This window comes from Sphingobacterium sp. 18053 (assembly GCF_902706145.1).
GTDB classification, from domain to species: Bacteria; Bacteroidota; Bacteroidia; order Sphingobacteriales; family Sphingobacteriaceae; genus Sphingobacterium; species Sphingobacterium paramultivorum.
The window spans coordinates 173,015-226,755 of record NZ_CACSJW010000012.1 but is presented as its reverse complement, the minus strand read 5'-3'; the positions used below and the strand labels follow the sequence as shown (position 1 = coordinate 226,755).

General features: G+C 39.7%; 53 protein-coding genes and 1 rRNA gene (1 of these 54 cut by a window edge). 31 read left to right on the top strand and 23 right to left on the bottom strand.

The window, feature by feature from the left end:
• Positions 1–43 precede the first annotated feature (43 nt).
• The 4 genes from rrf (at position 44) to GVK91_RS25355 (ending at position 2,155) form a co-directional block, all read left to right on the top strand.
• Positions 44–155: ribosomal RNA gene (gene rrf, locus GVK91_RS25365) — 5S ribosomal RNA — on the top strand.
• Between the two features lie 600 nt (positions 156–755).
• Positions 756–1,646, top strand: coding sequence for a DUF4886 domain-containing protein (locus GVK91_RS25360; protein ID WP_227550316.1), 891 nt, complete (start codon positions 756–758; stop codon positions 1,644–1,646).
• Between the two features lie 7 nt (positions 1,647–1,653).
• Positions 1,654–1,848, top strand: a complete 195-nt coding sequence (locus tag GVK91_RS27425; protein ID WP_200845703.1) for a DinB family protein — start codon at positions 1,654–1,656, stop codon at positions 1,846–1,848.
• 46 nt (positions 1,849–1,894) lie between these two features.
• Positions 1,895–2,155 carry a DinB family protein gene (locus GVK91_RS25355; protein ID WP_235032994.1) on the top strand — a complete coding sequence of 87 codons (261 nt, stop codon included), beginning with the start codon at positions 1,895–1,897 and terminating at the stop codon, positions 2,153–2,155.
• A 76-nt stretch (positions 2,156–2,231) separates the two neighbouring features.
• On the opposite strand, the gene sucD is transcribed toward GVK91_RS25355, so the two are convergent.
• Positions 2,232–3,104, bottom strand: a complete 873-nt coding sequence (gene sucD / locus GVK91_RS25350; protein WP_153847869.1) for a succinate--CoA ligase subunit alpha — start codon at positions 3,102–3,104, stop codon at positions 2,232–2,234.
• A 90-nt stretch (positions 3,105–3,194) separates the two neighbouring features.
• Complete coding sequence (locus tag GVK91_RS25345) at positions 3,195–3,728, bottom strand: RNA methyltransferase (protein WP_153847870.1); 534 nt, start codon at positions 3,726–3,728, stop codon at positions 3,195–3,197.
• A gap of 113 nt (positions 3,729–3,841) precedes the next feature.
• Here GVK91_RS25345 and rpsT point away from each other — a divergent pair, with 113 nt between their 5' ends.
• On the top strand, positions 3,842–4,096 hold the full coding sequence (gene rpsT / locus GVK91_RS25340; protein ID WP_046671646.1) for a 30S ribosomal protein S20: 255 nt from the start codon (positions 3,842–3,844) through the stop codon (positions 4,094–4,096).
• A gap of 147 nt (positions 4,097–4,243) precedes the next feature.
• On the opposite strand, the gene GVK91_RS25335 is transcribed toward rpsT, so the two are convergent.
• Both GVK91_RS25335 and GVK91_RS25330 read right to left on the bottom strand, forming a co-directional pair.
• The gene (locus GVK91_RS25335; RefSeq protein WP_153847871.1) at positions 4,244–5,095 is read right to left on the bottom strand and encodes a DUF1080 domain-containing protein; all 852 of its coding nucleotides are present in this window, start codon (positions 5,093–5,095) and stop codon (positions 4,244–4,246) included.
• A 39-nt stretch (positions 5,096–5,134) separates the two neighbouring features.
• Positions 5,135–5,968 carry an AraC family transcriptional regulator gene (locus tag GVK91_RS25330; protein WP_153847872.1) on the bottom strand — a complete coding sequence of 278 codons (834 nt, stop codon included), beginning with the start codon at positions 5,966–5,968 and terminating at the stop codon, positions 5,135–5,137.
• A gap of 433 nt (positions 5,969–6,401) precedes the next feature.
• On the opposite strand from GVK91_RS25330, the gene GVK91_RS25325 reads away from it, so the two are divergent.
• A complete protein-coding gene (locus GVK91_RS25325; RefSeq protein WP_153847873.1) occupies positions 6,402–7,898 on the top strand; it encodes a succinate CoA transferase in 1,497 nt (498 codons plus the stop codon).
• Between the two features lie 139 nt (positions 7,899–8,037).
• On the opposite strand, the gene GVK91_RS27420 is transcribed toward GVK91_RS25325, so the two are convergent.
• Genes GVK91_RS27420 through GVK91_RS25315 form a run of 3 tightly spaced genes read right to left on the bottom strand, consistent with a single transcriptional unit; the run spans position 8,038 to position 9,277 of the window.
• On the bottom strand, positions 8,038–8,205 hold the full coding sequence (locus tag GVK91_RS27420) for a hypothetical protein (RefSeq protein ID WP_200845701.1): 168 nt from the start codon (positions 8,203–8,205) through the stop codon (positions 8,038–8,040).
• Between the two features lie 54 nt (positions 8,206–8,259).
• Positions 8,260–8,763, bottom strand: coding sequence for a DNA alkylation repair protein (locus tag GVK91_RS25320; protein WP_200845700.1), 504 nt, complete (start codon positions 8,761–8,763; stop codon positions 8,260–8,262).
• Between the two features lie 16 nt (positions 8,764–8,779).
• On the bottom strand, positions 8,780–9,277 hold the full coding sequence (locus tag GVK91_RS25315; RefSeq protein WP_153847874.1) for a DinB family protein: 498 nt from the start codon (positions 9,275–9,277) through the stop codon (positions 8,780–8,782).
• Positions 9,278–9,642: 365 nt separating this feature from the next.
• On the opposite strand from GVK91_RS25315, the gene GVK91_RS25310 reads away from it, so the two are divergent.
• From GVK91_RS25310 to GVK91_RS25290, 5 genes are all read left to right on the top strand, one after another.
• Complete coding sequence (locus GVK91_RS25310; protein WP_235032993.1) at positions 9,643–10,641, top strand: alpha-L-fucosidase; 999 nt, start codon at positions 9,643–9,645, stop codon at positions 10,639–10,641.
• 83 nt (positions 10,642–10,724) lie between these two features.
• Positions 10,725–11,120 (top strand): EthD family reductase, encoded by a 396-nt coding sequence (locus GVK91_RS25305; protein WP_159731954.1) that lies wholly within the window; start codon positions 10,725–10,727, stop codon positions 11,118–11,120.
• Positions 11,121–11,316: 196 nt separating this feature from the next.
• Positions 11,317–13,707: a PDZ domain-containing protein gene (locus GVK91_RS25300; protein WP_159731951.1), complete on the top strand. Its 2,391-nt coding sequence runs from the start codon at positions 11,317–11,319 to the stop codon at positions 13,705–13,707.
• A gap of 306 nt (positions 13,708–14,013) precedes the next feature.
• Entirely contained in the window at positions 14,014–14,163 is a 150-nt protein-coding gene (locus tag GVK91_RS25295; protein ID WP_159731948.1) for a hypothetical protein, read from the top strand.
• 43 nt (positions 14,164–14,206) lie between these two features.
• On the top strand, positions 14,207–14,638 hold the full coding sequence (locus GVK91_RS25290) for a DoxX family protein (RefSeq protein ID WP_159731945.1): 432 nt from the start codon (positions 14,207–14,209) through the stop codon (positions 14,636–14,638).
• A gap of 87 nt (positions 14,639–14,725) precedes the next feature.
• Here GVK91_RS25290 and GVK91_RS25285 read toward each other — a convergent pair whose 3' ends face one another.
• The 3 genes from GVK91_RS25285 to GVK91_RS25275 form a co-directional block, all read right to left on the bottom strand.
• Positions 14,726–16,018, bottom strand: a complete 1,293-nt coding sequence (locus tag GVK91_RS25285; protein ID WP_159731943.1) for a hypothetical protein — start codon at positions 16,016–16,018, stop codon at positions 14,726–14,728.
• Positions 16,019–16,667: 649 nt separating this feature from the next.
• On the bottom strand, positions 16,668–18,065 hold the full coding sequence (locus GVK91_RS25280; protein ID WP_159731941.1) for a M56 family metallopeptidase: 1,398 nt from the start codon (positions 18,063–18,065) through the stop codon (positions 16,668–16,670).
• The gene (locus GVK91_RS25275; RefSeq protein ID WP_112373710.1) at positions 18,062–18,436 is read right to left on the bottom strand and encodes a BlaI/MecI/CopY family transcriptional regulator; all 375 of its coding nucleotides are present in this window, start codon (positions 18,434–18,436) and stop codon (positions 18,062–18,064) included. The genes GVK91_RS25280 and GVK91_RS25275 overlap by 4 nt, the downstream gene beginning before the upstream one ends.
• Positions 18,437–18,806: 370 nt before the next feature.
• On the opposite strand from GVK91_RS25275, the gene GVK91_RS25270 reads away from it, so the two are divergent.
• Positions 18,807–19,382, top strand: coding sequence for a 2,3-diphosphoglycerate-dependent phosphoglycerate mutase (locus GVK91_RS25270; protein ID WP_153847881.1), 576 nt, complete (start codon positions 18,807–18,809; stop codon positions 19,380–19,382).
• Positions 19,383–19,576: 194 nt separating this feature from the next.
• Here the strand turns inward: GVK91_RS25270 and GVK91_RS25265 are convergent, their stop codons facing one another.
• On the bottom strand, positions 19,577–20,236 hold the full coding sequence (locus GVK91_RS25265) for a metal-dependent transcriptional regulator (protein WP_153847882.1): 660 nt from the start codon (positions 20,234–20,236) through the stop codon (positions 19,577–19,579).
• 116 nt (positions 20,237–20,352) lie between these two features.
• Here GVK91_RS25265 and GVK91_RS25260 point away from each other — a divergent pair, with 116 nt between their 5' ends.
• Positions 20,353–22,668: a TonB-dependent receptor gene (locus tag GVK91_RS25260; protein ID WP_200845699.1), complete on the top strand. Its 2,316-nt coding sequence runs from the start codon at positions 20,353–20,355 to the stop codon at positions 22,666–22,668.
• Positions 22,669–22,736: 68 nt separating this feature from the next.
• On the opposite strand, the gene GVK91_RS25255 is transcribed toward GVK91_RS25260, so the two are convergent.
• Positions 22,737–23,261 (bottom strand): hypothetical protein, encoded by a 525-nt coding sequence (locus GVK91_RS25255; protein WP_070564708.1) that lies wholly within the window; start codon positions 23,259–23,261, stop codon positions 22,737–22,739.
• 548 nt (positions 23,262–23,809) lie between these two features.
• Between GVK91_RS25255 and GVK91_RS25250 the strand changes: the two genes are divergently transcribed.
• The 5 genes from GVK91_RS25250 (at position 23,810) to GVK91_RS25230 (ending at position 31,060) form a co-directional block, all read left to right on the top strand.
• Complete coding sequence (locus GVK91_RS25250; protein WP_120335275.1) at positions 23,810–24,412, top strand: TetR/AcrR family transcriptional regulator; 603 nt, start codon at positions 23,810–23,812, stop codon at positions 24,410–24,412.
• Between the two features lie 80 nt (positions 24,413–24,492).
• Positions 24,493–27,246 (top strand): TonB-dependent receptor, encoded by a 2,754-nt coding sequence (locus tag GVK91_RS25245; RefSeq protein WP_159731939.1) that lies wholly within the window; start codon positions 24,493–24,495, stop codon positions 27,244–27,246.
• 23 nt (positions 27,247–27,269) lie between these two features.
• The gene (locus GVK91_RS25240; RefSeq protein ID WP_159731937.1) at positions 27,270–28,544 is read left to right on the top strand and encodes a parallel beta-helix domain-containing protein; all 1,275 of its coding nucleotides are present in this window, start codon (positions 27,270–27,272) and stop codon (positions 28,542–28,544) included.
• A gap of 2 nt (positions 28,545–28,546) precedes the next feature.
• Positions 28,547–29,626, top strand: a complete 1,080-nt coding sequence (locus GVK91_RS25235) for an SO2930 family diheme c-type cytochrome (protein WP_159731935.1) — start codon at positions 28,547–28,549, stop codon at positions 29,624–29,626.
• Positions 29,627–29,647: 21 nt separating this feature from the next.
• Positions 29,648–31,060 (top strand): aldehyde dehydrogenase family protein, encoded by a 1,413-nt coding sequence (locus tag GVK91_RS25230; RefSeq protein ID WP_159731933.1) that lies wholly within the window; start codon positions 29,648–29,650, stop codon positions 31,058–31,060.
• A gap of 44 nt (positions 31,061–31,104) precedes the next feature.
• Here the strand turns inward: GVK91_RS25230 and GVK91_RS25225 are convergent, their stop codons facing one another.
• A complete protein-coding gene (locus GVK91_RS25225) occupies positions 31,105–31,494 on the bottom strand; it encodes a response regulator transcription factor (RefSeq protein WP_120335280.1) in 390 nt (129 codons plus the stop codon).
• A 487-nt stretch (positions 31,495–31,981) separates the two neighbouring features.
• On the opposite strand from GVK91_RS25225, the gene GVK91_RS25220 reads away from it, so the two are divergent.
• Positions 31,982–34,495 carry a cation-translocating P-type ATPase gene (locus tag GVK91_RS25220; RefSeq protein WP_159731931.1) on the top strand — a complete coding sequence of 838 codons (2,514 nt, stop codon included), beginning with the start codon at positions 31,982–31,984 and terminating at the stop codon, positions 34,493–34,495.
• Between the two features lie 62 nt (positions 34,496–34,557).
• Here the strand turns inward: GVK91_RS25220 and GVK91_RS25215 are convergent, their stop codons facing one another.
• The 4 genes from GVK91_RS25215 to GVK91_RS25200 are packed head-to-tail and all read right to left on the bottom strand — an operon-like array spanning position 34,558 to position 37,755.
• Entirely contained in the window at positions 34,558–35,496 is a 939-nt protein-coding gene (locus GVK91_RS25215) for a glycerophosphodiester phosphodiesterase family protein (protein WP_153847891.1), read from the bottom strand.
• 3 nt (positions 35,497–35,499) lie between these two features.
• Complete coding sequence (locus tag GVK91_RS25210; protein ID WP_153847892.1) at positions 35,500–36,015, bottom strand: shikimate kinase; 516 nt, start codon at positions 36,013–36,015, stop codon at positions 35,500–35,502.
• Between the two features lie 5 nt (positions 36,016–36,020).
• Positions 36,021–37,205 carry a BT_3928 family protein gene (locus GVK91_RS25205; protein WP_159731929.1) on the bottom strand — a complete coding sequence of 395 codons (1,185 nt, stop codon included), beginning with the start codon at positions 37,203–37,205 and terminating at the stop codon, positions 36,021–36,023.
• 7 nt (positions 37,206–37,212) lie between these two features.
• Positions 37,213–37,755, bottom strand: a complete 543-nt coding sequence (locus GVK91_RS25200) for a DUF1599 domain-containing protein (RefSeq protein WP_088163452.1) — start codon at positions 37,753–37,755, stop codon at positions 37,213–37,215.
• Between the two features lie 305 nt (positions 37,756–38,060).
• Here GVK91_RS25200 and GVK91_RS25195 point away from each other — a divergent pair, with 305 nt between their 5' ends.
• The 4 genes from GVK91_RS25195 to cysM all read left to right on the top strand — a co-directional run bounded on the left by GVK91_RS25195 (position 38,061) and on the right by cysM (position 41,028).
• Positions 38,061–38,858, top strand: a complete 798-nt coding sequence (locus GVK91_RS25195) for a HipA family kinase (protein WP_153847894.1) — start codon at positions 38,061–38,063, stop codon at positions 38,856–38,858.
• Positions 38,836–39,219, top strand: a complete 384-nt coding sequence (locus GVK91_RS25190; protein WP_153847895.1) for a DUF3037 domain-containing protein — start codon at positions 38,836–38,838, stop codon at positions 39,217–39,219. The genes GVK91_RS25195 and GVK91_RS25190 overlap by 23 nt, the downstream gene beginning before the upstream one ends.
• Positions 39,220–39,340: 121 nt before the next feature.
• Positions 39,341–40,150 carry a serine O-acetyltransferase gene (locus tag GVK91_RS25185; protein ID WP_075991214.1) on the top strand — a complete coding sequence of 270 codons (810 nt, stop codon included), beginning with the start codon at positions 39,341–39,343 and terminating at the stop codon, positions 40,148–40,150.
• A 5-nt stretch (positions 40,151–40,155) separates the two neighbouring features.
• Positions 40,156–41,028, top strand: a complete 873-nt coding sequence (gene cysM, locus GVK91_RS25180) for a cysteine synthase CysM (RefSeq protein ID WP_153847896.1) — start codon at positions 40,156–40,158, stop codon at positions 41,026–41,028.
• Positions 41,029–41,104: 76 nt separating this feature from the next.
• Here the strand turns inward: cysM and GVK91_RS25175 are convergent, their stop codons facing one another.
• Positions 41,105–41,464 carry a VOC family protein gene (locus tag GVK91_RS25175; protein WP_153847897.1) on the bottom strand — a complete coding sequence of 120 codons (360 nt, stop codon included), beginning with the start codon at positions 41,462–41,464 and terminating at the stop codon, positions 41,105–41,107.
• Positions 41,465–41,708: 244 nt separating this feature from the next.
• Here GVK91_RS25175 and GVK91_RS25170 point away from each other — a divergent pair, with 244 nt between their 5' ends.
• Positions 41,709–42,626: a YeiH family protein gene (locus GVK91_RS25170; protein ID WP_159731927.1), complete on the top strand. Its 918-nt coding sequence runs from the start codon at positions 41,709–41,711 to the stop codon at positions 42,624–42,626.
• Positions 42,627–42,678: 52 nt separating this feature from the next.
• Here the strand turns inward: GVK91_RS25170 and GVK91_RS25165 are convergent, their stop codons facing one another.
• The 3 genes from GVK91_RS25165 to GVK91_RS25155 all read right to left on the bottom strand — a co-directional run bounded on the left by GVK91_RS25165 (position 42,679) and on the right by GVK91_RS25155 (position 44,243).
• Positions 42,679–43,143, bottom strand: a complete 465-nt coding sequence (locus GVK91_RS25165) for a GNAT family N-acetyltransferase (protein ID WP_159731925.1) — start codon at positions 43,141–43,143, stop codon at positions 42,679–42,681.
• 40 nt (positions 43,144–43,183) lie between these two features.
• Complete coding sequence (locus GVK91_RS25160; RefSeq protein WP_046673910.1) at positions 43,184–43,642, bottom strand: MaoC family dehydratase; 459 nt, start codon at positions 43,640–43,642, stop codon at positions 43,184–43,186.
• Between the two features lie 169 nt (positions 43,643–43,811).
• Positions 43,812–44,243, bottom strand: coding sequence for an SRPBCC domain-containing protein (locus GVK91_RS25155; RefSeq protein WP_153847900.1), 432 nt, complete (start codon positions 44,241–44,243; stop codon positions 43,812–43,814).
• Positions 44,244–44,421: 178 nt separating this feature from the next.
• Between GVK91_RS25155 and GVK91_RS25150 the strand changes: the two genes are divergently transcribed.
• From GVK91_RS25150 to GVK91_RS25120, 7 genes are all read left to right on the top strand, one after another.
• Positions 44,422–45,228, top strand: a complete 807-nt coding sequence (locus GVK91_RS25150; protein ID WP_153847901.1) for an alpha/beta hydrolase — start codon at positions 44,422–44,424, stop codon at positions 45,226–45,228.
• A gap of 146 nt (positions 45,229–45,374) precedes the next feature.
• Positions 45,375–45,779: a hypothetical protein gene (locus GVK91_RS25145; protein WP_159731923.1), complete on the top strand. Its 405-nt coding sequence runs from the start codon at positions 45,375–45,377 to the stop codon at positions 45,777–45,779.
• 174 nt (positions 45,780–45,953) lie between these two features.
• Positions 45,954–46,835 (top strand): DUF3347 domain-containing protein, encoded by an 882-nt coding sequence (locus GVK91_RS25140; RefSeq protein WP_159731921.1) that lies wholly within the window; start codon positions 45,954–45,956, stop codon positions 46,833–46,835.
• 11 nt (positions 46,836–46,846) lie between these two features.
• On the top strand, positions 46,847–47,278 hold the full coding sequence (locus tag GVK91_RS25135) for a hypothetical protein (RefSeq protein WP_159731919.1): 432 nt from the start codon (positions 46,847–46,849) through the stop codon (positions 47,276–47,278).
• 12 nt (positions 47,279–47,290) lie between these two features.
• Positions 47,291–47,956 (top strand): DUF3347 domain-containing protein, encoded by a 666-nt coding sequence (locus GVK91_RS25130; protein WP_159731917.1) that lies wholly within the window; start codon positions 47,291–47,293, stop codon positions 47,954–47,956.
• 4 nt (positions 47,957–47,960) lie between these two features.
• The gene (locus tag GVK91_RS25125) at positions 47,961–48,425 is read left to right on the top strand and encodes a DUF2231 domain-containing protein (RefSeq protein WP_153847906.1); all 465 of its coding nucleotides are present in this window, start codon (positions 47,961–47,963) and stop codon (positions 48,423–48,425) included.
• Between the two features lie 10 nt (positions 48,426–48,435).
• Positions 48,436–50,712: a multicopper oxidase family protein gene (locus GVK91_RS25120; protein ID WP_159731915.1), complete on the top strand. Its 2,277-nt coding sequence runs from the start codon at positions 48,436–48,438 to the stop codon at positions 50,710–50,712.
• A gap of 384 nt (positions 50,713–51,096) precedes the next feature.
• Here the strand turns inward: GVK91_RS25120 and GVK91_RS25115 are convergent, their stop codons facing one another.
• Positions 51,097–52,095 carry a beta-ketoacyl-ACP synthase III gene (locus GVK91_RS25115; protein ID WP_159731913.1) on the bottom strand — a complete coding sequence of 333 codons (999 nt, stop codon included), beginning with the start codon at positions 52,093–52,095 and terminating at the stop codon, positions 51,097–51,099.
• A gap of 306 nt (positions 52,096–52,401) precedes the next feature.
• Positions 52,402–53,741, bottom strand: the 3' portion of a protein-coding gene (locus GVK91_RS25110) for a PLP-dependent aminotransferase family protein (RefSeq protein ID WP_159731911.1). It continues 94 nt past the right edge of the window; only the last 1,340 of its 1,434 coding nucleotides appear in the window; its start codon lies off the right edge, out of view; its stop codon occupies positions 52,402–52,404.

Here is a 53,741-nt window from a genome sequence, read left to right as displayed (position 1 = left end):
GAATAAGATGATATGAATATCATAGATCAGCCAATAAAGATTTTTAGGTGCCTATATCGGCGGTGTCTACCTCTTCCCATTCCGAACAGAGCAGTCAAGCCCGCCAGAGCCGATGGTATTGCCGTAACAGGTGGGAGAGTAGGTCGGTGCCTTTTTTTACACGGAAGCCCTTGCTGGAAACAGTCAAGGGCTTCTTTCGTTTGGATACTTTTCCCGGTCGTCGATGAGCATTGTCCATCGGCAGCTGTTGCGCAACTCTCATTGTCCTCAGTGGTATGGAGCATCCTTGTAGCCAAGGGGAATTGTAATCCAGTGGACAGCAATCCTACAGCCTTCACTGACCGTGTCAAACCTTATTGCTTTTCACGAGTGTCCTATAGCCGTATATCGGTAAGTACAGCAAGGATTACTCGTAATTATTGGGGGAATATCCTGTCCTGCTACTATCCTTATCAAGCTATATTGTTTTTCATCTGTATCGTATTGCTGTATATCAATGGCCTTGCAGTAGCTACTTGTAATAAGCAGTTGTATATGCTATCCGACTGTTGGGAAGTATACAGGTAGTGGTTACAGATATAGCTCTCAGAATTACATGCTATACAGCTATTCTATACTATTATTAAGCTTTATCGGCAAATACCCCTGTCCCAGCTGCTATCTCGATAGCTTACAGATGGGAGGAAATCTCCCTTTCTAGGTATATCATTCGTATTTCTACGAGATATTATCTAATTTAGTTGTTATTGCATTATATGATGATAAAAGTAAAACAGGTATTGGTTTTTGGTTTTTTAATCGTATTCTTTTTGAAGAATAATCGATTAAATGCGCAAAATAAATCTTTAGATGATGGTGTGCTACGAATATTGGCCATCGGTAATAGTTTCTCGGAAGATGCTATCGAACAGAATTTATATGAATTGGCGAAAGCCGGCAAGAAAAAGATAGTGATCGGCAATCTCTATATTGGGGGAGCTCCTTTAAGTTTACATGTAAGTAACGCAAAAGAAGATAAGCCGGCTTATCGCTACCGCAAAATAAATCTTGACGGGCAAATGTCCGAGAAAGCGAATGAGCGCTTATCTGAAGCGCTTATCGATGAGGCTTGGGATTATATTAGCTTTCAGCAAGCAAGTCCGCTATCAGGAGATTATGATTCGTATGCGAAGGATCTACCGCCTTTATATGATTATGTGACAAAACATATTCTATTTCCTGAAACTAAGTATATATTGCATCAAACTTGGGCATATCAGAACGGTTCATCGCATGAAGGTTTTGTTCGCTATAACCGTAGCCAAGATAGTATGTATAGGGCTATTGCCAATACTTCGCAAGAGGTGTTTAACTGGGGTAATTTCGATCTTTTGATTCCTTCGGGTACAGCTGTTCAAAATGCGCGTTCGAGTTTTGTGGGGGATCATTTTACGCGTGATGGCTATCACCTAAATCTGAACTACGGACGTTTCGTTGCTGCCTGCACCTGGTATGAGGCATTATTCCATGAAAATGTACTGAACAATACATTTTTGCCGCTCAAGGTAACCTATGTAGAGGGAGAGATTGCGCGAGCGGCAGCACATAAGGCTGTGGAATTCCCCTATACTGTTACCGTATTAAAAGATTTTCAATTAATGAATTAGTATTTATATGAGTATCAAAAGGAGCTATTTGATCGAATTGGATCACGAAACAAAAAATACCAAACGTATTCTAGAACGGATACCGGACGATAAATTGGATTGGCGCCCACACGAAAAATCGATGAGTTTGGGCGAATTGGCCGCTCATGTTGTCGAGTTATATAACTGGGTACACAAGGCAATACCAAAGGACGTATTTTGATTTTAAAGTAGATTATAAGCCTCTCAAGGTATCCTCTGTAGAAGAGTTGAAAACAATCCTCACTCTTGGACTGGAAGAGAACAAGGCAACACTAGAGGATATCGTCGAATCGGATTGGTTTAATGAATGGGTGCTTAAAGTTGGGGACCATGAGATTGCCCGTTTGCCACGAGCTGGAGCGATACGTTTTATTGTCAATAATCATATTGTTCATCATCGTGGTCAGTTGACTGTTTATTTGCGATTATTGGATATTGCTGTACCGGGCTTATATGGACCATCGGCAGACGAAGCAATGTCTAGTTAATGTTGTCATCTAATTATTAGGTATAAAAAAAGGGAATCAAATTTGATTCCCTTTTTTTATATGCTCGATGGTCTAATTATTTAGCCAATTCTTCTGCGATTGCTTTTCCAATTTCAGCTGGAGATTCAACAACACGAATACCACACTCACGCATGATTTTCATTTTTGCAGCAGCAGTGTCATCTGCACCACCTACAATTGCACCAGCGTGTCCCATACGACGTCCTGGAGGCGCTGTTTGACCTGCGATAAATCCAACAACAGGTTTAGTACCGTGTTCCTTGATCCAACGAGCAGCTTCAGCTTCCATTCCGCCACCGATTTCACCGATCATGATGATCGCTTCAGTTTCAGGGTCATTCATTAATAATTCAACAGCTTCTTTCGTTGTTGTACCAATGATAGGGTCACCACCAATTCCGATTGCTGTTGTGATGCCTAATCCTGCTTTTACAGTTTGATCTACGGCTTCGTAAGTTAAAGTTCCTGATTTAGAAACAACACCCACATTACCTTTTTTGAAGATAAATCCTGGCATGATACCGATTTTAGCTTCGTCTGCAGTGATGATACCTGGGCAGTTAGGACCGATCAAACGAGAGTTTTTGTCGCTCAAGTAAGATTTTACTTGGATCATGTCTTTTGTTGGGATACCTTCTGTAATACAAACAATCACTTCGATACCAGCAGCGGCAGCTTCCATGATCGCATCTGCAGCAAATGCTGGAGGTACAAAAATAATAGAAACATTAGCTCCTGTAGTGTCAACTGCATCTTGCACAGTATTGAATACAGGACGGTCTAAGTGTTGTTGACCACCTTTACCAGGAGTAACACCACCAACTACATTTGTTCCGTACTCAATCATTTGAGTAGCATGGTAAGTACCTTCGTTTCCAGTGAAACCTTGAACGATTACTTTTGAATCTTTATTAACTAATACACTCATTTCTTCTTTAAATTTTGCACACAAATCTACTATTTTGCTTTCTAAAATGGAAGCAATGTGAATAGGAATGTGACCTTTATTGATAAATTTTTAATTGAAATTGCGTTTTTGGATAAAATCCCAAAGAATAATGCCAATTGCGACAGATACATTTAAGGAATGTTTAGTCCCGTATTGGGGGATTTCGATGCAGGTATCAATTTTTTCCATGACATTCTCATCGACTCCATTGACCTCATTTCCAAAAATCAACGCATACTTTTTGTCATTTTCTGGTTCAAACTGATGTAACATAACACTATCATCTGCTTGCTCGATGGCAATAATGACATACCCTTCTATCCGAAGCTGATCAACAACAGCTGTGGTATCTTTGTGGTATTCCCAAGCGACCGATTGGGTTGCCCCGAGGGCCGTCTTTTCGATTTCGCGATGGGGAGGTGTGCCGGTAATGCCACACAAGTGTATTTTTTCAATAGCAAATCCGTCTGCAGTACGGAAGGCCGAGCCCACATTATGCATGCTCCGTACATTGTCCATAACGATTGTGATAGGAGTTTTTTCTTGTTTTTTAAACGATTCAACATCTGTACGTTGAAGTTCATCCATCGATAATTTTTGCATGTCGCAAATATACTAAACCTAAAAAATAAAATAGATTTTGAATATTGAAAATAAGGTGTTATTTTTGCAGTCCGAATTACAAGAAAAAATTGAATAAAAATTAGCTAAAAAAAATGGCAAATCATAAATCAGCGATCAAAAGAATTAGAGCAAACGCTACTAAACGTTTAAGAAACCGTTACCAAGCAAAAACTACACGTAACGCAATCAAAAAATTACGTCACACTACTTCTGCAGAAGAAGCAAAAACATTGTTACCACGCGTAATTTCTATGCTTGATCGTTTGGCAAAGAAAAATGTGATCCACAAGAAAAAAGCTTCTAACAACAAATCTAAGTTAACAAAATTTGTTAACGGTTTAGCGTAAGCTTTTCGTACAGATATAGAGGGGTACAGCTCGCTGTATCCCTTTTCTTTATGTTATATACTTTGGATTTCTCTTTCCAAGCGAATGGTAAATAAAAAAGCATCGGATATCGATGCTTTTTTATTTTAAAACTGACCTACATTGTATTTATTGCTGCAAATTTGGAAGTAACTCAGCGATGATCTTTTTCAATTTGTTGGGATCTTTCATGTAAGGTTCTAAATCGTAAAGTTCCACCTTTTTGAAATCAATGGGATGACTCTCACTCTGAAGTGAAATAGTCCCCTTATTTAAAAGCTGACCATCTTTTTTCACTTTAGGATCGAAACCACTTACATTGCCGCCACCAATTTGGGGTTTATTATACTGTAATACGACCTTGTTTTCAAGGATATGCTGCACAAGAGAGTCTCCCAAGACCAAAAAATCAGCAGTTACCCACTGATCTCCAGCATAGGTTTTTGATGTTGAGCTAATGCAATGCGGTGTGAATAGCTTATTGTCGATCACAACGTTTGTGCCTGGTGTACAAAGGTTACTTGTGGTCCGTTCGTCCTTGCCATTTCCACCCAACAGTTGCCCTTCTATAGATATCGGAAAGTCTTGATCCACACCCATAGTATTAGGATTCTGTCCATGTAGCATGGCTCCGCTATTACGCCAAGCCCAACCTTCGCCACCATTTACCTGTTCACCGACAAATCTGTAAGTGACACGCAACAAATAAGCAGAGAATTCTTTATTGTAGAAGAGATGGCCATACTGAAAATTGAAATTATCATAACCATCATATCTTACCTTGAGTAAACCGTCTTCTACACGAAATGTATTTTTGTAATTATCCCCAACTTTGTGGTTTCTGATTTTTGGGGTCCAGTTCTTCAAATCTTTCCCATTGAATAACTGAATGGGTTTGGGTTTCTTATCTTGAGATTTGGCAAATAAAGAAGTGCTAAGCAATAAAATTCCAGCACTATAAATGATATGTTTGAATTTCATCCTGAATTAGGTTTATTGACCTAAATTAGGTAAACATTTTTAAATAAGCAATTCTTTTTGTTTGACATATTCGCTTGGACGGATACCGACGACCTTATTGAATGTGTTACTAAACGTGGGGAGGCTATTGTATCCAACTTTGAGTGCAACTTCATTTACACTTAGTTTTTCGTCTAAAAGGAGCTTAAGAGCGGTTAGCATTCTGAGGATCGTGTAGTACTGGATAAAAGACATATTTAATTCTTTTTGAAATAGTCTGGCTAATGTACGTTCACTAATGTTAAATAATCCGGCAAGTTTTTTAAAGCTGACATTTTCCTCTATATTCTCTTCGAGATAAGTGACGATATCCTTTAATTTCTGATGATTAGGATAAGGCAAGGCCAATGGAAGCTCATGTAGCGATAATTCCGGCAGGATAAGCTTAAATGCTGTAGCGATACTATATTTAGGTTCTTCGACCGGAAATATATTGCCATTCCAGCGGTTGGTAAACATAATCAGCTCTATCAAAAGATCATTTACTGGATAAATCCCCATTTTACTGTAGAAGGGTGCATCATTATTGGCTTTGGGAAAGTACAGATTACGCATAACGACCTCAGGGGTACTTGGATGAATACTATGTTTTATGCCAGCAGGAATCCACAAATAATGACGGGCAGGTAGAAAATATGATTTTTCCTCTGTTTTAACAAATACGACACCACCTTCTGTATATAAAAATTGGTCCTTATCGTGGCAGTGTTCGGAAATATGATTCTCTGCAATAATAGCGTGGTGACAGTAAATGCTATCTTCAAATGAGTCTACTTCCGTCATATAATAGCGGTTGACATATTTAGCATCTGTCGTTATATCTTGTGTATTCATTTTAACCTATAATACTATACCACAAAGGTAAGACTTTTTTACTATACCCCACCTTTACTTCTTGAAAGTGAGTGTATGCTTACGTTAAAATGGCAATTAATCGACCGGAGAGTTAGTCTTTACTTACTTTGATTTTATCTTTATTATTGTAAGTTGTTTGTTATCAGTGTGATATATATTATCGATCAGTGTGATATAAAATATTTTTTTATTGTGATTTGTTGTATATTTTTGATTTGTAGCGAGTTGTGACTTTTTAGTCTCGTTTGGATAATTTTGTGTCGAATGGTAATAAATATGCAGGTGAAAAAAATGCTAAAATTGTTTGGTTAAGAGGTTGGAAAATATAACAAAGAACTTTTCCAATAAGGGAAATATATAGGTTTCAATTTCTTAAGTTTACAATAATGGAATAAAATCAAACTATAACAATATGGCTTACGAAAGAATAAAAGTTCAAAGCTTACATAATAAAGTGATTACAGCGGAAGAAGCTGCTAAACTATTTCAAAACGGAATGGTCGTTGGGTCGAGTGGTTTTACTAAGGCTGGAGACAGTAAGGTTGTGTTACCTGCCTTGGCTGAACGTGCAAAAGTGGATCCATTGAAAATAACCTTGATTACCGGGGCTTCGTTGGGACATGGAACGGATGGTAAATTGGCGGAAGCGGGAGCACTATCTAAGCGGATGCCTTTTCAGGTAGACCGTATTTTACGTAATAAAATTAATGCTGGAGATGTGCTGTTTATTGATCAGCATCTAAGCGAAACAGCCGAATTGCTGCACAATAAGAATTTGCCTCAGGTGGATATTGCTGTTTTGGAAGTAGCAGCAATAGAATCAGACGGAAGTATTGTTCCAACGACTTCTGTGGGAAATTCGGCTACTTTTGCTGCATTGGCTAAGCAGGTTATTTTGGAGGTAAATACTGCGATACCGATGACTATTAAAGGGATACATGATATTTACCAAGCGGAAGATTACCCTCGCCGTAATGTTATTCCAATTGTAGCTCCAGAAAATAAAATTGGGCGTAAAACTATTCCTTTGGACGCAAGCAAGGTGGTGGGAATTGTGTTTACGAATGAGCTTGATAGCCCAGCCGATATTGCTGAACCGGATACCAAAACTACAGCGATAGCGAAGCATATTTTACAGTTTTTCGAAAATGAAGTAGAGTTAGGTCATTTGTCAGAAAGCTTGATGCCTCTCCAAGCGGGTATTGGAAAAGTAGCTAACGCTGTTCTGACCGGATTTATACATAGTAAGTTCCGTAATCTAACGATGTTTTCTGAAGTGTTGCAAGATAGTACCTTTGACCTTATCGATGCTGGAAAACTGGATTTTGCTTCTGCTTCTTCAATTACTGTTTCGGAAGAGTGTTATTCAAGAGTGTTCGATCATTTGGATCGATACCGTGATAAAATTGTATTGCGGCCACAGAACATTTCCAATACACCTGGACTGATCAAACGTTTGGGGATTATAGCAATTAATACAGCCATAGAGTTTGATATTTATGGAAACGTAAACTCTACCCATACGTCGGGAACAAATATCATGAACGGTATCGGTGGATCGGGTGACTTTGCACGCAATGCTTACTTGAGCATCTTTGTTACACAGGCAGCCTCTAAAGGGGATGCAATTTCTCATATTGTTCCTATGGTTTCTCATGTAGATCATACCGAACATGATGTCGATATTTTGGTAACAGATTATGGTTTGGCAGATTTGCGTGGTTTAGCGCCTCGTGAGCGAGCGAAAGTAATTATTGAGAACTGCGTACATCCCGATTATAAGGAGCAGCTATCAGACTATTATAACCGCGCTTGTGAAAGGGGAGGGCATACACCACATTTGCTAGAAGAGGCTTTTAGCTGGCATATTAATCTTCGTGAAAAAGGAACAATGAAAAAAGACCAATAACCGAGGGCGCGGTTACATATGGACTAAAGGTATAAAGAAAGGCGCGGTTTAATTGTAGACTTCGCCTTTCTTGATGTATAACTATCGCAAAGAAAATCACGCATTCATTTCATTGGTTATGATGAACCATTGTGGCTTCCTACTGGATCTGTTTAGCCCCCAATTTGTGGCGAATGAGACCAATGGTAATTTTTGTCCGAAACCATTGTTTAGTTTCTGGCGATTCAATTACTTTACTGTAGCAAGCAACTAGCTTAGGGTGAAACTTTGCGATTGTTTTGGCCCCCCAGCCAATTCCTTTCTTCACGTGGAAATCTGTCTTATTGGATAGTGAAACCAACAGCTTCAACAAAATGTCTACTTATGTGGCTGGTAGTCCCTTTTTTACAGCATAGTGCGTAGCTACACCAATGGTACGGACAATCCATTTATCAGGATGATGAGCTAATTCTTCTAATAATGGTATTGCTTTTTTAGGTGAAGTCAACAGCGCATGACCAAGTACGCGTTCGCCGATGATATCACATACGTACCATTGATTGCCCATGGTTATATAGGTGCAGGCTTTATGGATAGATTCTTCAAAGTGTTCGGTGAGACGTTGCTGAAGAATTATTCCCGTTAAAACATAACTTCCCATTTCTGTTGTGGCAATGAGACGATCTGTCAAGTGTAATTGCTCGGCCTCAGGCACGAATAGCATAATTTCCCTGACCGCGAACTCCAGAAGTGGAAATCGTACTTTCTTTTTCAGTAAACACTCTTGTAAGCTTAATATAAGGCATTCAATACCGGATTGCTGCCCTTGCTGTTTCGCCGCTGCGACAATTTCTCGGATCTGTACTTTACTGGTAATTTGGTCCATGGCGTTGCTCCAATCCCTATTGTTGATCTTTATAAATATTCCAATAATTAAAGTCTGTCATTGGGGCATCCGTTATTCCAATAGCCCGGCCCATTGTAACGATCTGTCCCCTGTGATATGTTCCGTGAAGGATCAGCTGTTGTATGTATTCATATTTCGTGAAGTCGCATTGAAACCATGGTGATTCCACTTTGATATTTTTTTCAAGATCCAACTCAGATAGCTTGTGTATATAATCCACAAGTTGAACTGAACTTCTTCTTAGTGCTTCAAATATTTCTTCTTTTGTGGTTCGCTTTTTTTCAAAATCAAAATCATTGCTTTCTGCAATGTGGCTCCACCAATATTCCTGTGTCTGCAAGATGTGGTTTAAAGTTTTCAAAATGGTCGGGAAGCTTGAAGGTACCTCTTGGTTAAGTTGGTCATCCGATTTATCAGCCAGCCAATTGATGTATTTATTAACGACCCAGTTGTTATACTCTGCGCTTTTTGTGATTAAGGTCTTTAAACTCATAATTTCAATCTATAGTATGGTTTTTAATGATATTTTTACTAAATATAAATCCTTTTTGGAAAGAATTTATATTAAATTTCATAGCAGATAGACTGTTTGATAAGCTGCTTTGGAAGTTTTTATTTTTTATAAAATTGTGACAGGTATAGACCTGTACGCTAAGCGTAACTTATTTGAAATAAATAAAAAGTGTTGTTCATATTTTTTATATTTATTTTGCAATAGCAGAATGGTTTAGCATTTGCCGAATGCGCGTGAGATACCAATAGAATATTTGACAGCCGCTTGAGCTTGTTGGATTAACCAATTATATAAATATGATAAAAGCAACGCATTGTATTCTTTCTCTAATAGCCATGTTGTTTATGAACATGGGAAACGCCCAAGTTAATTATTTACAGGAGTCCAAAAAGGATTTTGATGAACGAATGCATTGGTTTAGGGAAGCAAAATATGGAATGTTTATTCATTTTGGACTTTATAGTCAACTTGGAGGGATGTATAAAGGGAATTCAACTAAAGGATATGCCGAGTGGATACAATCGGAAATGAATATTCCGAAGGCAGCCTATTCGGAACTGATCAACACATGGAACCCTAAGGACTTCAATGCGGATCGTATTGTTCAATTGGCTAAGGATGCCGGAATGAAGTATATTGTCCTGACGACCAAACACCATGAGGGGTTTTGTCTGTGGGATTCCCCCTATACAGATTATGATATAGCTTCGACGCCAATGAAAGGAAGAGATCTCGTGCGGGAGCTGTCCACAGCTTGTAGGAAAGCTGGGATTAGATTTGGTACCTACTACAGTATTATCGATTGGCATCACGATTCGCAATATGTCGATCCCAATGGTAAAGGAGATTGGGGCCAGATCCTCATTAAGCCAGAACAGAAAGCCGCTTATATTCAATACATGAAAAATCAATTGAAAGAATTGGTTGTTAAGTATGATACTGACATCCTGTGGTTTGATGGGGACTGGGTGAATTGGTGGGATATGGCCGCAGGAGAAGATCTTTATCAATATCTACGCAAATTGAAGCCCTCTCTTATCATTAATAACCGCGTAGCAAAGCGTGATCAATTTAAGCGAGATTTTGGAACGCCTGAACAAGAACATCCTGGAGCGTTACTGGATTACGATTGGGAAGCCTGTTATACCCTGAACAATTCTTGGGGATATAAAAAATCAGATAATAATTGGAAATCTCCTACAGAAGTAAATACTAAGCTACGGGAGATAAATGAAAAAGGTGGAAATTTGTTGCTCAATATTGGACCTGATGCTGACGGAAATGTGCCGGTTGCTAGTAAAGATATTTTGTTGAAAGCAGCCGCAGAGCGCAAAAAGAACTAATCTAAGCAATATTAGCTGTTTATTGAATCATGGTAAATGTTTTTGGAAAAAAGAGTGTTATTTAATCTTACTTATCAACAAATATGAAAACAAAGATCATTTTAGTTATGGTTTTGATAACCATGCTGTTGGGGTTTCAGTGCAATGCAAAGGCAGATCCACCTTTTCATAAAAAGGGGATGATCAAGGTATCGATCTTTTATCGCAATGGACCTGGAAAGACATTTGATTGGGATTATTATCTCCCTAAACATATTGCGCTTGTCAAAAAAGTTTACGGTAAAGCACTGAAAGGCGTAACCATTGATAAAGGGTTTTCGGGACGTAGCTCAGCAGAAGGTCCGATCTATTTGGCCATTTGCCATTTGTATTTTGATTCTGTTGCGGCCTATCAGGATCCTTTAAAAGAAAATGGGAAAAAGTTTGCCGAAGATTTCCCAAAGTATACGAATATTACGCCAGAGGTACAGATCAGTTAAGTGATTCAATAGACCGTTCGTTAATTCGCCGAAATACTATTGTTTTGTGAAATATTAACCTGATCGAATGAAACACGAACTGATAAAGTCGTTTGTGCATAGCAAACGACTTTATTTTTATGGTCTTATAGACCTAACTATATAGCGGGTTTATAGTCGATGTAATCTAGCTAAAACTATATGAACGATTAAAATTATGAAGATATCTTGTATGCTATTTCCAAAATTATTATTTATTGGCCTTACCGGTGTCACTTCGCTTAGCGTGCGTGGGCAACAGTCTGGCTCGGTCAAACGTATTTATGTCAGTACAAAAGGAAGTGATAGAAACCAAGGAACTAAGGGAAGTCCCTATGCCACAGCTGAGGCCGCACTGCGATCAGTAGAAAAACAGAAACAAGGGAAAAATACACCGGGCATCGAAATCATCTTTATGGCAGGCACCTATCAACTGGATAAACCGATTGAATTGTCTGCTGGGATATCGGGTACAAGAAGGCAACCCTTGCGGATTAAAGCCGAGGATGGAGCACAAGTTACACTGAGTGGTGCCAAATCGCTTAACCTCAAATGGAAACAGGGCGATCATGGTATTTGGGAGGCTAAGGTCCCAAGAGGAGTAAACGTCCAAAGTTTATATGCTAATGATAAGCATCTTGTCCGGGCACGTTATCCAAACTACGATCCCACTGTCTTGCCATTTCAAGGCTATGCTGCAGATGCATTAAGTCCCGAACGTGTCGCAACCTGGAAAAACCCTAAGGGGGGAATTGTACATGCTTTGCATGCTGGTCGCTGGGGAGGATTCCATTATAAGATTACCGGAAAAGATGGCTTATCAACAGTTACACTTGAAGGTGGACAGCAAAATAATCGTCCCAGCAAAATGCACGAGACCTATCGCTTTGTAGAAAATATCTTTGAAGAACTCGATACCTTTCAGGAGTGGTATTTGGATGAGGAGAAAGCACTATTATATTATATGCCTGCTAAAGGAGTTGATCCCAACCAGCTAAAGTTTGTAGCACCACAATTGGAAAATCTAATCCATCTTTCAGGTTCATCTTCCAGCCCAGTGCATGATATTGAGGTTAGTGGCCTTCGCTTCATGTATACTGCTCCTACCTTTATGAAAACAAGCGAACCGCTCTTACGTAGTGATTGGACGATCGATCGACAGGGAGCGGTAAAGATTGAAGGTGCGGAAAACTGTATTTTCCGCGCGAATGATTTTATCGCTTTGGGCGGCAATGCAATATTTGTTAATAATTACAATCGCGGGGTCAAAATCGAAGGCAACCGGATTGAACAGATCGGTGCAGGAGCGATTAATTTTGTAGGAGATCCAGCGGCGGTACGCTCACCGGAATTTCGATATGAAAAATTTGTTCCGTTTGCCCAAATGGATACCATCAAAGGGCCAAAAACCGATAATTATCCTATGGATTGTGAGGCGAGTGACAATCTGATTCATAACATTGGATTGATCGAAAAACAAGTCGCCGGTGTACAGGTCTCCATGGCTGAATCTTTACGAATTTTGCACAATACCATTTACGATGTGCCTCGAGCAGGTATTAATGTAGGTGATGGTACTTGGGGCGGTCATGAGATAGCTTACAATGATGTTTTTAATACAGTCCTGGAAACCAGCGATCATGGAGCCTTCAACTCATGGGGTCGCGACCGATTTTGGCATCCTAATCGAAAGGAGATGGATGAACTGACGGAGAAACATCCCAATTTAATATTGCTGGATGCAGTCAAAACAACCAAAATTCATGATAATAGATTTCGCTGTGATCACGGTTGGGATATTGATTTGGACGACGGATCTTCCAACTATGAAATTTACAACAATCTTTGTTTAAGTGGGGGACTAAAACTAAGAGAAGGATTTTATCGCAAAGTGTATAACAACGTGATGATCAACAATGGTTTTCATCCGCATGTCTGGTTTCAGAATAGTCACGATGTATTCCGTAATAATATTGTGATGGAGTCCCATCAGGATATACAGGTCAAGTATTGGGGGGAAGAGGTAGACCATAATATCTACGGGAGGCAGGATGACCTAGACAAAGATCGGGCGAAAGGCATAGAAAAACATGGTCGTGTTATTCAATTGAACTTTACGGATCCTGCACATGGTGATTTCCGATTGAAGAACTGGAACGATCAAGATTTTAAAAATTTTGACATGCTGCATTTCGGGGTTATGAGTAAAAGACTTAAAACTCTTGCCGCTAGTCCTGAAATACCTCAGTTGATCCAATCCGAAGCAAAGGAACAGGGGAGCAGATGGGCCTGGAAGTCGGGCTTATTTAAATCAGTGGAGACTTTGGGAGAGCAGTCGGCTGCGGGCCTACCCTCGATAAACGGCGTGCTGCTACTCCAGTTGGATGAAAAAGGCAATCTTTATAAAAGCGGTTTGCGTGTCGGTGATGTTGTACTGAATTACCAGGGCGAGAAAATAAATCAATTAATAGACTTGCAACAAGCGATTAAAAAGCATGTACACGCAGACCAGCCGAAGGTGTTAATTTTTAGAAACCAACAGCAGCAGGAATTAACGCTGCAGCTGTAGCAAATTTTCTATAGGCAGATTGAAATATAGTATTGTACTTTGGCTTGTTGACACGCGATATCACTATTGTGGGGATTTAACAGTAAACCAATGCAGTTTTGATAGATCGATCATCTTATGACGATGCTTAGCTTTTGTTTATAATTTTTATTTCCATTGGGACTATTGAGCATCTTGGTCGTCATTATAACAGTGTGTTATCATTTAATGGAGTAGACACATGATATTAAATTCTTATTCGTATTAATTGATGTATAAGGCTGTACAGCACCCACGTGCTGGCAGCCTTATTGATTTAACTGTGCAATGGATTTACCCACAGGTGATCGCCGAACGATGAGCGTGGAAGTGAAGGTACAACAGCGGTATGACAATGAGGAGGGGCTTTGTCGGTATGGGATGGTTGAAACAAGTTTCTTAAACTGGTTTAAGTTTGGACTGTTTTTGTTCTCTTAAATTTGATTTATATCGTTTATACCATATTTATATAATTTATACCATGTATAATCAACTTTTTGTAGGTATAGCTGTATCGACAGCATTTTTGTCTGCTGTTGCAGATCGTTTTGGGGTGTGGGGGGCACCGGGGGCATCACATGTTTCCTGGGGAAATTGGGCCAATTTTGTAGCCTATTCAAATACCCTTAATTTTTTTGTGCCCGAATCTTTCGGCAATATACTTGCTATCGGTGCAACATTATTAGAGGTTGTTTTAGCAATCCTACTGCTGATCGGCTATAAGTTGCGTTTTACTGCATTTGTTGCCGGGATTCTACTGATCAGCTTTGCGATAGTGATGACCCTCTCGTTAGGAATTAAATCGACGTTCGATTATTCAGTCTGGGTAGGAGCGGCTGCCTGTTTTCTACTGCGTACTGCCGATAACTTTCCCATTAGCATAGACCGCTATATTGAACTTCGAAAAAAGTAAATGGATAGATGATCTTCTCATTTTAGGAATAGATCTCAAAAATATAAAAATGCCGTTAAACGAGTTTGTTTAAGGGCATTTTTAGGATTACATTTCCTTTAAGTTTACCTCTTTCTTTTCACCGTCTTTGTCGATGGTAACGTGTTTCTCAACATTGGCTTTGTCGACATAAGATGATCTTGCCGTACCGTAATTTGTCGTGGAACCTGTATAACCCCAATAGTTATAATAATTGGTGTAGCCTGATACATAGGAATAGTTGTAAGAATTGGTGAAATCGAAGCTCGCCATAATCACGTATGCACCTGGCATGAGATCTGCAAATTCGAAACGCCCCTCATCATCATACACTTTTGCTTTTTTAACAGCATAGCCAAAATCAGGGTCTAATGGAACTTCCTGGACCTTTTTCTGTTTTCGGATCTTTTTATTGACTTCCAGCCATTCTTCGTAATAAGCAGAGTTGGCGAATAGCGTAATTTCTGTCCCTTTTGGAGCATATTGCTTTTTGGCAGTATTCACGAGCCCGCCAAGTTTTTTTCCGGAGCTAGATCGTGCGTAAGCCGTCCCGATAATAACACTGCTCCCCTGAGAAACCTGCTGGGCAGCCTGTTCTTTGTTGAATCTATTTTTAATAGGTTGATAGTCCAGTTCTTCGTTTACGGTAATTTCCCACTTTCCGTTTCCCATGGACATTTCCCTTTGCCATAATCGGCGATCTTTCTTATCGATGACATAATTGTAGATGGCTCCGGTACTTTCTTCTAAAAGTGTAACCAGCCAACTGTCGTGCTTACCTGTTTTTGGGGAACCATAACTGTAGCTTTTTACTTCCTTGATGGTATAGTCTTCGACAAAAATGTTGGAATCACTATTGTAATAAAATTGCGGGATGCGCGCTTTATACCCTAGATCTAAAGGTAGAGTTGAAATCAGATGATCTGTCCAGTTAAAATCTACAAAAGGTCTAGTTGGCTGTAAGTCGATCTTTTTTTCCTTTTTAGTTTTCTTCGAATAATAATTACCTGTAATTGTTTCTGCAAAGTTGAGGTTTACTTTTGTTTCCTTGCCATCGCTCGAGTAGCTGATGGACCGAAGTGTTTTTGCGTCGGCAATCGTCGTGCGGATCGAAGTCCAGGCATTGTCTTTCGGAACATAGGTATTGGTTAAGGTCAGCTGATTGTTGGCCGCTACGATATCGTAGGTCAATGATCCTTGTTTGTCCCAGGTATTATCTTTAACATAATATACCGTATACAGTGATTTCTCCGGTTTTATATAGTTGGTATTGATATCGCTGCTACCAGGGGTGACGGTCTTTTGACATAATCCTACGGCCGGAAGTAAGCCTACTCCCAAAACAAAGGCATATAATTTCATATATGTGAACTATAGTTAATGAAAAACAAGTTGTTTTCTTGTTCGATTTATTTATCTAAGGTAATAAAAAAGTTTTTTATTTTTTGCTGGGGATAGCCTCGTCGAATAGGCTTATGCTATAGCGGGAATTTGACGTCGTACCCTTTTGGAGCTTGTTCGAATATTGATGATATAAAGATGAAAAAAATAAAACGGAGGTATTTCTACCTCCGTCGTCATGCTCTTTTGAGCACCAGTGATGATTAGAAAACAATCTTTGCGATGACGATCAATAGTTATCTTCCGCTTCTTTTTCTTTGTCAATGATAGAAGAGCGCATCCGGTAGACATTCATTTCACCTAGATGGGTGTAACTTTTTCCGCCGTTTTTAAGGATCATTAGCTGGACATGATTGCTTTAAAAATAAACTATAGTAGAATTTGTCGTTTTTTAAACCCGAATTCAATCCTTAATTATATTCTGGAAAATGCTGATGTTTATTTTTAACTTGATTTTAGATTATATCAATATCTATAAGAAGAGTTGGTACATTAAATTTTGGATAATCTAAACAACATTCTGGTTTATAGGTGAGTAATCGTGAGGAGTAGACATAACGCAATAAGAGGAATTGTATTCCTCTTATTGTATTCCGAAGAATTCTGCTATTTATTTTTTATTTACAGATTTTACTTCTACTTCGGGTTTCATTTTTAGGACGATCTTTGCGGGCGTTTCCTCCTTAACTTGAATATCTTTTTGATCTTGATTTGAACTGACATTGGCGGAAAGATTGATCCGCTTTGGTTGACGCAGTTGAATATCTTCGACCCTTACTTCCTCAATTTTAGGTGCTACTTGCACTTCTTCAATTATCGCCGAAGTTTTTTTTGATGGAGTAGATTTTTTTTGAGGTTCCGCAAATTTGACCTGTTCAACACTTACTTCCTCGATTACTTTGGGTGATTTTTGAGGTGGGGCAGGTTTTTTTCGAGGTTCCGGGAAACGTACATTACCTTCCTGTTGGGAAGAAGACCTACGCTGGGATATCATTGGCGGAGCCATTTCCTTTGTCGGTGATTTAGGAGATCTTCCACTAGTTTTAGGAGCGTCCGGTTGCTTTGATGCAGGCGGCGTTATTGCGGTGTTGGCAGCTGCTGCTTTTTTTGTCGTGGTCGGCGTTGTTTTCTGTGCCTCCACATGTGTTGAAAACAACGTAGATATCGCTACTGTCAGTAATAAAGTAAGCCCGGGCATTAGCAAGAGTTTACTTCGGGTTGTTCTTTTTTGTAACATAATTAATCGTTTTTTTGTTGTTAAAAAATTAAAATTACTGGCCGGTAATGTGTTTATATCAGGGGTGGACATGCTCCACTCGATAATCAAATGTTGGTATCTTAACTTTTCATGAATCTTGACTACGGCATCGTCTGCAAGGTATTCATGGGTTTGTCGGATCGATTTTTGAATGAGATAAATGAAGGGATTGAACCACAAAAATATACCCAAAATCTGCATAAAAAGTATATCCATCGAATGGCGTTGATTGGAATGGGCCCGTTCGTGCGTTATAATTGACTGATCAATACCGCGCTGTTGGTAGGCCTCTTTGGGAACATAAATTTTTTGAAAAAAGGAAAATGGTGTTTTTAAACCATGTATGCAATAAATGGACTGTTCATCGGTTGGTGTGGCACTTCGGATATAATAAAGGAATTTGCGGTATAACCATACCTGTTTCAGAAGTAATGCAATAGTGACAATTACATAAATCAGCAGAGCGCCATCGTACCAATCGACGTGATAATTATTGAAGAGTGCTGAATCTGTTGCGGGCTGTTTAATGATCGGCCCCGCAGGGGTAACATCACTGTTTCTGTCGTTCAGTAAGTTGAAAATATCAAATGGGACAACGATCTGCACCAATGGAATGACGACAGATAGGGGGATAATCCCGAGTAAATAAAAACGGTTGAATATCAGTAGTTTTTGGTTGCGTAGTATTGACCAATAAATAAGATAGAGTAAACCCGAACAGGCTATCAGTTTTCCAATATATAGCATCATGTCTCTTTGTTTTTAATTTCGGAATCAATTATATTTTTCAGTTCCTCCAATTGCTCTTTGCTCAGCTGAGATTGTTTAGTGAAAAAAGAAGCAAATTTTAATGCTGAATTGTCGAAGTAGGTTTCTACGATATCATTTACATGTGCTAAGTAATAGTTGTCTTTATCAATTAGTGGATAATACTCTCTCGAATTTCCATAAAGCACATAAGATATCGCCCCCTTTTCAGTCATTCTCTTCAATAATGTAGCAACAGTTGTTGGCGCTGGTTTAGGTTCAGAATACGCTTCCATAAGATCTTTCATAAAAGCTTTTTTCATGTCCCAGATGTAGCCCATCAATTGTTCTTCCGTAGCTGATAATTTATTCATACTACAAATATAGAATATATTCTACATTGTGTAGAATTAAAATATGTTAAATAATTTATGTTGTTTTATTTGATTGATTTATAGGTGTTTATTTTTTTTAGTTCTGGTAATGAGGATAGTTTTCACCCTAAAATTAGTTGCTGTTCCCGGATATAACCGATAAGTTTATACAAATAATAGGGGAACTGAATATGTCATTATATTTTTTTAACTAAAGGATCTGTCGTTGGATTTTGAAGTACTTCGATCCTAGGTTTAGGTGATTTGATCGGGACTAAATGGTATAAATAAAACAAAATGGAATGTATCGCTATTATATATGATGTTGGGTACGTAGTGAGAGACCGTTTAGAAAAACTTTGGATAAATAATGGCAAAACTTTTTTTAGTCCGGCACGGACAGTCGCAATGGAATTTGGAAAATCGCTTTACGGGATGGCAAGATGTTGATATTACTGAATTGGGACAACAGGAAGCTCGGCAGGCAGGACTGGCTCTGGCAAATGAACCAATTGATATAGCGTATACGTCGACACTTATAAGAGCGCAGCATACGTTAAGTATTATTTTGCATGAAATGGGCGATCCTCCCATCCCCATTGTTATAGACGCTGCTTTGAATGAACGAGGTTATGGAAAGCTTGAGGGCTTGAATAAGGCTGAAACAGCCGAAAAATATGGTGCTGAACAAGTGCATATCTGGCGCAGATCTTTTGATGTGCCTCCGCCTGGAGGTGAGAGCCTGAAAGATACATACGAACGTGTTATTCCATATTATGAACGTTTTATAGCACCCAAACTGAAAGAAGGTAAAAATGTACTCGTTGTTGCGCACGGCAATAGCCTGAGGGCGCTGATTATGTTTTTGGAACATCTTTCTCCGGAGCAGATATTGGAACTGGAGATTGCTACCGGGCAGCCGATCAAGTATCAAATTGAAGAATAAACGCCCAATTTTTACAAATTGATAGTTGAACTGTAGAGACTGGTAATTTATCGTATTTCTATAGATTCTCCGGGTTTAGCATTTTAAATATTTACTTGTTTTTGTTAGTTGTTTCTAATATTTTTTCTTAATAAAGAGAAATAACAGTAGATTTCATTTCAAAAAATAACATTTGGATCTCATTCTCTCCTAGTTTAGGCAATAAGGCGTACAAGTAGTGTTGCGGTGACTTTGCTGCTTAGCACTTCCGTTGGCCTGTCTTTGTATTCCACTGTGATGCTAGCATCAAACGGTTCTATTGATTTGATTGTTAAAGTCGTACCGAGCTCGAGATTTTTCGCTGTCAAATATTGTAAAAGCTCCTTAGAAGATGGCTGAACCGCCATTAATGTAACTATATCACCTACTTTACAACTATTTAGAAACACATAGTTTTCCAAAGGCATAACCCCATTAGAATCGGGAATTGGCGACCCGTGGGGATCCACAGTCGGATAACCCAATAACTCATCCATTTTACTGAAAAATTCGGGCGAATGGATATGCTCAATCTGTTCAGCAATCTGATGGACTTCGTCCCAGGCAAACCCCATTTTATCAACCAGATACATTTCAGTAAGTCGATGTTTCCGGATAATAAGAGCGGCTTCTTTCTTTCCTTCTTCAGTTAACCGCAATGGTTTATAGCTTTCATAATGAACGAAACCTTTGTCGGCTAGTTTTTTCATCATACTATTTACTGTGGGCATCTTGATGTCGAGCCTTTTACTTATTTCATTGACATTCGCATCACCCTTTAGGTAAGTGAGGTTATACAATGCTTTTAAGTAATTCTCTTCGGTCTGTGAAATCATAAGACAAATTTATTAAATATTAGCCGTGTCTAATAATTATGTTATAATTATTTTGTTAGTCTAATCTAACTTGTTAGATTTGCTAATCTAAATTTATAAATATAAAAAAGCAAAACATGATGAAAGGGTACAGTGCTCATTTGACAATAGCCATGGTGCTTACAGGATTTATTTCCTTTGGACAGACAAATAAGATTACTGGTAAGGTTTACGATAAGAATGGTGTGCCGTTAGGAGCAGCATCCGTTGTTATTCCAAAATTACAGATAGGTACCAAGTCGAACAATTCGGGAAGGTATATCGTTGAAAGTATCCCCCATGGTACCTGGGAAGTGGAAGTAAAACACATTGGATTTAAGGAATTCCGTGATTCAGTAAAAGTCGGTCCAGGGGTATTGACCAAAGATATTCAGTTAGATGGGGCTGAACTTTTACTGGCTGAAATTGTGGTAACGGGTACCAAAACATTTAAACGCAAAACAGAGAGTCCTGTAATGGTAAATGTTTTAGATAGCAAGACTTTGGACAATCTACAAGTGTGTAATCTTTCGGAGGGTTTGAAGTTTCAACCCGGATTGCGCGTAGAAACAGACTGTCAGACCTGTAACTATACGCAATTGCGGATGAATGGACTTCAGGGTGGTTATTCACAGATTCTGATTAACGGTCGCCCAATTTTCAGTCCGTTGATGGGACTTTATGGCATGGAGCAACTACCGGTCAATATGATTGAAAAAATTGAAGTCGTTCGCGGGGGTGGCTCTTCATTGTATGGTTCAAGCGCAATTGGCGGAACGGTGAATGTGATTACAAAGCTCCCACGGGCAAACAGCTATGAAATCAATTCTTTCTATCAGCGTATAGGTGGGGGGACAAATGATTTTAACCTCGGGGGTAATGCAACATTGGTCAACGAGAAAGGGAATGCCGGAACTTCATTCTTCTTTAACAAGCGGGATCGTGGTTTCTATGATGCAAATGGTGATAATTTTTCTGAAATGCCCAAAATTGAAAATACCTCTTTAGGAATTAATTCATTCTATCAGTTTTCGGATAATCAAAAATTAGAAGTCTCCTTAAGCAACCTGAATGAATATCGTTTCGGTGGTGAAATGACCGATAAACCTGCGTATTTAACACTGCAGTCAGAAGAGCGGCATCATAAAATTTGGATGGGAAGCACTGATTATCAGATTAACTTCAATCAAGATAAATCGGCATTGATCGTCTATACTGCTTTTCAAAATACCAATAGAAAACATTATACCGGCGTATTTCCAGATGATCCTGAGGCGATTGAAAATCATCTTAAGCATCCACCTTATGGGGATTCTAAAACAACAACACTTCAGGGAGGTTTTCAATTGAATCATGAGATCCGCAATTTCTTTAGTGGTCGTAATGTATTGACCATTGGATCGGAGTATGTTTCTGACAAAGTTTATGACGAAATTCCGAGTTATAATTATCTCGTGGATCAGCATACCAAAGATTGGGGAAGCTTCTTTCAAAGTGATTGGGATTTGGCGACTAAGTTTAATGTATTGTCGGGTGTTCGGGTTGACAAACATAATTTATTGCATAAAGTTGTTGTCAGTCCGCGAATAGCACTCCTTTATAAATATGCCCCAACAACACAATTTCGATTAAGCTATGGAACCGGCTTTAGAGCGCCACAGGCATTTGACACCGACCTGCATATCGCATTTGCTGGTGGCGGCGTATCGCGTGTACAGTTATCTGCTGATTTAAGGGAGGAGCGTTCAAAAAGCCTGAGTGGTTCGATAAACTACGACAAAGCAACTGAAACGTGGATAGCAGGCTTCACCCTGGAAGGATTTTATACGCACCTGAATAATGCATTTGTACTTGAGGAAATCGGTGCAGATAATTTTGGGAAGATTTTTGAAAAGCGAAATGGAAACAACGCAACAGTAGCCGGAGGAACATTGGAATTACGTGTAAATTATGCTAAGAAGATTCAGTTGGAAACTGGATTGACAGTGCAGCAAAGCAAGTATGATAGTCCGGTGTCGTATTTGGAAGGAGTAGCTCCAATTCGATCATTTTTGCGGACACCCAACGAATATGGTTTTGCCAACCTCAATATTACAGGAAGTAAACCCTGGACAATCAATTTAAACTATGTTTATACGGGAAATATGCGTATTGCCCATGTCGGGGGAGCAGATAATTTTCCTGACGATCAAATGGTACGGACAAGAGCCTTTTCGGAGCTCAATAGTAAAGTAGCTTATGCATTTAACTTACCTAAATACAAAAATGTCATTGAGCTTTATGCAGGGGTAAAAAATATTTTTAATGCATATCAAACTGATTTTGATACCGGGAAAAATCGCGATAGCAATTACATTTATGGCCCCAACATGCCAAGGACATACTTTGTCGGTGTAAAGATAAAAACACCTTAATGGTGAAAACAAAAAATCCTGCCACACCGATGATGAGCAGGATTTTTGTTATTTGTATTCGCGTTATGCTATTTCAAAACGAATTTAAATCCTAAAGAAAAACGCGATGGCTCGAAATTAGAACCATGAGAAAGATTCCACCAAGGTTTCCAGTCGAAATGCATGGCCAATGGCGCAGAAGGTATTTTGAACTCTAGACCCAAAGCTGGACGGATCGCAAAATCAGTATGTGTTTTTCCATCTTTCCAATGGTAGTCGTCATACCAGTCGTCGTGCCATTTACCATAATCAATAAATGATACTTGTGGACCAACACCAATGTACCATGAAAGACCTCGAGATCCAGGAATACGTTTGTTGTATGAATAATCCACGCCGATAACAGTAATATTGTCTCCAAATAATACTTGTGCATTTCCAGCATCATTTCCACCAAAATTGTGTTTTATCTGTGGACCGAATAATGTTTGACCATCGCCGACATCTATTCCAAGACCAATGGCTGTCCGATAGGGAGTTTGTGCGTTTGCTTGCTGATGAGCGACAAATAGTAGCGTAAAAAGTGTTAGAAAAGGTAGAATTACTTTTTTCATGATAATTTAAAAAAATATAAGTTGTGTGTTTCCGATTAGAAAGCTTTCGCTGTTCAAACAAATAGTTTGCCAAAGATTTTTTTTAATGTTTTGATAAACAATAAATGATTTGTAACTACTTCTCTTTTAGTGCTTTTTTTTTTGTAGATAATCTAAAAATAACCCCAACTATATACATAATAGTCATATTCTATTTGCGAGGAGCCTGCTTTTCCAAATAAACAACCTGTGATTGGTCTGTTTTTTATAGCTGGACTGTTTTAACAGGAAACAAAATAGAGAAGATGGAGTCAAGATACTTTGATGAAAAGAAAACGGAGCCCCTTAAAAAAGTGCAGTATAGACAATTTTGTCGCGAATAAACCTGAATAAGATCGCATACTTCTTTTATTTAAAAATCAATTTGTCTATGTTTGGCGTAACATGTTAAGTCTGTATTTATTTGACTTTTAACAGTGTTAGGTTTACATCTTGATATATTTTTCAATTTTCAAACATTTTATTTAAATGTTTGAAAATTGAAAAATATATTACTAACTTTATTTTAGATGAACAAAAAGGAACAGGTCAAAGAAAGAATTGGACAGGCGGCCATGGAATGTTTCGAGCGTTATGGATTGGAAAAAACAACCTTGGAAGACATTGCTAAAACTGTAGGATTGAACAAAACGTCTCTTTATTATTATTACAAGAACAAAGAGGATATTTTTATTGAAGTAGCAATACGAGAAGGACAATCTTTTATCGATACATTACAAAAAAGTACATTGAAAAAGAAGGGAGTGGAGAATCAGATTTCTTTTTATTTAGAATCGAGATTGAACTATTATACCAATGTGCTAAATATGAATAGGGTGTCTGTCGAGTCACTTGATAAGATTTTACCTCGTTTTTTTGAACTATATGATGCAATGATGGTGCAAGAGAAAGCTTTTCTTACTAAGCTTCTCACGCAGGCCATTGCACATGAAAAATTGGATCTAACAGATCCTGAAAATATAGCTTCTGTACTTATAAATTTTGCTAATGCATTGAAACATAGTACAGAGCAGCAGGCGATACTGAAGCGGCAGGTTGAAATTGACTATGCACAAAGTCTTCGGGATACCAAATTTCTAGTCAGCCTAATTTTTAGAGGGCTCAGAATATAATTCTCGATTGTCCATTTTGGAGAATCATGGCGGGTAAGGTGAAGCATTGAAGCGATAATAATACGCTAACCAATATAAACATGAAAAAAATTGCCTTATTAATCCAGATTCTCTGTATCTGTGTGCCATTTAGTTTGTCTGCACAACAGATCATCAATGGGCAGGTCAGCAATAGCTCAACATCCGAGCCGGCCTATGCAGTTTCGATCCACGTAAAAAACGGAAAGGAAGGTACTTTCACGGATGATCGAGGGCGTTTTCAGCTGAAAACAAATAGACCACTACCCATTACGCTGTATATTTCCGCTATCGGGTATGAATCTAAAGAAGTTTTGGTGAATAACCTGTCATCTCCATTGCATATTTCTTTGAATTTATCGCCCATTTTGGGGCAGGAAGTTGTTGTTTCTGCAAGTAGAACCGTACAAAGTAAACTATCCGCGCCAGTAACAATTGAGCAAATGAGCAGCAAAGACATTCGTAATGCAGCACAATTAAATTACATGGATATGCTTCAAGGCTTGAGAGGAGTCGATGTTACCGTATCCAGTATTGGTTTTACCAGTGTTACAACGCGTGGATTCAATACCAGTGGGAACACCAACTTTACTCAGATCGTAGACGGGATGGATAATCAGGCGCCAGGACTGAATTTTCCGCTCGGATCGGTCATCGGGCTAACTCAACTTGATGTCGATAATATAGAGGTGCTGTCTGGAGCATCTTCAGCCTTGTATGGGTCAAGGGGATTGAATGGTACGATGGTTGCCACAGGTAAAAATCCGTTTAAATATCAAGGATTAAGTGTGTTGGTGACTCAAGGTGTCAACCATATCAATCATAAAAAGAACAATGATCCTGTGCCTACGTCACCCTATTATGATTGGGCTATACGCTATGCAAAACAAATGGGGAATAAAATTGCTTTCAAGATCAATGGTCAGTATACGCAGGCAAAAGATTGGGTAGCCAACGATGAAACCAACAAAAACGGTCCTGGGACAGCGCTGACAGATCCAAACTATAATGGGGTTAACCTGTATGGAGGAGCGACTTCGACAGATATTAATCCCTTTTTGGAAGGTGCACTTCAGGGAAATCCGGAATTGGCCCCCCTAATCGAGCCCCTACTGAAAAATCCAAATTATGTTGCCCGGACTGGATACCCCGAATATGGCTATCTCGATAATAGAGCCAAGCTCTTTAAAATCAATGGTGAATTCCGTTACAAGGTTTCCACCACTATTGAAGCCATCGCTTCAGCCACTTTTGGTACAGGTAATATTGTGTATACCAACGATACGCGTTATCAGCTGAAAGGATTTAAAGTAGGGCAATATCGGCTGGAGCTTCGTGGGGATAAATGGTTTTTCAGAACGTATACGACCCAAGAAAATTCGGGGAGGACACTGGTTGCAGGGCCGACGGCACAATATATCAATGAATCTTGGAAAACAAGTTACGATGGAGGAACAGGTGGCTGGTATCCTGAGTATACTGCCGGTCTCTTAAATGCACTTGCTTCAGGTACTTCGCTCACAGACGCTCATCTAGCGGCACGCACGTTAGCCGATCAAGGACGTGCCGAACTTGGAACACCGCTGTTCAATAGACTTAAAGATAGTATCAGCAATACACCAATATCGCAGGGTGGAACGCTGTTTTTGGACCGTAGCAAATTGTACAATGCCGAAGCACAGTATAATTTCTCAGATCTCGTAAAATTTATGCAGGTGATTGCAGGTGTCAATTGGCGTTTGTACAATCTAAATTCAAAAAATACACTATTCCCGGATAAGGATAAGCCGATTCATGTAAAAGAGTACAGTGCTTACCTGCAACTCGCCAAAAAAGTATTGGATGATCGCCTTAATATTGCCACTTCATTCCGTTACGATAAGAATACGTTGTTTGCTCAGCCAAAGTTAACTTCAAGAGCATCACTGGTGTTTGATTTGTTTCATCAGAATTATTTACGCCTTTCTTATCAGAATGCGTATAGTTTCCCCTCTAATATACAAGCCTTGCAAAATACCTTAAACGGTTATAATAGCTATTCCTCCGGCGGTTCATCGCTGTTGTTGATCGATAATTATCAATTTGATCGCTATCCTCCTTACACCTTGGAAAGCGTGCAAAAGTTTCAGCAATCGAACGATCCAACCGTACTTCAGAAATTTAAATTTGATGATATTAAGCCGCAGTCGGTTAATGCTTTCGAACTGGGCTATGCAGCTATGTTGGGCAAGCGGGTGATGATCGATGTGTTGGGGTATTTTTCAACTTGGAAGAATTTTATTGGCTATGCCAATGTTGCCAATACTCCTGGAAGCGATGATTACAATGCTTTTAAAGATCATGCGACCTATGTTCAGTATAATATCGCTTTTAATGGCGGAGAGACCGTAAATACCTACGGATACGCCGCAAGTATTAGTTTGGATCTAGGCCGGAATTTTGTGACCAAGGCCAATTATTATTCTGACTACCTAAAAAATAAGAACAATAGTCAAATTAACAATTTCAATACACCACATTATCACTTTAATCTTGAATTCGCGAATAGTGGCTTTGGGAAAAAACAGGTTTGGTCTTTTAGTACTTCCTTACGTTATAAACCGGGGTACTATTATGTCGTGTCTGGAGGACTTGCCGCAGGTCAAGTGCCAAGCTCAGCGGTGATCGATGCGCAAGTGAGCTATAAATTTGTTAAGGCTCGATCCGGAATTCGTATTGGGGGAACCAATATCACAAACAAGTATTATTCGACAGGAATTGCTAATCCGCGTATAGGGGCAGTGTATTACGTCACTTATGCTTATAATATTTTCTAATCAAAAACTAAATAAATCAGACCATGAAAAGATATTTAAAACAATTGATTGGTATTGCGGTCACAGCTTCCTTCCTGTACAGCTGTGCCGACCAATCGAAAGACAGTTACAAAGTCCTTACGTTTACTCCTGGACAAGAAGAGGCTATTGAAGAAGCTTTCCTTTCCATTAAAGATAGCACCAATATCGTGCTAAAAGCTGGAAAATACTCCTTCGATAATCTGAGCATTGCGCAAGTAAATCATATTAAGATAGAAGGTGAGGGCTATGATAAGACAATTATTGATTTTTCCAGTCAGACACAGGGAGGGGAGGGAATCCGGGTTACTGATGTGAAAGGTTTAGCGATTGGGAATATGACCATTCGTGATTCAAAAGGAGATCTATTGAAGATAAACAATAGCCAAGACGTTGTCATTTCAAATCTTCATAGTATATGGAGCTCAGCCGATTCTACAAGTGGTGGATATGGGATTTATCCTGTGCTCTGTAAAAATGTGCTTGTTGAGAATTGTTATGCCGAGGGGGCTTCAGATGCAGGTATCTATGTTGGACAGACAAAAGGTGTCATTGTGCGGAAATGCAAAGCAGCGAAAAATGTGGCAGGTTGTGAAATTGAAAATACAACAGATGCTGAAGTTTACGACAATGAATTCTATGGAAATACAGCCGGATTTCTGATTTTTGATCTGCCTGAACTTTCACAGCGTGGTGGAAGGGTAAAGGCATATCGCAATAAAATCTATGATAATAATTTTAAAAATTTTGCCAAAGGTGGGAGTTTCGGAACTTTTTGGGGAGTAGGGAATGCATCTCCGGGAAGTGGTATCATTATTCTTTCTACATCAAATATTGAAATTTACGATAATGTTATCGAACAAAACAATACGTCTGCGATTACGATTGCTTCAGGTTTTGCTGTGGATGAAAAAGCTTCGGAACGCATCAATGCAAATTATTCCCCCATACCCACACATGTTAAAATTTATAGAAATACCATTAAGATGGGGGATAAATTCCCGCAAGCAGCTTATGAGCATCGTATCGGTCAATTGATTATTGCTACTGAAGCCCAGTTGAATAGCGTTGAGCCGGATAGGAAAAATAAGCGGATTCCTGCCATATTGTATGATGGTATTACCAGTAATGTGATCACGAATGGTCATACTCAAAACCCGGATTCCATCTGTATCAATCAGCCGGGTGAGAATATGTTTGTATCGGCAGATTTTAGTCACGCAGGTCAACCGGCGAAGTGGAAACCCTCAAGTAATGTACAACCTTTTCAATGCAAATAACAGTGAAACCAACAAAATTTGCCCTCGTCTGTATCGGAATATTGAGTGTGATCCTGCTTTTGCTGCAACAGAGCTGTCGGCAGGGGCAAAAGAAATCATCAGATCATAGGGCTGTCTCTTTTGAATTTAGAGAACGACTGTCCGAATACGGCTTTTTTACTGGAAAACTAAACCAATTAGTGGCAAGAGCTGATATCTTGGCCTACGATCTGAGCACGCGCCTATTTTCTGATTATGCCGTTAAAGACCGCTTTATTGTCTTGCCAAAAGGAGGGAAAATAGGCTACACAGCGCATGGTCCGTTAGATTTTCCCGACTCAACCATTATTATAAAGAATTTCTCCTACATAAATGAACAAAGGCAAAAAGTGTTGATAGAGACGCGCTTACTGGTGAAGGACCCAGCTGATCATGCCTGGAAAGTGATGAATTATCTGTGGAATGACGGGCAGACCGATGCTATTAAACATATTCGCGGTGCTAAACTACCGATTACATTGATAGATAATGCGGGCAATAAGCATACGACAAACTATATGGTACCCAACACCAACGATTGCAAGCGCTGTCATATCAATAGCTCCAAACTGATGCCCATAGGTCCAAAAGCCCGAAACCTCAATTTTGTGCGATTAGGTGATTCGATCAACCAACTAGCCAAATGGCTTTCCCTTGGCCGGGTGTCCAATATGCCCGATCTAAAGAAAGTACCGCAATTGCCTATATGGACCGATGAAAACAAATTCAATTTGGAACAACGGGCAAGAGCCTATTTAGATGTGAATTGTGCGCATTGCCATACCAAAGGGGGAGACGCTTATAATACGGGGCTTTTCCTGGATTATGATGTGAAAATTCCTTCTCACCTTGGTATTGGTAAAGCTCCTGTTTCAGCTGGAGGTGGAGCAGGTGGCTTGGATTTTGATGTGGTTCCCGGAGATGCCAAGCATTCTATCCTGCTTTATCGGATGAACAGTGTGGAACCCGGTACAGCTATGCCGGAGTTGGCCAGAAGTATAATACATAAAGAAGGTGTGGATCTGATTCGCCAATGGATCAATAATATGCCATCAAAAAAATAATAATATTGATCTTCAATTGGTATGAACAAAGAGACGTTAACGGATCAGATAGGTTTAATATTTGAACAGCAGCAGCTTTTTAAATATGAATTACGGTCTAGCAGTGCACAGGAGCGTATAAAGAAACTCTATAAGCTAAGGGCGCTTATTGAAAGTCATGAGGATTTAATCTATGCGGCGCTCGCAAAAGATTTACGGAAGTCACGAAGTGAGGCCGCCATAAGCGAAGTATTGTTTATTTACGGTGAAATAGCATTTGCAATACGACATTTACGAAAATGGATGAAGCCTAGACAGGTTGGCCGCTCGATGACCAATTTTCTTGCTAAAAGTACAATTACCTACCAACCTAAGGGTACGGCGCTCATTATATCGCCTTGGAACTATCCTTTTCAGCTCACAATGAGCCCTTTGATTTCAGCTATTGCAGCGGGCAATTGTGTGATTTTAAAGCCCTCTGAACATAGTCCATTCACGTCTGCAGTTATTGGGGAGATCTTGACCAAAGGATTTGACCAACGGGAAGTGGCCTGTATTGAAGGTGAACAGCGTGTTTCCGAAGCACTATTGGAGCTTCCCTTTGATCATATTTTCTTCACCGGGAGTCCAGCAGTAGGTAAACTTGTTATGCAGGCTGCCTCCCGCAATCTCAGTTCTGTAACCTTGGAGCTTGGTGGAAAATCACCCGTTATATTAGATGAGACTGCAGATTTGGAAATGACTGCCCATAAAGTTGCTTGGGGAAAATTAATCAATGCAGGGCAAACCTGCATTGCGCCAGATTATGTTCTTTTGCCTAAAGATAAGCGGGATGAATTTGTAAACTATTATCTAAAGGCGATTAAAAGTATGTTTTTTACGGAAGATGGGCAGCTGGATCGAACAGTTTATGCAAAGATCATTAACCAAAAGCACGCTAATCGTCTTGTTTCATTAATCGCGAATGCAACAGCATGTGGGGCAAAACTGTGCGAAGGTGGACAATTAGCGGATGATCTGACATTAAGTCCGGCATTGTTGATCGATGTGAAGGCCGACAACAGTATTATGCAAGAAGAAATATTTGGTCCTATACTTCCAATAGTAACCTATGAAGACCTACAAGAGGCTCTAGCACTCATTAATCGCGCTGAAAAGCCTTTAGCTTTATATATATTTAGCAATAACAAGTCTAATATTCAATATATCCTGAAACAGGTGTCCTCAGGAGGGGCTTGTGTGAATGATGTTTTGATTCACGTTTCCAACCCGCATTTGCCTTTTGGTGGTGTCAATGGCAGTGGCATGGGCAGTTGTCATGGGCAGTTTGGCTTTAAGGCATTTTCACACGAAAGGGCTGTCATGTTTCAATCTAAATTTTCAGTTTCTACGTTGATTTATCCACCCTATGCTAAAAAGAGCAAAGTTTTTAAATTATTGAAGAAATGGGTTTAGTCAATTGAAAGCACGCTCAAGTAAAGAAAACTACCCGTTCTTCGTTACAGGCGATCTGGAATGGCTCTAGCTGAAATGTTGTTGCTCGTCAGTCGTTTGACCCGCAACAGGAGTTCTTCCGGACTAAACGGCTTCACCATAAAATCTGAAGCGCCAAGGTCAAAAGCTTCAATGACGACTTCCTCTTGTCCCATGTTGGAAAGTACAATAACGGGGATTTTTTTCTCGAGCTTTTTTATGGAAGAAAGTACTTCTATCCCCGAAGCAAATGGCATCATAATGTCGGTAATGATCAGATCTAGATCCATTGTATTGAGCTTTTCAATTGCATCTTTTCCATTGGTGGTAGTGATAACCTCGTGACCTGCCTTGATCAGTTTGTATTGAACTGTCCGTAATATCAACTCATTATCTTCTGCAATTAAGATGACCATCTTGTTTTTATTATTAATATACTATTATGGAGGCCACAACAAGTTTAGATGCTATTCCATATCTAACGATAGGTACAGAAATATTTTAACAATATGTTTAGTTTCCAGCTTCTCTTTGTGTTTTACATGATCTGAAAACATAGGTAGCAAAGAAGGACTTCAATAGCAAGAAGCTGTCTTGGCATTATTGGAAAAATGATCGTAAAATTGCTTTTGGCTAATATAAAATTCAAAGTCCCCAAATGAATTTCTGCGCAAATATATCATTGTAATAGAAATATTCAATAAAAGAAAAGTATTAGAAGGTAAATTTTATGCTAATATGTTGCTGATAAGTCATGTAGCCTTTCTTTTTTACAAAAAGTAAAAGCTGTAAATAAAAGATTGTAACATAATGTTACATGTGAAGGAGATGATCGTCGACAGATGATTTAACTCCTGGATACAAGAATTATTCATTATATTCAGGTAACCTAGTTCATTCGATATGTCATATAATATTCCCGATAATCTGAAAGGTCTTTCCGCAGCTGAGGTTAATGCCTCTCGCGCTAAATATGGTTGGAATCAATTGAGCGATAATCACAAGAATACATGGTTTGAACTGCTTGTGGATATTTTGAAGGAGCCTATGCTGATTCTGTTGATTATCATCTCGATGATTTATGTTTTTGTGGGGAATTACGGAGAGGCTGTATTTATGTTTGTCGCTATTGTTGCTGTTACGGCAATTTCTTTTTATCAGGATAATCGTAGCAAAAAAGCCCTGGAGGAATTGGAAAAGCTGAATGAACCATTAAGCACCGTGATTCGAAATGGGAAGGTTAGTGAAATTCCAACACATGAGATTGTTGTGGGGGATCTCTGTATTACAGAGGAAGGTCGAATTATAAACGCTGATGGTCGTATTCTACATAGTAACGATTTTTCTGTCAATGAATCTTCGTTGACGGGGGAGAGTTTTTCCGTCTTTAAGGACAGTAAATCCGAAGATAACCTGGTCTACGGCGGGACGGTTACGGTCTCAGGCCTGGCCGTGTTTGAAGTTACTGAAATCGGTAAAGAGACCCGTGTTGGGAAAATAGGTGAATCGATAAAAAATATCAAGGAAGAAATTTCACCATTGCAGGTGCAAATCCAAAAGTTTGTAAAAGCAATGGCCATTGTCGGTATCCTAATTTTTTTAATCGTATGTCTATACAGTTTTATTGACAGTGGTAATTTAGTGGCGAGCTTGCTCAATGGACTTACTTTGGCCATGTCTGTATTGCCGGAGGAGATTCCTGTTGCGTTTACGACTTTTATGGCGCTTGGCGCGTGGAAACTCATGCGGGAGGGGATTATAATCAAAAGAAGCAGTATTGTTGAAACTTTGGGTAGTACAACGGTGATTTGCACAGATAAGACCGGGACCATTACAGAGAATTCCATGCAATTGAAATACCTCTATAATTATGCTACGGATTCATCTTATGATCAGGAAAGGTTTGATGAACCCGATTTAAGAGAGCTTATCGATTATGCGATGTGGAGCAGTGAGCCTGTGCCTTTTGACCCCATGGAAATTACGTTGCATAAAATATATGAAAAAACGCAAAATCAGGACCTCAGAAAGGAGTATGCATTATTTCATGAATATCCTTTAGATGGTAAACCGCCGATGATGACCCATCTTTTCGAAAATACAGGAAAAGATCGGATTATTGCTGCCAAAGGGGCACCGGAGGCTATACTTAGCGTATCGAAGCTGCCCGATAATGAGAAAGATAAAATTAGGGCTATTGTTAAATCCTATGGAGAGCAGGGCTTTCGTCTATTGGGTGTGGGGAAAGCGAAATTCGAAGGCAATAATTTCCCCGCGAAGCAACAGGATTTTGAGTTCCAATTTTTAGGGTTGACCGTATTTTATGATCCACCCAAAAAAGGTATCCAGGAAGTGTTTCAAGATATTTATGATGCCGGGATTAAAGTCAAAGTAATTACTGGCGACAATGCCGATACGACTAAAGCAATAGCGGCTCAAGCCGGAATTCGTATTTTGTCTCCGCCGATCAATGGCAGTGAAATAGTCAATAGGTCCGATGCTGAAATTATGGCGATAGCGGAGCAAACAACTTTATTTACCAGAATGTTTCCGGATGCTAAATTGGCTATTGTAAATGCCCTTAAAAAGAAAGGCGAGGTTGTGGCGATGCTTGGCGATGGGGTAAACGATGGCCCAGCATTAAAAGCAGCCCATATCGGCGTTGCTATGGGCAATAAAGGTACTGAAATAGCAAAATCAGCCGCGGCGTTGATTATCACAAATGACGATCTACAAAAGTTAATCATTGGTATCGCAGCCGGAAGAAGGATTTACGCAAACATCAAGAAGGCGGTTCAATACATCATTTCTATTCATATCCCCATTATTTTGACCGTATCACTACCTTTGTTTTTAGGCTGGGTATTTCCGCAGATTTTTAGCCCTGTGCATGTGATCTTCCTCGAATTGGTCATGGGGCCCACCTGCTCGATTGTATATGAAAATGAACCTATTGAAAAGGATACGATGAAGCGACCTCCTAGAGCTATGGGCGACACTTTTTTGAGTATAAATGAGCTCGGAATAAGCATTGTTCAAGGCCTGATAATCACTATAGGGATTCTATTTGTTTATCAGTTTACTGTTCAGCAGGGGGGAACTGAGGAAAAAACGAGGGCTATGGTTTTCACTACTTTAATCTTTGCCAATATTTTGCTGAGTTATGCCAACCGATCTTTCCACTATAGTATCCTTGAAAGTTTTAAAAACCGAAACTTGCTGCTCGTGGGTATTTCGATCGCTGTGCTTCTATTTTTAGTCGTGATATTATACGTTGCTCCTGTCGCCCAATTTTTTGCTGTAACAGCCCTGAGCGGATATGAATTGGGGATAGCGCTCTCCGTGGCTGCAGCATCCGTGTTATGGTTTGAGGTCTATAAATTGATCGGGAGAATTGTACGTGCTAAAAAAGATTGAAGGGACTAGATGGAGATAATCCAAGCATTAAACGAATAGAATTAGGCACAAGTCCAGGAATCTTACTGAATAAATTTCGAAGTAATTCCTCTTTTCTTGATGTAGAAATTCAGCGCTCGCCCTGCCTCTGTAGGTCGATCTGTACTTAATATATCTGCACCGCGATCAATAAATCCGGCATAAACTTGAAAGCCTTTTTTGTCGGCCTGTCTGTCTAAGTTTCCCAGTGTACCCAATATGCACATGATTCCATGGTCATGTAGTACTTTGGTCAATGCTGGGTCTGCTTCACGGGTTCCGACGAAGGCTAACAAGCGATTGTCGGGGATATCTTTTTCATTTAGACGAGCAAGGTCATCCAGATTATTGACCGAGGCCGAAACCATGATGTCGCTAGCCAGACTGTGAACTTTGGCCGCCTGGTTGGCACTATACGTGATGATGACTACGCTAGATTCTGCCCTTTGTTTACGAATAGCATTGATAACGGCTTCATAAGGGACATCATTTTTAATGTCTAAGGTGAAGATTACCTTTCCTTTTCCCCAAGAAAGTGCTTCTTCCAGCGTGGGGATCCTATATGGCGTTATCTTTTTGTTATTGTCCAATAGACGAAGCTTTTTGAGCTCAGCCAAACTGCTGGCATTCACAGGCCCTCTGCCGGTGGTTGTTCGGTTTAGCGTATTGTCATGCATTAATATCAGCGCTGAGTCTTTACTGATGCGAACATCACATTCAACAAGGACAGGCTGCAAGCTCGCATTATAGGAAAACGTTTCGATTGCATTTTCGGGGTATCCAGATGCGGGGCCACCACGATGCAAACTGACCAATGGATAACGATTATCGTCATAGGTCAAAAACTGATATAATTCCTCCACATTTTGGAGCTGTATACGTTTACCCACTGGCAAGCCATCCGTATTGGCTCCGTTACGAAAGCAACTGCTTACGATAAAGCAGATCAATAAAAGGAAGTAGCGGCGTATACGTATATTCATTGTCTATCTATTGTGCTGATTAATCAGATCGGCTAGTGCCTCGACACTGGTATTTAATTGGTCGACTGTCAGATGGGCCTGCGTATAATAAGGTTCTCTTTCGATTAACTTCTCTTCAATAAATAGCCGTAGTTCCTCAGGTGATTTTCCGATTAGAATGGGCCTTTTGTGTAGTTTAGATTGAGAAAGACGGTCAAAAAGTGCTTTGGGTGACATCTGTAAATAGATGGCATATCCATTCGCCCTGATCCATTCCATGTTGTCAAAGAAACAGGGGGCACCACCACCGGTAGATATTACGGCAGCATTCTCAGAAAATTTACGCAATTGCTCGCGTTCTAATGCCCGGAATGCGTCTTCACCATGTTGATTAAAATATTCGGTAATGCTCATGCCAATTTGTTTTACGATCTCCTCATCTGTGTCGATAAAAGGGAGTTCGAGTTTGGTGGCAAGTTTTTTACCCAGGGTAGTTTTTCCACTTCCCATATAACCAATCAAAAATATAGGTTTAGGCATAGGTACTATTTGTCTTTACTTAGAAATTTATCTTCAATGGTTTTGGCATCCGGAAAATTATTATAGTGCCATTTTCCGACGACGTTGCCTCCTTTTAGGAGGAGTACACCAGGATTTGCCCTGACCATGCTTTTCAGAGGAATGAGATCGGCATAGAATATCTCCGCAATTAATTGCATTTTATCACTCAGGTATTGGGCATCTTTGGATGCTGAAGCAGTCAATAGAACAATACGAAGCCCATTATAATCTTTTGTTAATTGGATGGCTGCCTGATTGATCTTTTGGATAGCATCAATGTTGGTCGAAGAAAGATCCTTTGCAACGATAACAAGATTGTAATACGGATTAGCGATGATTTCTTGCGTATGGTCTGCTCCGTCGGCATCCGTAATCAAGAGATCAGGAATAGGAATATCATATCCCTTTTTGACCAATTTACTCTCAGGTTCACCTATAATTTCCCACGATTCATCTTCCCATAGCTTGTCAGCCATATAGACCTTGTCATTGACCTTTTTTGTTTCACCCGTCTTTTTGTTTTTCATGGTATAGATTTGCTCAAACAAATCGCCTTGTTTGCCTTCAGGAAGCACCATTAATGAAGGTAAGTTGTTGCCAACTTTGTAGGGTAAGAAATCAATAAACGGGAGGTAGTTTACGGTATAGATACCAATACCTAAAGAGATAACCGCTGTAATCACAGTAGCAACGAATTGATTGCCTGATCCTTTGATAATTGATCGTAATTGCTTTCGGTTAAAAAATATAATAAGGATCAACGCCAAGAGCACCAGATCTTTAGAAAATGATTGCCAAGGTGTAAGTGGAATGGCATCCCCAAAACAGCCACAAGAGGTCACAACCTCAAAAAATGCCGAATAGAAGGTTAGAAAAGTGAAAAATAGAATCAGTAGTAGCAGGCCCCAGGCAACGGTATTTGCATAGACACCCAGTAATAACAGTGCTCCTAACAAAATTTCAAAACCACAGATCACTACAGCAATGGCAGTAGCGTATTCATTAAAAGCTATGAGATGAAAGACCTCAAAGTATTCCTGAAGCTTATAGCCAAACCCTGTCGGGTCATTTGCTTTAATAAAACCTGAGAATATGAAAAGAAGTCCCGTGAAAATCCGGCAAAATCCTAAAAGATAATTTGTTTTGGTACGCTGCTGTGTAACTGTCATAATCCGATTATTGTTGTGCGATTCCTAATTTAATTAATGCGAAAACTGCGTAATTGAGCATATCTTGATAGTTGGCATGGATGCCTTCAGAAACCAGGGTTTGCCCATCATTATCTTCAATTTGTTTGACGCGGTGTATTTTCATTAAGATCAGATCTGTCATGGAAGAAACACGCATATCGCGCCATGCCTCACCGTAATCGTGGTTTTTGGCAAGCATGAGATCTCTGGTCTCGGTAACCTTTTCTGTATATTTCTGATTTACAAAGGTTGGATCCAAATTTTCTTCACCATCTTCACCCAAATCAATCTGAATCATGGCCATGACACAGTAATTGATAATACCGATATATTCGTCAACAATTCCTTCGCCTACTTTGGAAACCTTTTTGATTTCTAGCGTGCGTATACGTTGTGCTTTAATGTAAATCTGATCCGTAATGGAAGATAGGCGCATAATCCGCCATGCCGTTCCATAATCTTTTGTTTTTTTAATAAATAAATCCTGACAATGTTTGATAACACTGTTATATTCCTGAATGGTATCCATATCGTTGATTGAAGAAACTTGATGAGACAAGTTGTGATTACACTACAAATATAATTAGAAAATAATACTTCCAACGGTCAAATGAATGTACAATTTGTGCTTTATTGCTAAAATATAAACAATAATTTTGGATATTACCACAATTAAAAGTTCGCAGGGGCTAGGGGCAACAGCATCGTGCAAGTGCATGGCGTGAATTTCTTGTTTCCTATATCCCCAAACGTTTAAATATGGGTAACTTTAGATAAGTTTGATCAGTTTGCAAGGTGTATTGCCAACTTTGAAGATAGTAAAAATATAAATTCATGGATTTTCAACAACCTGTTATTAGAGAAGTAGAGATCATCCGATATGTTCAGCCATTTCGGGAAGGAGGGTCTTTACCCGCATTAGTCGATGCCGATGACGGCTTTAGTTATGTTATAAAATTTAGAGGGGCAGGTCAGGGACGAAAAGCATTGGTCGCGGAATTGATCGGTGGAGAGCTAGCAAGATTGCTCAAATTAAGAGTTCCCGAAATTGTATTTGCGGAGTTGGACGAATCCTTTGGCCGTACAGAACCCGATGAAGAAATTCAGGATCTGCTCAAATTTAGTGTGGGCAAAAACCTGGGACTTCATTTTCTGAGTGGAGCCATCACATTTGACGCGAATGTCGATGCTATCGGCGCGGAGGAAGCATCGAAAATTGTTTGGTTGGATTCACTCTTGATGAATGTAGACCGTACTGTGCGGAATACAAATATGCTGATATGGCATAAAGAACTTTGGTTGATAGATCACGGCGCTTCTTTATATTTTCATCACAGTTGGGATAATTGGGAAGAACAATCCCTAAAACCATTTGTTCAGATTAAAGATCACGTACTGCTCAAAAATGCAAGTATGGTGGAAAAAATAGATCAGGAATACCGTTCCGTTTTTACGGAGGCGGTATTTCGCGGAATATTGGCGGTGGTACCCGATGAATGGCTGGAAGATGCCGAACGTGAGCTCTCTGCTGCCGATGCGCGCGAAGTGTATGTTTCTTTCCTGAAACGGCGTATAGCCAATTCATCCATTTTTGTAAAACAAATAGAAGATGCCAGAAAAGACCGTATATGAGTATGCTGTGGTACGTTTGATACCACGGGTGGAGCGAGAGGAATTTATCAATGTAGGCGTAGCTCTTTATTGTCGTAAGTATCGTTTTGCGAAGATGGTTTATCTTGTCAATGAACAGAAGGTACGGTCTCTTTGCCGGGATATCGAATTGGAATTGATCGAAAATCATCTTTCATCTTTCCAACGAATCTGCCACGGCGAAAAAGATGCCGGCAAACTTGCTGCACTGGATATCACCGAACGCTTTCGATGGCTGACCGCAAAGCGGAGTACCCTGATTCAATGTTCGGCATCACATCCCGGATTATGTGAGGACCCCGAAGCAACATTGAAGGAGCTGTTTGAGCGTCTGGTTCTGTAAATTAAAAGATGTGCTCCCTTGATCAGGGGACAATACGTGATGGTCAAAGGGGCTAAGTTTTGATAATAAGGCTTAATCTATCAATATTGTATAGTATATTTGTTTTAATAAACTAGTGAAGATGCATGATTTTTATCAACATATCTATGAACAGCAACTTGCTGTTCTAGAAATGCCTTCTAACAAGAAGATCTGCGGCTGGGCTATCCGAATTGTGGATGTGCTCTTCCCCGAACGAAATTCTAGCGAGATGAAATCGGTCGATGATGTGAAGCTCGCTTTTGAACAATTTGAATTGGAGCTCGAGCAGCTCTTGAGCAAATCCAAAGCTTGTCAAAGTTGTAATCATTCGGAAGTAGCGCACAAATTTTTTGAACGGATTCCACAGCTTTATGAATTGATGTGCTGGGATGCGGATGCCTTGATGGATGGGGATCCAGCAGCACAGAATAAAAGAGAAGTCGTACGTACTTATCCCGGTTTCTTTGCCATCTGTATCTTCCGGATGGCCAATGAACTGCATCGCTTGGGTGTTCCTTTGATACCGCGTATATTGACGGAACATGCCCATTCCAAAACAGGTATTGATATCCATCCCGGAGCAACGATAGGCCATCATCTGCATATTGATCATGGCACCGGATTAGTCATCGGTGAAACCTGCACCATTGGTAATTACGTGAAGCTTTATCAGGGTGTAACCTTGGGCGCGCTGAGTGTTGATAAGGTGTTTTCCAATGTAAAACGCCACCCGACAATCGGTGATCATGTCATTATCTATTCAGGGGCCACCATCCTCGGCGGTGAAACACACATCGGCCATCATTCGGTCATTGGCGGGAATGTTTGGTTGACAAGTTCTGTAGAGCCTTACACCACCGTATATCATCAGGCCACCTCAAAATTTATAGATTCGAAACCAATAATATAGATACCATGGGAAATATCATAGATACCATAGGAAATACGCCTTTAGTCGAGATAACACAATTTCATACAAATCCCAAGGTGCGGATATTTGCGAAAATGGAGGGGAATAATCCTGCTGGTTCAGTGAAAGATCGTGCGGCACTAAATATGATTCGCTCGGCGATGGAACGCGGTGACATTACAAAAGATAGCAAATTGATTGAGGCAACGAGTGGAAATACCGGAATCGCATTGGCTATGATTGCAGGTATATATGGACTTAACCTTGAGCTTGTAATGCCGGCTTCTTCAACACGGGAGCGAACACTTACGATGGAGGCTTATGGCGCTAAAGTCACCTTATTGGAATCCATGGAAATATGCCGCGATTATGCAGAAGAAAAGGCCGAAAAAGAAGGTTATTTTATATTGAATCAATTTGCAAATCCGGATAATTACGAAGCACATATTAAGACAACGGGACCTGAGATCTGGCGTGATACCGAAGGAAAGATTACACATTTTGTAAGCGCTATGGGCACTACAGGTACAATTATGGGAAACTCCATCTATCTGAAGGAGAAAAATGCAGCTATTCAGATTGTAGGTTGCCAGCCTACTCCGGAATCCTCGATACCAGGTATACGGCGTTGGCCCGAAGCGTATCTGCCCAAGATTTTTGATCCGAGCAGGGTAGATCGTGTCATCGATATATCCCAACAGGAAGCAACCGAGTTTGCGCGGGAGCTTGTCAAGCGCGAAGGTGTTTTTGCCGGAATGAGTACCGGCGGAGCTTTTGCCGGAGCACTTAAAATTGCAAATGAAATCGAAGCAGGCCTTATTGTCTTTATTGCCTGTGACCGAGGTGATCGTTATTTGAGTTCTGACCTTTTCGGCTAAGAACCCATACGAACAATACCAAGCCCACTACGGATCTTCGCTTATTTTTAGCAATCTTTAGTGGGCTTTTCAATGTTTAAGCATCGGCGCCAAAGGTTAGTAGATTGCTGTCGGGATCTAAAATCGAAAACTCACGCTGACCCCAAGGCTTAATCTCAAGTTTACCATTGGGATGAATCTCAACGTTATTTTCTTTAAAAGATTCATACAGACAATCAATATCGTCTGTGCGTATATAAACCATACCATAATTTTCTTCGGGTGGAAGTTCTTGGAATTCAAAAAAATGAATTTCAATATCATCTTTCTTCAACATCAGATACCCTTCATAGTCGGCAGTGCCACATAATGAAAATCCAAGTTTATGTAGATAAAAATCCTTTGTGATGGTTTTGTTGCGCATGGGCAGTTTGGGATGAATGGCTGTCAGTTTCATCGGTATATAATTATTAAGTCGAGTTTAATCCATCTGTTTAGTAACCTATTTGAAATATAATCATTTATCGTAGTATTTTAATGTTCTACCATAAGGATTATTTCGTTTTTATAGCGTATTCTTTAGCTATTTTGACTAAAATGTAGTTGTTTGTTATAACCAATTGTTATGACTCATTTATAATTGTGTCTTTTATAATAATTGAGAGTTATTCAATTTTGTACCAAATCAATGTATCATTGTCATGGACAAAAAAATAAATACGACAATTCGTTATAAACAGTTGCTCAATCGAAAAGTTTCCGTTCGGGAAATCATTTTTATGCTCTTATTTGTATTGTGTCTTACGCCATTCGTTTCAGCTCCGCTTGCCTTACTTTTGGGCATTATTGTAGCACAATGGATCGGTCATCCTTTTCTGGCAGTCAATCACAGGGCGACACAGATTTTGTTGCAAATTTCTGTTGTTGGACTTGGCTTTGGAATGAATATCGATACGGCTATCCAAACGGGTAAGCAAGGGTTTGTGTTAACAGTTATTTCTATTCTCGGAACATTATCATTGGGCTATCTATTGGGTAGGTTACTCAAGTTGGAAAAGGTAACCGCTTATTTGATTTCTGTCGGCACTGCCATTTGTGGTGGAAGTGCCATTGCGGCGGTTTCACCGACGATAAAAGCCAATGAGAAGCAAGTCAGTGTGGCGCTAGGGACCATATTTGTACTGAATGCCATTGCTTTATTTGTATTTCCTGTTGTCGGTCATTTGCTTGATCTCAGCCAGACGCAATTTGGCTTATGGTGTGCTGTTGCTATACAGGATACCAGTTCTGTCGTTGGTGCAGCGAGTAAGTATGGTAATGAAGCACTACAGGTCGCGACAACCGTAAAATTAACTAGAGCTTTATGGATTATTCCGATCGCCTGTTTAAGTGCTGTAGCATTCAAGACCAAAGGGACGAGCATTAAAATACCCTATTTTATTGGTCTATTTGTATTGGCGGTTATCTTAACAAGTTATATCCCTTTTTTTCAGCATATAGGAGGCTATGTCGTCCATATTTCAAAGATGGGGCTTACCTTAACTTTGTTTTTAATTGGAGCAAGCTTGTCTAGGGAGGTTTTGTTGGCAGTAGGTTTTAAAGCAATACTACAGGGGTAGTGCTGTGGTTGGGATTATCAATACCGGTACTTGTCTATATCTATTTTTGTCTTTAAGCATTTAACGTATACTTCAGCATAATCATATCTTTCAACAGCTGACCATTTTCATAAATAGGCAGCTCATAATTTTCGATGAAAAAATCTTTACGGATGGCGTATTTAACAAAGCCATTTCGTTCATAAAAACGAATTTGAGCCAGACCACAATCTGCAGTACCTACAATCAGGTTCGGGTATTGCTGGTAGTTCTCCTTGATAAAATCAAGCAGTTGACTTCCGAGCCCCATACTTTGAAACTCTGGTGATACGGCGATGTTTTTAATTTCTAATGTATCCGTATTGACCGGATATAAACAGAAAACAGCGATAGGTTTTTCCGTTTCATAGACAACATAAACCATCGATTCATAGAGGTATTTGTCGATTGCATGAATGGTTTCGTCTGCTAAAAGCAACAAATCATAAGGATAATCCTTATGATTTGTAATAAGTTTTATTTGAAAGCTATTGCGCATGTATAAGAATTCGCTAATGGCCTATAGTCTAATGTTGGAATTAATTGAAATGATATAAAAAGATAACATCACCCACGTAAGCCGGTTTTGCACTGTCTTTGATTTTCAATGTAGCTTCAATGGTAACTTTAACAACCCCTCTCAAATTGACCACCGATTTTACTTGTGTATGTAGCTGTACAGCATTGTCAACCAAAACGGGTTGTGCAAAACGTAGGTTTTCAATCCCATAATTGATTTCCATTTTGACATTTCTTACTTCAGCAATTTGTTTCCATAAATAAGGAATGAGAGACAAGGTCAGATAGCCATGGGCAATAGTTGATTTGAAAGGACTATCCGTTTTGGCCTTTTCGCTATCTAAATGAATCCATTGGTGATCAAGTGTTGCATCCGCAAATTGATTAATTTGTTTTTGATCAATAACATGCCATTGGGATTCGCCTAATGATTTTCCTTCAAAGGCTTTATACTCTTCATAATTGTTAATTATTGTCATATGTAATCTTTTTATCGCATTTTGTTGGTATCGTTCCCCGCTTTTAATGGAGAAGGGAAGATAAATTAGTGGCTAAATATAACTATACTTTTAAGAATCCTAAGCATATCCTTTATTTAAAAGATGATTGCATGAAAAGACAAGCTAAGTTCGTTCATCATTCATACGATTACCCGAGTTGTGTCGTTGCATAGGTGTTTTCAACGTAGGATCTAAAATTTTCGAGTATGGCTTGCCATCCATTACGTTGCATATCAATTGGATTTTCCGTTTCTGCATCAAAAATTATCGTGATATCCGTAGCAGACTTTTTTGCATTGAAGTTGACTTCAACATGACGGCCATCAGGCATAACATAGGCTATTTTTTTAAAGGGGTCAAGCGCGGTATAGCTGCCTTCAAAATCGAAGCCCATGGATCCATCTTTTGCCTCCATGCGGTTTTTGAACTTTCCGCCAATGCGTAAATCATTGATTGAGCTTGTACAGTGCCAATCATCTGAAGCATGGTTCCATTGCATGATATCTTCGGCTGAGTTATACGCATTCCAGATCGTTTCTACGCGTACGTTGATATGGGTTTCAATCTTTATCTGTTCCATATAATGTATGATGTTTTCTAAGTTAATAACAGGAAAATTTGGGTTTTGTTATATCTATCGCCAGATAATTATCAATATAAAATAAAAAGTGTAAAGTTGAAACTTATTTTAGCTCAACCAAATAGTTTTGATTGAGTTTTGTTAACTTTAAGCTATTTAACACTTAAATACGATTTATATGTCCTCCAAATTGCTTGTTATCTTCTTTTTTCTGTTTTCACCGAGTTTGATTTTTGCGCAGCAATATAAAACGACAACCGACGTTGCCTATTGTAAACCTGATGAACCAGATTCTTATAAGAAAGAACGTTGTAAATTGGATATCTATATCCCGACTGATCGTAAAAATTTTGCTACCATCGTATGGTTTCATGGAGGTGGACTAGAGGAGGGAAATAAATTTATTCCACTTGAACTTAAAGAGAAAGGTGTAGCGGTTGTAGCGGTAAATTATCGGCTAAGCCCCAAAGCCAAATCGCCGAGCTATATTGAAGATGCTGCTGAGGCTGTTGCATGGACATTTTCACATATTGCCAGCTATGGTGGAGACCCCTCAAAAATTTATGTGTCGGGGCATTCTGCAGGCGGATACCTGGCTTTAATGGTTGGTTTGGATAAACATTACCTTCAAAAATTTGGTGTTGATGCAAATAATATAAAAGGGCTGGCGCCGATTAGTGGGCAAACAAATACGCATTATACAATTAAAAAGGAACGTGGTCAATCTATGGTGATCCCCCAGATTGACCAGTTTGCACCACTTTCTTTTGCCCGGAAGGATGCACCGCCAATTCTCCTGATCACCGGCGATCAACAATTGGAAATGGCCGCACGGTTTGAGGAAAACGCACATTTGGCAGCGATCTTAAAACAGGTTGGGCATACCAAAACCTCGTTGTACCAACTGCAGGGTTTTGATCATGGAGGAGTGTATGCACCCGGTTGCCTATTGATGCTTAACTGGATCAAAGGACTCGAAAAATAGTTTTTATGTGGTCAGGCCGAGAATCGGAAATACATCAAATCAAAATATTATAAACAAAATAAGAAATATTACAATTGTACATTCGTAAATTCTACCGAAATTTACCTCCAAAGTAGCACATCTCTACTTTTCAAATTTAATCCGTTATGTGGGCAAAACGCAATATCGTATTTGTAATCTGTATGCTGGGGCTTTTTTTAGCACCAAATAGGTTATTTGCCTGCCACGAACCGTCCGAAAAGCCAAAACAGGAAGAAAAATCCTGTTGTCTTGATGAAAGACAACATATAAAAGACGTCGGAACAGAAGATTGTTGTAAAGATGAAAGAGCTGAATCGCCACAATCTGATCACCATGGGGATGACTGTGGTAAACATTGTGGCGAAAAATCATGCCGCACCTCCCTGCAATGTAATCCTATTGTTTCAGTGATCGAAGCTCAGCTTATTTTACCCTTACATGCTGATGCATTAAACGCTTATACGCGTTATAAACAACCTTATTGCGCAGATGCCTATTTTTCCATTTGGCAACCTCCTCAGATCGCTTAATGTTAGACTGATAGCCTATGCTATGTCTGTTTGGATCGGTTTCTCTATCCAAAACCCCGTTTATTTAGCTTATGAAAATCCCTTTGAATCTATCGGATTCAATACGCAAATACAGTAAATCGCTGTAGAAGGGTTTTTTCGTCAGTATTCTTTTATATACTACATATCATAATCATGAGATTAATTTCATTACTTGGTTTGGTAATCCCTGTATTACTATCCACCCAACATACACATGCACAAATTAAAAATGCAAAGACAGCTACTGTAAAGATTTTTGGAAATACTCCGGCTGTTAAAACGATCATTGAAAAAGAAGGCAAGGACGGACAATTTGCTAAAGTTGACTGGAATCAGACAACCAAGCTAGCAGTTGTTACCTACGACTCTTCAAAAACAAGCGCGGATGAGGTCCTTAAGCGTATTGCATTGGCGGGGTTCGACAATGAAAAATTTCTGGCTCCAGATGATGCTTATATTCAATTGGCAAAAGCTGAACAATATGAACGAATCTTAAAACCTGCATTAAAAAATGGTACTGAACATCAGGTTGATCATACGAACCATAGCCAGGGCGTACAAACAACAATTCAACCTTCGGCGAACACAAAATCAGCCGATGAAAAGACCACATTTGTACTGTTGACAGATCTTTATTTTGCGCTAAAGGATGCTTTGGTGAAGACAGATGCGGTGGCGGCTGCAGCTCAGGCAGAGGCATTTCAAGCAGCAATCAAAGCTGTCGATATGAATAAACTTAGCCATGATGAACATACCGTATGGATGAAGGTTATGAATAAGCTGGCAACCGATGCGGCAGGTATAACTAAAAATAAAGATGTGGCTAAGCAACGTGTGGCTTTTGCATCTCTTTCAAATACGTTGTATGAGCTTCTGAAGGTGAGTAAAGTGGATGGACCTATTTATTATCAGCATTGCCCCATGTTTAATGAAGGCAAGGGAGCGCATTGGTTAAGTAAGGAGAATGCCGTGAAAAACCCATTCTTTGGTGCACAAATGATCAGTTGTGGAAGTACAGTAGAAACGTTAAACTAATCGGCTGCGTTATGAATTATTTCCTAGCTATCCTATCGGTTGTTGTGTTGTCTTTAACGGCCTGTAGTGGTTCACAAACGAATACCAAAGCTGAAGATCGAATAGTTTCGACTGATCCTGCTATCAATTTGCCTGTACAGTCCGTTCAATACAAGGTGGGCGATCTTGTGCCTACAGCACAAGTTTGCATGGTGAATGATGCTTTTATGGGGAAAAAACAATTGCTGGTCAGACACGAGGGTAAGGATTATTATGGCTGCTGTGAAATGTGTAAAAAGCGCATACCCCAAGAAGCTGTGGTACGTGTAGCCATCGATCCTTTTTCAAAAAGAGAAGTAGATAAGGCGACGGCTTCCATCGCAATTACCGGCGATCAGGGTGAAGTTTCCTATTTTGAAAACGAAGCAAACTATCGAAATTACATTAAAAATCTAAACCTATAAATACACTTAATTATGAAAAAGTTTATGCTAATTGTGGCGACGGCTTTGATATTCGTTGCATGCAACAATTCAACATCCAAAAATACACATGCAGATCATATGGTCGCTGTTGCTGAGGATACCGCAACGATAGCTGTAGACAACGGCAAAGGCGATACCGCTTTGACTAAAGAAGAGGCGGCCGGCGTAAGTAATACCGCTGCAAAAATAGAATCATCCACTGAGAAAGTTAATCTAAAAACAGCAAGTAATCCTTTTGCAGGCTTATACAGTGCCTATTTCGAACTGAAAGATGCATTGGTTAAGGATAATGGAGCGGCTGCACAGGCAGCTGCGAAAGGAATCCAGGCTGCCATTGAAAAAGTTAATAGCGAACAATTGGATGCTGTTCAAGGAAAGCTTTGGAAGGAATATCAACGAAAATTGGCTTTCGATACAGAACATATCGCTGGAATTAAGGAAAATGAACATCAGCGGGAGCACTTTGTGACCCTTTCCAAAAATATGTATGTGTTGATGAAATCTGTCAAACCTGAAATTACGGTCTATTATCAACACTGCCCTATGTATCGTGATGGAAAAGAAGCCAATTGGTTGAGCACACAAAAGAAAATTGAAAATCCTTATCTAGGTCAATCAATGCCCACCTGTGGATCTATCGTAGAAACAATACAATAAAACAATGAAAAGCTTATTCGAAGGACTGCCTAGTTTACATCCGCTATTGGTGCATTTTCCGATTGTACTTTTGTTGATGGCGTTGATCAGTCATATTGGTGCCTTATTGTTAAAAAAACATCGACGTCCTTTCACTGTACTGACTTTTGGATTGTTGTTATTGGGAACACTTGGAGCGCTTGCTGCAATTCAGACCGCAACCCATATTTCAGGCGATGCCGATGAAGGAGCCTTTGCGGTTTTTGAGATCCATCAACGTTTTGCCTGGATCAGCTTTTGGCTTGCAAGTAGTACAACAGTCCTGCATTTTGTTGGTTTGCGGAAAGATACAGGTGCTTGGATAAACTATTTGATATTGATTTTGTTGATAAGTTTATCGGTGACACTATTTATCACAGGGCATCACGGGGCTAGACTGGTCTACCAATATGGCGTAGGACCGATGGGAAATGGAATACTAATCAATTAAATGAATGAACATGCGTAAAAAGAGTAATATATTAACGGTTGTTTTATTATTGATGACACAACTGACAGTGCTGGCCCAGAAAGTGGTTCGTCATGACCTTTATGTACGGGATACCATTGTCAATTATGCCGGCAAATCAAAACGGGCAATCGCTGTAAACGGACAGATTCCGATGCCTACCCTGACTTTTACTGAAGGAGATACGGCGGAAATTGTTGTTCACAATGAGTTAAAGGAGAGTACGTCGCTACATTGGCATGGTATTTTTCTGCCGAACAAAGAAGACGGTGTGCCACACCTGACGCAGGAACCTATAAATCCGAATTCGACTTATACCTATCGCTTTCCGATAATCCAGCACGGTACACACTGGTATCATTCGCATTCCGGCCTGCAGGAACAGATCGGTATGTATGGTAGTCTTATTCTCAACAAGCGTGCAGATGATAAGACTTTCCGGAAAGGAATTGATGATTTACCCACGATTCCGGTCATATTGAGTGAGTGGACAAATTATAACCCCAATAACATTCAGCGGATGCTACACACGGCCAACGATTGGGCCGCGATAAAAAAAGGGGCTACACAATCGTACGTTGAAGCTTTTAAAGAAGGGAAGTTTAAGACGAAAGTTACGAATGAATGGAAACGTCAGCTGGCAATGGATGTCAGTGATGTGTATTATGATAAGGTCTTGATGAACGGGGCTCATTCCACGGATTTAAAATCGGTGAATGGTAAAGCTTTGAAAGCAGGAGATAAAGTGCGTTTACGAATTTCCAATGGCGGTGCTTCGTCTTATTTTTGGCTGCGCTATGCAGGTGGCAAAATTACCGTTGTTGCCAATGATGGGAATGATGTGGTACCGGTGGAGGTCGATCGATTAATGATTGCCGTATCGGAGACTTATGATGTCGTTGTAACAATCCCAAATGAAGGTACAGCTTACGAATTCATGGCAACAACAGAAGATCGAACGCAATCTGCGAGTTATTTTGTCGGAAATGGCATCAAACAGTTGATTTCTCCACTTCCCCGCCTTAAATATTTTGAAGGCATGAAGATGATGAACGATATGATGAAGATGAATGGGGATCTCAATGATATGGGCATGAAGATGAGCTTGAATCAGATGGATATGAATGTGGTGATGTATCCCGAAATTACAGGTGATGGAAAGAAAAAGGAAGATCACAGTAAACATAGCGGTATGGATCATGGACAAATGAAGATGGAAGAAGATCCAAATCGTTATAATGCTAATGCATTGGGCGATATTGTAACGCTAAACTATGCGATGTTGGAATCTCCCCAGGCGACGGAACTGCCTAAAGAAGCGCCGATACGAGATCTTAAATTTACGCTTACGGGAAATATGAGTCGTTATGTATGGAGCATGGACAATAAAATTCTCTCTGAAACGGATAAGATACCTGTAAAAAAGGGTGAGGTATTGCGCATTACCATCTATAATAATTCGATGATGCGTCATCCAATACATCTGCATGGCTTTGACTTTAGACTGTTGAATGGAAAAGGATCAAAAGCGCCATTGAAAAATGTGGTTGATATCATGCCGATGGAGACGGATACGATCGAATTCTTAGCAAATGAAGAAGGTGACTGGTTTTTTCATTGCCACATCCTGTATCATATGATGGCTGGGATGAACCGCGTGTTTGCTGTGGACGATTATAAAAATCCCAATCTTCCAGACAAAGCCAAAGCCTATAAGGAATTGCAAATGGAAAGTAATATGACCCATTTTATGGCGCAAAATGATTTTGCGACCAATGGAAATGACGGTCAGGCCATGTTTCAGAATGCGCGTTGGCAGCTTGGTTCCGAATGGCGATTAGGGTATAACGATATGCATGGCTATGAGGTGGAAACCCACCTGGGTAGATACTTTGGGAAGATGCAATGGTTTATGCCATTTGTAGGTTTTGATTATCGTTATCGCCGTATGGGAGAGGATGAACATGAGAAAAATATTTTTGGACAGGCCAATAAAAAAGATAGTCGCAAAGCCTTAAGTCTGGGTTTTATGTATACTTTACCCATGTTGGTCAATTTTCAGGCGGAGGTGTATCACGATGGTATTGTCAGATTGCAGCTGATGCGAGAAGATATTCCGATCGCTAGAAGAATCCGTGGTGATTTTATGGTTAACTCGGACCTTGAATATATGGCGGGACTAAATTATGTCATCACCAAAAATATGGCTTTTAGAACGCATTATGATAGTGATATGGGTTTTGGTGTGGGCTTGTCATTAAATTATTAAAAGCGTAGATTTTATTGGAGTTTTAAAGGGGGCTTTGCATCGCAAAGCCCCCTTTTCTTTTGCCATTAAAAGAGAGGATAAATGGAGGACATCTTCTGAAATAATACTGATTTTATTGGTATATCATTGGGAATTAAATCGGACTTTAGACGCTTTTATCCGAATGAGGTCCCTATAAGGTCCGTATAAGGTCCCTATAAACTCCCCATTATTTATTCCTTTCTTCTTCACGGTGCTGCCTGTAAAAAAGAGGATAGGTTCGATTCTTCTTGCGCAATGGCGATCCTGTTTTTGGTAGCGGGAAATAAAGAAAAACCCCAGAAATCATTGATTCCTGGGGTTTTATTTTAGTGTGAATTTATGACGACTAAAGTTTTTGATCGCTTAAATCATCCATTTAAATATGCTGGCTCCCCAAGAGAAACCGGCACCAAAGGCGGTTAACATGACTAAATCACCGGTATTTAATTTTTTAATATTTTGCCAGATACATAGTGGAATCGTGGCAGCAATGGTATTTCCTAGGTATTCGATATTACTTAACGCTCTATCTTGTGGTATATTAAGACTACGCCCAACGGCATCAATGATGCGCTGATTAGCCTGATGTGGGATTAACCAATTGATATCTTCAATCTGTAGGTTGTTGCGTTGCAAAACCGTATTACAGGCATCGCTCATAGACTGCACAGCATGTCTAAATACAGTTTTACCATCTTGTTTCAGGAATCTGTTGTCGTTAACAGGAAGATTGCTGTCGATTGGATACAAAGAACCGCCGGCTTCAATTTTTAAAAATTCTTTTCCCGCTCCATTGCTACATAGATAGGCATCCATAATTCCACCTTCTAGAGATGGCTCAAGCCATATCACACCAGCGCCATCACCGAAAAGAATATTGGTTGATCGGTCTCTTAAATCGACATAAGTACTGATGTTGTCGGCTCCGACTACGAGTACATTTTTATAACGTCCAGTCTCAACGAGAGCAGAAGCCATATCTAAGGCATATAAAAATCCAGAGCACGCAGCATTGACATCAAAAGCCCAAACATTGGTAAGACCTAATTTTTCTAAAATGATATTTGCTGTTGCCGGCATAGGCATATCAGGTGTAGAAGTCGCCACAATTAGGGCATCTACATCGTTCAGATTTTTATGATATTGTGTTGCCAAATCTTGTATAGCTTTTACAGCCATGTCTGATGTGGCAAGATTTTCTTCTAAAATTCTCCGCTCCTTAATACCTGTGCGTTTGATAATCCACTCATCGGATGTATCGCAAAACTGCTCCAAATCTGTATTCGATCTTTTATTCGGTGGAATATATCCGCCAATACCAGTTATTGCTGCATATGGCCTGCTGGGTATTCTCTCAGTCATAAATTAATGTACTCTATTCTCTCTCTTATTATATAGCTATCCTATTAGGAATTACTCGTGTGTCTTTTGCGCCGTAAAACTACGGTTAATTTATGCGATTAATAAGTGAAAAAATTGATTTTTGACAAAATAATTACGTTTTATCAGCATTTTTAACTGTTTTTTACGTATTACCTATACTAATCTTTTAATCGGTCTTTATGAGGCGGAATTAAATATTGAATGTGCTTGTTTTTTCAGAATTTTAATCTAATGAAGTCCGTCCGAATTGGAAAATAGTCTAGTTGCTTTTTGTGTTTCAAACCATTAGGAGGAGAGTTTTGCCTGTTCCAAAAGTTCAGCCAAAATGACTATTCCTTCTTCGATCAATTCCTCTGATAAGGATCCGTAGCCGAGTCGTATTCCGCCAAAAACATTTTCTCTGCTGTAGTTTTCGGGATGCGGTATATGTACTGATCTTTCCTTTAATTTTTGGAATAAAAATGCCCAGTCGATTTGATGTTTAAAAGATAGCCAAACCGCCAATCCCCCTTGTGGAGAAATATAGTTCACATGATCCTGCAGATGTTTGTCCAATTGGGCGATCATAAAATCACGTTTCCTTTTGTAAAGCTGTGTTGCTTTTCGGATATGTCTACGAATTGTTCCATCCTGAATGAGTTCCAGTACAGCTTGCTCCATAATATTGTCACCTTGGATATCGATGATGTAGCGAAGTTCGGTAATCTGCTGGAGCAAATGCTCGTTTCTCGTCGCAAGATAACCGATACGGAGTGCTGGTGCGACAACTTTGCTCAGCGTACCAATGTAAACTGTATTGATCAGTTCCTGCTGTGAAGCGAGCGGGTAATAGGGAACTTGTTCAAAATGAAATTCGTAGTCGTAATCATCCTCGATGATCGTGAAGTTATATTGGTTGGATAATGCTATTAATTGTGATCTCCGTTCTTTGCTTAATGTGACAGTGGTTGGATACTGTCGATGTGGGGTAAGGTACAGCGCCTTAATATTGCTCTTTTTCAATAAATGAGGCAGTAGTTCTTCAACGATAAGACCATCGGTATCGACAGGGATAGGAATCAATTTCGCGCCGGCTTTTTCAAAGATCTTCCAGGCTGAATGGTATCCAGGGGACTCTACAAAGATATAATCATCGTGCTGTAATAGGCATTGGGCGACCAAGTACATGGCCATTTGGCTTCCACGACTGATGCATAGCTTGTTTTTATCGATGTGCATGTTGCGTTCGATGTTGAGCATATTGGCGATTTCTTCACGAAAATCTAGATGACCTCGGGGATCGGCATATCCCATCATTTTCCAACGTGCGCTACGTTTAAAAATTTGGCGATAGGCCCGTCCGAGCTGTTCTACCGGGGCAATCTTACTGTCTGGATTACCGTCATCGAATATAATGCGTGTTGGAGGCTGATGATCAGATAATTCGATCTTTTGTGCAACATATAGGTTCGAGCCATAAGGTAATTGGGCCGCTACAAATATACCTCTACGTGCTTGACTAACCAGCCAGCCTTCACTCAACAGCAACTGTATGGCATCAATTACCGTGTTTCGGTTTAATTTTAGTTGGGCTGCAAGAGATCTGCTACTCGGTAAGGCCGTTCCCTTCGGCAATCTACCAGATT

Coding starts and splice junctions, on each gene's coding strand:
- GVK91_RS25360 (WP_227550316.1), top strand. CDS start 756: ATGATGATAAAAGTAAAACAGGTATTGGTTTTTGGTTTTTTAATCGTA.
- GVK91_RS27425 (WP_200845703.1), top strand. CDS start 1,654: ATGAGTATCAAAAGGAGCTATTTGATCGAATTGGATCACGAAACAAAA.
- sucD (WP_153847869.1), bottom strand. CDS start 3,104: ATGAGTGTATTAGTTAATAAAGATTCAAAAGTAATCGTTCAAGGTTTC.
- GVK91_RS25345 (WP_153847870.1), bottom strand. CDS start 3,728: ATGCAAAAATTATCGATGGATGAACTTCAACGTACAGATGTTGAATCG.
- rpsT (WP_046671646.1), top strand. CDS start 3,842: ATGGCAAATCATAAATCAGCGATCAAAAGAATTAGAGCAAACGCTACT.
- GVK91_RS25335 (WP_153847871.1), bottom strand. CDS start 5,095: ATGAAATTCAAACATATCATTTATAGTGCTGGAATTTTATTGCTTAGC.
- GVK91_RS25330 (WP_153847872.1), bottom strand. CDS start 5,968: ATGAATACACAAGATATAACGACAGATGCTAAATATGTCAACCGCTAT.
- GVK91_RS25325 (WP_153847873.1), top strand. CDS start 6,402: ATGGCTTACGAAAGAATAAAAGTTCAAAGCTTACATAATAAAGTGATT.
- GVK91_RS25320 (WP_200845700.1), bottom strand. CDS start 8,763: ATGGACCAAATTACCAGTAAAGTACAGATCCGAGAAATTGTCGCAGCG.
- GVK91_RS25315 (WP_153847874.1), bottom strand. CDS start 9,277: ATGAGTTTAAAGACCTTAATCACAAAAAGCGCAGAGTATAACAACTGG.
- GVK91_RS25310 (WP_235032993.1), top strand. CDS start 9,643: ATGAACATGGGAAACGCCCAAGTTAATTATTTACAGGAGTCCAAAAAG.
- GVK91_RS25305 (WP_159731954.1), top strand. CDS start 10,725: ATGAAAACAAAGATCATTTTAGTTATGGTTTTGATAACCATGCTGTTG.
- GVK91_RS25300 (WP_159731951.1), top strand. CDS start 11,317: ATGAAGATATCTTGTATGCTATTTCCAAAATTATTATTTATTGGCCTT.
- GVK91_RS25295 (WP_159731948.1), top strand. CDS start 14,014: ATGGATTTACCCACAGGTGATCGCCGAACGATGAGCGTGGAAGTGAAG.
- GVK91_RS25290 (WP_159731945.1), top strand. CDS start 14,207: ATGTATAATCAACTTTTTGTAGGTATAGCTGTATCGACAGCATTTTTG.
- GVK91_RS25285 (WP_159731943.1), bottom strand. CDS start 16,018: ATGAAATTATATGCCTTTGTTTTGGGAGTAGGCTTACTTCCGGCCGTA.
- GVK91_RS25280 (WP_159731941.1), bottom strand. CDS start 18,065: ATGATGCTATATATTGGAAAACTGATAGCCTGTTCGGGTTTACTCTAT.
- GVK91_RS25275 (WP_112373710.1), bottom strand. CDS start 18,436: ATGAATAAATTATCAGCTACGGAAGAACAATTGATGGGCTACATCTGG.
- GVK91_RS25270 (WP_153847881.1), top strand. CDS start 18,807: ATGGCAAAACTTTTTTTAGTCCGGCACGGACAGTCGCAATGGAATTTG.
- GVK91_RS25265 (WP_153847882.1), bottom strand. CDS start 20,236: ATGATTTCACAGACCGAAGAGAATTACTTAAAAGCATTGTATAACCTC.
- GVK91_RS25260 (WP_200845699.1), top strand. CDS start 20,353: ATGATGAAAGGGTACAGTGCTCATTTGACAATAGCCATGGTGCTTACA.
- GVK91_RS25255 (WP_070564708.1), bottom strand. CDS start 23,261: ATGAAAAAAGTAATTCTACCTTTTCTAACACTTTTTACGCTACTATTT.
- GVK91_RS25250 (WP_120335275.1), top strand. CDS start 23,810: ATGAACAAAAAGGAACAGGTCAAAGAAAGAATTGGACAGGCGGCCATG.
- GVK91_RS25245 (WP_159731939.1), top strand. CDS start 24,493: ATGAAAAAAATTGCCTTATTAATCCAGATTCTCTGTATCTGTGTGCCA.
- GVK91_RS25240 (WP_159731937.1), top strand. CDS start 27,270: ATGAAAAGATATTTAAAACAATTGATTGGTATTGCGGTCACAGCTTCC.
- GVK91_RS25230 (WP_159731933.1), top strand. CDS start 29,648: ATGAACAAAGAGACGTTAACGGATCAGATAGGTTTAATATTTGAACAG.
- GVK91_RS25225 (WP_120335280.1), bottom strand. CDS start 31,494: ATGGTCATCTTAATTGCAGAAGATAATGAGTTGATATTACGGACAGTT.
- GVK91_RS25220 (WP_159731931.1), top strand. CDS start 31,982: ATGTCATATAATATTCCCGATAATCTGAAAGGTCTTTCCGCAGCTGAG.
- GVK91_RS25215 (WP_153847891.1), bottom strand. CDS start 35,496: ATGAATATACGTATACGCCGCTACTTCCTTTTATTGATCTGCTTTATC.
- GVK91_RS25210 (WP_153847892.1), bottom strand. CDS start 36,015: ATGCCTAAACCTATATTTTTGATTGGTTATATGGGAAGTGGAAAAACT.
- GVK91_RS25205 (WP_159731929.1), bottom strand. CDS start 37,205: ATGACAGTTACACAGCAGCGTACCAAAACAAATTATCTTTTAGGATTT.
- GVK91_RS25200 (WP_088163452.1), bottom strand. CDS start 37,755: ATGGATACCATTCAGGAATATAACAGTGTTATCAAACATTGTCAGGAT.
- GVK91_RS25195 (WP_153847894.1), top strand. CDS start 38,061: ATGGATTTTCAACAACCTGTTATTAGAGAAGTAGAGATCATCCGATAT.
- GVK91_RS25190 (WP_153847895.1), top strand. CDS start 38,836: ATGCCAGAAAAGACCGTATATGAGTATGCTGTGGTACGTTTGATACCA.
- GVK91_RS25185 (WP_075991214.1), top strand. CDS start 39,341: ATGCATGATTTTTATCAACATATCTATGAACAGCAACTTGCTGTTCTA.
- cysM (WP_153847896.1), top strand. CDS start 40,156: ATGGGAAATATCATAGATACCATAGGAAATACGCCTTTAGTCGAGATA.
- GVK91_RS25175 (WP_153847897.1), bottom strand. CDS start 41,464: ATGAAACTGACAGCCATTCATCCCAAACTGCCCATGCGCAACAAAACC.
- GVK91_RS25170 (WP_159731927.1), top strand. CDS start 41,709: ATGGACAAAAAAATAAATACGACAATTCGTTATAAACAGTTGCTCAAT.
- GVK91_RS25165 (WP_159731925.1), bottom strand. CDS start 43,143: ATGCGCAATAGCTTTCAAATAAAACTTATTACAAATCATAAGGATTAT.
- GVK91_RS25160 (WP_046673910.1), bottom strand. CDS start 43,642: ATGACAATAATTAACAATTATGAAGAGTATAAAGCCTTTGAAGGAAAA.
- GVK91_RS25155 (WP_153847900.1), bottom strand. CDS start 44,243: ATGGAACAGATAAAGATTGAAACCCATATCAACGTACGCGTAGAAACG.
- GVK91_RS25150 (WP_153847901.1), top strand. CDS start 44,422: ATGTCCTCCAAATTGCTTGTTATCTTCTTTTTTCTGTTTTCACCGAGT.
- GVK91_RS25145 (WP_159731923.1), top strand. CDS start 45,375: ATGTGGGCAAAACGCAATATCGTATTTGTAATCTGTATGCTGGGGCTT.
- GVK91_RS25140 (WP_159731921.1), top strand. CDS start 45,954: ATGAGATTAATTTCATTACTTGGTTTGGTAATCCCTGTATTACTATCC.
- GVK91_RS25135 (WP_159731919.1), top strand. CDS start 46,847: ATGAATTATTTCCTAGCTATCCTATCGGTTGTTGTGTTGTCTTTAACG.
- GVK91_RS25130 (WP_159731917.1), top strand. CDS start 47,291: ATGAAAAAGTTTATGCTAATTGTGGCGACGGCTTTGATATTCGTTGCA.
- GVK91_RS25125 (WP_153847906.1), top strand. CDS start 47,961: ATGAAAAGCTTATTCGAAGGACTGCCTAGTTTACATCCGCTATTGGTG.
- GVK91_RS25120 (WP_159731915.1), top strand. CDS start 48,436: ATGCGTAAAAAGAGTAATATATTAACGGTTGTTTTATTATTGATGACA.
- GVK91_RS25115 (WP_159731913.1), bottom strand. CDS start 52,095: ATGACTGAGAGAATACCCAGCAGGCCATATGCAGCAATAACTGGTATT.